Here is a 57,671-nt window from a genome sequence, read left to right as displayed (position 1 = left end):
GCGGTCGCGGCGGTGACGTTCATCGTGATGTTCTACCGGTTCTACACGCACGAGGACGCGGTCGGACACCGCATCCGGTAACCGCCCGCCCGGCGCGGCACCGCGAGGTGTGCGCGCGGTCCCCGGCCGTGGGCCCCGGCCCCCACGGCCGGGGCCCACGTGTTTCCCCTGTTTCCCCTCACCAGTCGCCGAGCCGCTCAGGGCGCTCGACGACGCTCCCCCACCAGGAAACACCCGTTCGGGTCAACCCTCCACCGGAGCGCGGCGCCCCAAGGGTTTCCGGGGCGACCGGCGCCGCCGTACCCCCGTTCGGCCCGACCTGCGCCCCGCGATGCCCCCGAATGCAGTCGCCCCGCTCGCCTGACCGGTCCTCAGGGGCTTGCCTGGAAGCGTGCCCTCAGTGCCCTCAGTGCCCCCGGGGTCCCTACGGACCGTGCCGCCCTCAGGTCTCCGGCGCGCCCTGTCGGCCCTGCTGATCGTGCTGGGCTGCCTGCTGCTGCCGTTCGGCGCGCTCGCGGCCTGGGCGGCGTACGGGCTGGCGGACACCGGACAGTACGTCAGCACGATGGCACCGCTGGCCGACGACCCGGATGTCCGGGACGCGGTCGCGGCCACCGTCGGCGACGGCATCATGCGCGAGGTGGACGTCGGCCGGCCGATGCGGGGCACGGTGGCGCCGTTCGTACGCGAGGCGGTCCGGTCCTTCACCCAGACGGAGGCGTTCCGGCTGGCCTGGGACGCCGGCAACCGGGCCACCCACGACGCCGTGCTGCGCGCGCTGCAGGACGAGCGCGAGGAGCCCGTCACCGTCGACCTCGCGCCGGTCACCGCCCAGGTCAAAAACCGGCTCACCCAGGACCATGTGCCGCTCGCGGCCCGTATCCCGGTCCAGCACACGGCCGTCGCGGTACTCCCGGCGACGGAACTGGACCGGCTCCGGAAGGGGTTCCACGTGCTCGAGGTCGCCGGCTTCTGGCTGCCCGTCGCGGCCGTCGTCTTCGCGGTCGGCGGCATCGCCCTCGCCGTCCGCCGCCGCCGTGCCGTCACGGCGACCGCGCTGGGCACGGCCCTGGGCGGCGCCCTGCTCGGCCTCGCCCTCGTCATCGGGCGCCGGCTCACCCTCGCCGACCTGCCGCCGGACGTCTCGCACCCGGCCGCGGCCGCGGTCTACGACGCCCTGACGTCCACCCTGCGCACGGTCGCCTGGCTGCTGCTGGCCCTCGGCCTGACCGTGGCCGCGCTGGCCTGGATCGGCGGACGCCTGCGCCGGTCCGGGCCCGAGGAGCGGCGGCAGCAGGCCGCCGGCACCGCCGATTCCGCGTCCCTCAGGGCCGATTCACAGTCTCCCGACCAGAACATGCCCGTCATGTGACCGGCTGCTCCTCCGGGAGTCGTCGGGCGGGCGCCCCGGCCGACCACCGTGGCGGGGCGACGGCCACCGGTACGGAACACCGGCGGTTACGCCGACACCACCTACAGGGTGCCGGACTGCGACGGCCTGCCGGACCGACCGTCCGCCGGGGGCCGTCGCGGACCGCGCGCCGCGAGGGCGGCCAGCGTCCGCAGCGACCCCGCCAGTTCCGGCTCCGCGGCCGACGCGAGCCCGAGCCGTACCGCGTCCGGCGTCCGCTTCGGGTCGACGCGGAAGGCGGTACCCGGCGTGACCGCGATCCCGTGGGCGGCCGCGGCCGCCGTGAACCCGTCCGCCCGCCACGGCTCGGGCAGCTCCCACCAGGCGAAGTACCCGTGCGGATCGGCGTGTACGGCGAACCCGGCCAGCGCCTCGCGGACCAGCCGCTGCCGACGTGCGGCCTGCTCCCGCTTGGCCGCCACGAGCCGCGCCACGGTCCCGTCCCCGATCCAGCGCACCGCCGCCTCCAGCGCGAACGTCCCCGCGCTCCATCCCCCGGACCGCACCGCCGCCGCCACCGCGGCGACCCGGTCCTCGGGTACGACGGCGAACCCGGCGGTGAGACCGGGCGCGACCCGCTTGGAGAGTCCGTCGACGAGATGGACGAGCCGCGGCGCCAGGGCGGCGAGCGGCGGCGGCCCGGGGTCGCGGTGCAGGAACGACCAGATCCGGTCCTCCACGACCGGCAGCCCCAGGTCGTCCACCACCCGCGCGAGGTGCAGGCGGCGCTCGGCCGGGACGGTCACCGACGTCGGGTTGTGCAGGGTCGGCTGGAGATAGAGCGCGGAGAGCGGCGCGGCGCGGTGCACGGCGAGCACGGACTCGGCGACGGGCCCGTCCCCGTCCGCCCGCACCGGGACGAGCGTGATGCCGAGCCGCCCGGCGATCTCCTTGACCAGCGGATACGTCAGCGGTTCCACCCCGACCCGGCCGCCCGGCCGCACCAGGGACCCCAGGGTGGCGGCGATCGCCTGCCGGGCGTTGCCGGTGAACAGGACGCGGCCGGGGTCGGGGTGCCAGTCACCGGTGGCGAGCAGCGCGGCGGCGGCCTCCCTGGCGTGCGGGGTGCCGTCGGCGGCGGCCGGCCGGAGGGCGCCGGTGAGCGTGTCCGGCCGCAGCAGCGGGGCGAGGGCCGGGGCCAGCAGCTCCGACTGACCGGGCACGGACGGGTAGTTGAGCTCCAGGTTGACGCGCGCGGCACCGCCGCCGGCCTCGACCAGCGCCCGCCCCTGCGGCGCGGCCTGTGCGGCCCGCACGAACGTCCCCCGCCCGACCTCGCCCACCACCAGCCCGCGCCGCACGAGTTCGGCGTACACCCGCCCGGCGGTCGAGGCGGCGATCCCGTGCCGTCGCGCGAACGCCCTTTGTGGAGGCAGGCGTTGCCCGGCCCGCAGCCGCCCCCGCGCGATGTCCAGCGCGATCCGGTCGGCGATACCCCGGAAGTCGTCCACGGTCCCCCCGCTCATTGCACCGAGAGCAAAGATTTTATTGCACCGAGGAGTTGCGGGTCCCTAGGGTCGTCCGCATGCCCCCCTTCCTCGCATACGACGACAATGACCCGCATACCGCGCGAACCCCTCTCCTCCTCGTCCACGGCCACCCCTTCGACCGCACGATGTGGCACCCCCAGCACACCGCCTTCGCCGCCACCCGCCGGGTGGTCGCCCCCGACCTGCGCGGTTACGGCGCCTCCCCGGTCACCCCCGGCCGCACCCCGCTCTCCCGCTTCGCGGCGGACATCGGGGAACTCCTCGACACGCTGGGCGTACGGACCTGCGTGGTCGCCGGCCTGTCGATGGGCGGCCAGATCGCGATGGAGTGCTACGACCGCCTCGGCCCCGAACGCGTCCGGGGCCTGGTGCTGGCCGACACCTTCGCCGACCCGGAGACCCCCGGAGGCAGACGGGCGAGGAACGCCATGGCCGACCGGCTCCTGCGCGAGGGCATGCGCGGCTACGCCGACGAGGTCCTGGAGAAGATGGTCGCCCCGGACGCCCACCCCGACGTGAAGGCACACGTCCACCGCATGATGACGGCCACCCACCCCGAGGGCGCCGCGGCGGCCCTGCGCGGCCGCGCCGAACGCCCCGACTACCGGCCCGTGCTGGCCGCTGCGACGGTCCCCGCCCTGGTCGTGGTCGGCGCGGCCGACGAGTACACCCCGGTCTCCGACGCCGAGGCGATGCACGCCCTCCTGGCCGACTCCGCCCTCCGGATCATCGCCGGGGCGTCCCACCTGCCCAACCTGGAGCGGCCCGAGGAGTTCAACCGGGCGCTGGGGGAGTTCCTGGCCCGGGTGGACGGGGAAGCGTGATCCCGCGCACCGCGCGACACCCCTCCCACCCCGGTCCCGCACCCGGCCGACACCGGCCGGCGGGCCCTCGTCGTGGACATCACGTGCCACCGGCACAAGCACTGATAATGACCGCATGTCCCGCGAGTTCCCGATCGGCCTCAACCCTCCCGACTGGCTGGTAAGGAATCTCCGGCCCCAGCAGGCCGCCCCCCTCAACCGGGCCGCCCTCGCCCGCGCGGCGCTCGCCATGAGCCTCCCGCTCGCCGTCGGCCTCGCGGCCGGCCGGCCCGCGTACGGGGCACTGGCCTCGATGGGCGCCCTGTCCGGGGTCATCGGCGACACCGCCGACGCCTACCGGATGCGGATCCTCAACATCGCCGTCCCGCAGCTCTTCGGCGCCGTCGGCGTCACCGCCGGCTCGCTGGTCTACGGCCAGGGCTGGCTCACGGTCGCCGTGATCACCGGCATCGCGCTGCTCTCCGGGATGATCTCGACGATCGGCGCGGTGTCCTCCGTCTCCGGCCTGCTGCTCCTGCTCAACTCCGTCATCGGCGCGGGCCTGCCGCTGCCCGGCGCCTGGTGGCTCACCCCGGTGCTGATGACCGGCGGCGGCCTGCTCGTCCTGCTGTTCGCCCTGCTCGCCTGGCCGCTGCGCTCGGGCGTACCCGAGCGCGCGGCGGTCGCCGCCACCTACCGCACGGTCGCCGACCTGCTGTCCGTCAGCGACGGCGAGGACGACGAGGCGTACGACGGCGCCCGGCACGCCGTCACCCAGTCGCTGAACCAGGCGTACGACCTGATCCTGGCCCGGCGCACCCGGTACCGCGGTCGCAACCGTGAACTCACCCGGATGCTGGCCCAGTTGAACGCGATCACGCCGGTCGTGGAGGCCGCACCGGCCGTGCGCCTCGCCCGCCGCGCCGGCAAGCCGCTGCCGCCCGAGGTCCCGGCGGCGGTCCTGCGCATCGCCGACGCCGTCGAGACCGGCTACACCGGCCCGGCAGGGCTGGACCTGCCCGAGCCCCGCAACGAGACGGGCCGCGCCGTCGACCACGCCCTGCGGCACGTCGCCGAGGTCGCCACCGCCCCGGACGTCGATCCACGCGGCATCGACGACCGCCTGGGCCGCCCCGCCGCCCTCCGTATCCGCACCGCGCGGGCCGCCCGCAACGTCGTCCTCTCCGCCAACTCCCGGCGCTACGGCATCCGCCTCGCGCTGTGCATCGGCATCGCACAGGCCCTGGTCTCCCTCGTGCCCGTCCCGCGCTCCTACTGGGTCGCCCTCACCGTCACCTTCGTCCTCAAGCCCGACTTCGGCTCGGTCTTCTCCCGGGCGCTGCTGCGCGCGCTCGGCACGGTGGTGGGCCTGGTGGTGGCCGCGACGGTCCTCGCCGTCGTACCGCGCGGCTGGTGGGACGTGCCGGTGATGATGGTCCTGGCGCCGCTGGTCCCGGCGCTGACCCCCCGGGGCTACGGCTTCCAGACCGCCGCCATCACCCCGGTCATCCTGCTCCTCTCCGACAACCTGAACCACCAGGGCACGGCGCTGCTCCTGCCCCGGCTCCTCGACTCCCTGATGGGCTGCGGGATCGCGCTGGTCGCCGGGTACCTGCTGTGGCCGGAGAGCTGGCGCACCCGGGTCGGCGACCGGCTGGCCGACGCGGTCGCGGACACGGCCGCCTATGTCGAGCTGGCCTTCAGACCGGGGGCGGAACCCGCCGCCCGGGCCCGGCTGCGGCGCCGTCTCTACCGTGACCTGTCCGTGGTCCGCACGGAGTTCCAGCGCGCCCTGACGGAGCCGCCGCCCACCGGCCGCCGGGCGGCGGCCTGGTGGCCCCTGGTCGTCGCCGTGGAACGCATCGTCGACGCGACGACGGCGGCCCGGGTCCGGGTCCGGCACGGAGCACCGCCCCCGGAGCGGGCCGAGGTCGACCAGGTGACCCGGCAACTGCGCGAGCTGGCGGAGGGTGTCCGCCGCTCCGAGACCCTGGTCGCGGTCCGCACGGACCTCACGGGCCCGCCGGACAGCGTCCTGGAACCGCTGCGCCAGGAGGTGGCGGCGGCCAGAGCCATCGCCTCACCGCACTAGTGCGGCCGGTCACCCTCGCCATACTTTACTATCGCCTTACGAATTCCTGATGTGAGCTTGACGCCGGATACCGGCCCCGCACACCCGAACACCCCCCGAACGAACGGGAGATGAACCGAACGCACCCGAGGGGGCCGGGCAACGGGCTGGGACTCGACCGCCGTACGCCCGACAGGAGTCATCGACCCTCCCCAAGATCGCAACCTGGGGCCGCTAACCTTACGTGTCCGTCCTGGCCAGCGATTGACGGGTATCAACTCACGCGAAGGGTTGCGCACATGGGCATTCTCACTCTCCTGCGGAACGCATTCGGCAGGTCGCGAAAGCCGCGCCCTGCCGAGGCAGAGGGTGCGGACCAGCTCCCTTCGCAGTCGAAGCAGCAAGCACCGGCACCGGCAGCCGAAGCATCGGCAGCGGTTCCGGAGCCCCGCCCGGCGACGTCGGAGGAGCACGATCTGGTCTCGGCCGCCTTCGACAACGTCACGGTTCCGAAGCAGGCGACCCGCCTGATCGAGCCGGAGGTCGACCTCAAGCCCGAGCCCGACACCACCCCCGACCCGGTGATCAAGGTCGAGGCCGAGGTCGTGCTGGAGCCGACGACACCGACGGAAACCCTGGCCCCGACACCCCCGGCCGAGGAAACAACCCCGGCCCCGGAACCCACATCGGAGCCGGCCGCCGAAACCACCCCGGACCCGGCGGCCGAAACCGAGCCGGAACCCACCCCGGACCCGGCGGCCGAAACCGAGCCGGAACCCACCCCGGACCCGGCGGCCGAAACCGAGCCCGAGCCGGTCGCCGAGGCCGTCACGGAACCAACCTCCGACCCGGTCGCCGAAGCCACCCCGGAACCCGCCCCCGACCCGGTCGAGGCTCCGGCCGAGACCGCCGCCCCGGAGCCCGCCGCGGCCGCCGACGGCGAGTCCGCCCCGCAGGGGCCACCCGCACCCGACGACGAGACCGTCACGGGTGGTGCGGGTGGGAACACGACGGCCGAAGGCGAAGCCGAGGCCACGGCACCCGGCGACGCCGCGACGTCCGCCCTCGCCAAGGCCGGCCTCACCGGCACCCAGGCCGCCACCTACCTCGTCCTCGACCGCTCCGCGAGCATGCGCGGCTACTACAAGGACGGCTCCGCCGCGGCCCTCGCCGACCAGACCCTCGCCCTCGCCACCCGCCTCACCCCGGACGGCGAGACCCCCTCCGTGCACGTCGTCTTCTTCTCCACCGAGCTCGACGGCACCACCGACCTCACCCCCGCCTCCCCCGAGAACGCGATCGACGAGGCCCACGCCGGTCTCGGCCGCATGGGCCGTACCAGCTACCACGCCGCCGTCGAATCCGTACTCGCGCACTACGACGAGCACCACGGCAAGGCCGGCACCCCCGCCCTCGTCGTCTTCCAGACCGACGGCGCCCCGGACGCGAAGACCCCGGCCACCCAGTCCCTCACGGACGCCGCGAAGTCCCATCCCTCGGTCTTCTTCTCCTTCGTCGCGTTCGGCGAGCACGAGAACAAGGCCTTCGACTACCTCCGCAAGCTGAAGACCGACAACACGGCCTTCTTCCACGCGGGCCCGACCCCCCTGGAGCTCACGGACGCGGAGCTGTACGACGGCCTCCTGATCGACTGGCGCCCGTAAGCCCCACCCGCACACCCATGCCGCCCGCTTCTCACCCAATAAAACGGGAAGCGGGCGGCATACACATGTCGGCTACGATTTCAAGGTTCGCAATAACAGCAACAGACCGACCTGGGAGCAGCCCCCGATGGCTCGACACCTCATCACCAGCGCCCTTCCGTACATCAACGGGATCAAGCACCTGGGCAACATGGTGGGGTCCATGCTCCCGGCGGACGTGTACTCCCGGTACCTCCGCCAGCGCGGCCACGACGTCCTGTACATCTGCGCCACGGACGAGCACGGCACCCCCGCCGAGCTCGCGGCGAAGGAGCAGGGCCTCCCGGTGGACGAGTTCTGCGCCCAGGCGCACGACGCGCAGAAGGCGGTCTACGACGGCTTCGCACTCGCGTTCGACTACTTCGGCCGGAGCTCCTCCCCCGAGAACCGCGAGATCACCCAGCACTTCGCCCGCCGCCTGAACGAGAACGGCTTCATCGAGGAGCGGTCGATCCGCCAGGTGTACTCCCCGGTCGACGGCCGCTTCCTCCCGGACCGCTACGTCGAGGGCACCTGCCCGCACTGCGGCTACGACAAGGCCCGCGGCGACCAGTGCGAGAACTGCACCCGCGTCCTGGACCCGACCGACCTGATCAACCCGCGCTCGGCGATCTCCGGCTCCACCGACCTGGAGATCCGCGAGACCAAGCACCTCTTCCTGCTCCAGTCCAAGCTGGAGAACGAGGTCCGCGAGTGGGTCTCCAAGCACGACAAGGACTGGCCGCAGCTGGCCTCCTCGATCGCCCACAAGTGGCTGACCGAGGGCCTGCACGACCGCGCGATCACCCGCGACCTGGACTGGGGCGTGCCGGTCCCGGCCGACACCTGGCCGGAGCTGGCGGCCGAGGGCAAGGTCTTCTACGTCTGGTTCGACGCCCCGATCGAGTACATCGGCGCGACGAAGGAGTGGGCCGACCAGGACCCGGAGAACCGCGACTGGAAGTCCTGGTGGTACGACGTCGACACCGACGTCCGCTACACGGAGTTCATGGCGAAGGACAACGTCCCCTTCCACACGGTGATGTTCCCGGCCACCGAGCTCGGCGTCCGCGAGCCGTGGAAGAAGGTCGACTACGTCAAGGCCTTCAACTGGCTGACGTACTACGGCGGCAAGTTCTCCACCTCGCAGAAGCGCGGCGTCTTCACCGACCAGGCCCTCGACATCCTGCCCGCCGACTACTGGCGCTACTTCCTCATCGCCAACGCCCCCGAGTCGGACGACTCGTCCTTCACCTGGGAGCACTTCACGGCGACGGTGAACAAGGACCTGGCCGACACCCTCGGCAACTTCGTCAACCGCGTCCTGTCGTTCTCGAAGAAGCGCTTCGGCGACGACGTCCCGGCCGGCGGCACCCCCGGCGAGGCGGAGGCGAAGCTCGGCGGGGAGATCGCCGCGCTCCTCGCCGAGTACGAGTCCCACATGGAGTCCCTCCAGTTCCGCAAGGCCGCCGCGGCCCTGCGTGCCCTGTGGTCGGCCGGCAACTCCTACCTTGAGGAGAAGGCCCCCTGGCTGGAGATCAAGACCGACAAGGACGGCGCGGCCCTGACCCTGCGCACCGCGATGAACCTGATCCACCTCTACGCGGTGGTCTCGGAGCCCTTCATCCCGGCGACGGCGAAGACGATGCGCGAGGCGTTCGCCCTCGCCGACGACACCGCGGCCTGGGTCACCGCCGACGAGGCGAGGGCACTGACCGCCGTCCCGGCGGGCACCCCCTTCACCGTGCCCCCGGTCCTGTTCGCGAAGCTCACGGACGAGGACCTGGAGACGTACAAGGAGCGCTTCGGCGGCGAGCCCACCGCATAACCCCACGCCCCACGCCCACCCCGAAGGGCCGGCAGGAGCACCCCTCCCGCCGGCCCGGGTCCGCCGAGATGCGGCCGACCGCTCTCAGCTCGCGGTCAGCACCCCCGCCGACAGGGTCGGCGTCCGGTTCACGGTCGTCCTGATCTTCTTGGAGTTGGCAGCGTTGTAGGCGGCGACGAGGTCGGTCGTCGTGCCGTTGACGAGGTTGCCGCCGCCCGCGGCCGAGCCGGTGCCGTCGCCGCTCAGGAGCTTGGCGACCGTGACGGAGCCGGGCATGGTCCAGACGTTGTTCTGGGCCACGACCTGCGCCTGGGCGCGCGAGTTGATGCTGTACTGCAGGGTGTAGCCGTTGAGCGGCGTGACGTCGTAGACGTTGTTGTAGAGGTGCACCTGGCTCACGCGGGTCAGCAGGGTGACGCGCAGCTTGCCGCTCGGTTCGCTGTCGCTGCCGCCGATCAGCATCGTCTTGTCGTGGCTGGTGGACTGGTTGTGCTCGAGACGACGTTCGCGACCTGCTTCTTCTGCGCGGCGGCGCGGGCCGACTCCTGGGTGCCGGAGGGCAGCTCGGCCCGGCCGTACGTCGACGGGTCGAACGCCCTCAGGTAGGCGGACAGCGAGTACCCCGTGCCGGCCGCGTAATCGGCGCAGGTCGGCCGCGGGGGAGTCCTCACGTACTTCCGAAATGCTGGGCAGGGCCCGACGGGACGGGCCTCACTCCTCTGTGGTTGTGGAGATCGGAAAGGTTGTCGTGAAGTTCTCCGCAGTGTGGTGCCCATCCCGGGAGCGAGCGGCGAAAGTTGACCGGGGCAGCCGTTCTCCGACGCCCCGACAGCCGCATGTCCACAACACATCCGTATGGTTTCGCCATGGCAATCCCAGATCTCATCCCGATCGCCTACGAGCCCCATGGCCGTACCGAGGCCATCGGTCACTACACCGGCGGGCAGTTCCTGGCGTCGGTCACCTACGCGTTCCCCGAGGGGTTCCGGCTCGACGAGGGCTGGGAGGAGCGGAAACGGCTCTACTCGGTGCTGCATCTCTTCGACGCGGAGGGCAACTACAGCGACTCGCAGATCTGGTGTGCGGGCAGCTGGGCCGAGCAGCAGCTCGATCCGGACGGCGCCGACTCCGTGCTGGCACGGGCCCGCGCCCACCTGGCGGGCATGTTGCGCAGCCTGCCGAGGCGGACGTACAAGGACATCGCCATACGCCCGTTCCAGCTCAGGGTCGACGGCGTGTTCTTCGGCCTGGTGGCGAAGGACGACGAGGACGGCGGCTGGGCCGAGCTCTACCCGGACCACCTGGGCTTCGGCGAGCCCTGGGACGGCCGGTACGACACCTGACCGGCATGGACACGCCCAACTGCTGGTAAAGTCCGTCCACTTGCGTCAGGGCGGGGGAGCGAGCGGGGTGGGATCGCGTACGCCCTTGCCGATGGGGCAGTCGGTGAATCCACAGGGGGGTCACTCATGCGCAGATGGAGTGCGGTCGCGTTCGTGGCCGCCGCTCTGGTCGGCGGCGTCCTGCTGCCGGCCGTCCCGGCCGCCGCCGTACACGGCGCCGTGCCCGGTGACTTCAACGGCGACGGCTACCGCGACGCGGTCCTGCCCGCGCCGGGCGCGAACGTGTCCGGCAAGGAGGGCGCGGGCGCGGTCGTCGTGCTGTACGGCTCCGCCTCCGGGCTGTCGACGAGCCGCCGGAAGACCATCACCCAGAACACCGCCGGTGTGCCGGGTGTCAGCGAGGCCGGCGACGGCTTCGGGTCCGCCACCGCCACCGCCGACCTGAACCGGGACGGCTACGCCGACCTGGTGGTCGGAACGCCGTACGAGGACACCTCGAAGGGCACCGAATCCGGTGCGGTGACCGTGCTCTGGGGCAGCAGGAGCGGCCTGACGAGCGGCACGGACCTGCCGTCGCCGTACTCCTCCCCGTCGCACTACGGCGAGGACGTCGCCGCGCTCGGCCTCGGCGCCGGGTCGAAGACGCGGGTGGCGGTCGCCGGCGGGGACGGGACCGTGACCTTCGGCGGACCGTTCAGCCGGACGGGCACGTTCGGATCCGCCGTCCACAACGACGACACGGCGTCCCCTCTTTCTGTCGCGCTCGGCGATTTCAACGGCGACGGCGTGCCCGACCCCGCCTCGTCCACCGACCGGCTCAGCGGCCTGAGCGGCGGCGAGATCTACACGACCGCCGCCTACGGCGATGCGCTCAAGGGCAACGGCCTGATCACGGCCTCCGGCGACATCAACGGCGACGGATACGCCGACCTCGTGGCCGGCGACCCGGACGAGCCGGAAAAGGCGGGCGTGGACGGAGCGACGGGCGGCCGCATCCTCGTCTGGTACGGCTCCGCCACGGGTATCTCGCCGGCCACGACGCCCGCGCAGATCACGCAGAACACGGCCGGCGTCCCCGGCGCGAGCGAGAAGGACGACAACTTCGGCGCGTCGCTGGCGGTGGCCGACCTCAACCGGGACGGCCTCGCGGACATCGTGATCGGATCGCCGTACGAGGGCCTGGCCAAGAGCCGGGCGGGTCAGGTGACCGTGGTCCCCGGCCGCCGCAGCGGCGCCCTCGGCACCGGCTCCTACTCCTTCTCCCAGGACACCGCGGGCGTCCCCGGCGCCTCCGAGACCGACGATTTCTTCGGTACGACGGTCTCGGTCGGGGACGTCGACAAGGACGGCAAGCCAGAGCTGTTCGTCGGCGCGGCGGGCGAGAACAACTTCACCGGTGCCGTGTGGGTCTTCCCCGGCGGCTCCACCCGGCCGACGGCCTCCGGCAGCCGCGTCATCACCGCACACGCGGTCGGCCTCACGCAGACATCGTTCCCCACCCTTCTGGGCGGCAACGGACTGCTCTCGGTGATCTGAACACTCCGCACACGCGGAAGGCGCCCGGGGCCCTTCTTCCTCAACCCCGGGCGCCGGCCTCAGGGACTGTCGACGTCAGCCGTTGTTCGTCTCGTCCGGTTCGACGCCCAGGGTCAGGTGGCCGCGGACACCGCGGGCGATGTGGTGGCGGTCGTACCTGAGGTAGAGCAGGCCGCCCTCGTGCCCGTTGTCCGGGTAGATGGTGTCCTCGTCGAGGGTGGTGCGGGTGGTGGTGTTGCTCGCGTACGGCTCCACCTGGGCCGACAGCAGCACCGACTTCTCGTCGAAGAACAGCTGGCCCGTGTGGCAGGTGTGGCCGCCCTCGTAGCCCGCGTCCGTCCACGCGCCGTCCACGTGCACCTTGACGTGGATGTGGACGCACCGGCCCTGGTACCAGCCGGGGAAGACGGTCTTGAAGGTGACCTGCCCGTGCCGGTCGGTGTGCCAGGTGCCGCGCAGGTAGCGGGTGTCGTCGGTCGGCTCCTGGTGGCCGCCGCCACTACCGGGCGGGGGCCCGGTCGGGGTGCCGGTGGGCGCGTCGGTCGGCGCGTCGGTGGGCGGGGTGCCGCCACCGCCGCCGCTGCCCATCCCCTCGTACCCGGAGTAGATGCCTGACGCGTTGCAGTGCCAGATGTCCACGGCCGCGTTCCTGAGCGGCCGGCAGGTCTCCGCGTCGATCACCTTGAGGGTGAGGTGCAGGGGGATGCCCTCCTGGTCCTCGGTGACGTCCTGGCGGAGCTTGTCCGCGTCGATGTAGTACGGGCCCTCGACGAGCTCGGAGGTCAGCGTGTAGCAGGCACCTTCCGAGGCCGAGGACGAGGCCCCGGTTCCGGCGCCGGTCGCCGCGGCGGCGGTGCCGTCGGTCGCCGCGAAGGCGCTGCCGACGCCCACCGCGGTGACGGCCGCACTACCCGCCGCCAGCACCGTACGGCGGGCCAACTTCCCTCTGTCGTCCGGGGATCGGGGGTCCGTGGGGGTGTGGGTGTCTGTCATGGTCAGGGACCGTAGACAAGACCGGACCGGTGCGAACATCGGAGAGAGCTGTGAATGCGCGGTGCGCAGCCGAAAGGCTCGAAACCGACGCCGGTTTCGAGCCTTTCCTTCAGCTGTGCTGGTACTGCGTGCCTGTGTGCCCTACTTCGGCTGCGGCTTCCGGACGGAGATGTGCAGCTCGCGCAGGCGGGACTCCTCCAGCTCGGTCGGGGCGCCCATCATCAGGTCCTGGGCGTTGCCGTTGAGCGGGAAGGCGATGGTCTCGCGGATGTTGGGCTCGTCGGCGAGGAGCATCACGATGCGGTCGACGCCCGGGGCGATGCCGCCGTGCGGGGGGGCGCCGAAGCGGAACGCGCGGAGCATGCCGGCGAACTCGCGCTCGACGGTCTCCTCGTCGTAGCCGGCGATGCCGAAGGCCTTGAGCATGATGTCGGGCTCGTGGTTCCGGATGGCGCCGGAGGACAGCTCGACGCCGTTGCAGACGATGTCGTACTGCCAGGCGAGGATGTCCAGCGGGTCCTGGGTCTCCAGGGCCTCCATGCCGCCCTGGGGCATGGAGAACGGGTTGTGCGAGAAGTCGATCTTCCCGGTGTCCTCGTCCTTCTCGAACATCGGGAAGTCGACGATCCAGCAGAACCGGAAGACGTCCTCCTCGAAGTGCCCGGAGCGCTTGGCCGCCTCGACCCGGACCGCGCCCATGATCTTGGAGACCTCGTCGAAGTCGCCCGCGCCGAAGAAGACGGCGTGCCCGGCGGCCAGCTGGAGCCGCTTGGTGAGCTCGGCGACGTTGTCCTCGGTGAGGAACTTGGCGATCGGGCCGGTCAGCGAGCCGTCCTCGCCGACGCGGACCCAGGCCAGGCCCTTGGCGCCCTGCGAGACCGCGTAGTCACCGAGCTGGTCGAAGAACTTGCGGGGCTGGTCCTGGACCGCCGGGACCGGCAGCGCGCGCACGTGCTTGCCGGCGAAGGCCTTGAACTCCGAGCCCTCGAAGATGTCGGTGATGTCGACGAGCTCCAGCTGGGCGCGGAGGTCCGGCTTGTCGGAGCCGTACTTCAGCATCGCCTCGCGGAACGGGATCCGCGGGAAGGGCGAGGTGACGTGGCGGCCGTTGCCGAACTCCTCGAACAGCTCGGTCATGAGCTGCTCGATGGGCCGGAAGACGTCCTCCTGCTCGACGAAGCTCATCTCGACGTCGAGCTGGTAGAACTCGCCCGGCGAGCGGTCGGCGCGGGCGTCCTCGTCGCGGAAGCAGGGCGCGATCTGGAAGTAGCGGTCGAAGCCGGAGATCATCAGCAGCTGCTTGAACTGCTGCGGGGCCTGCGGCAGGGCGTAGAACTTGCCCGGGTTCAGGCGGGAGGGGACCACGAAGTCACGGGCGCCCTCGGGGGAGGTCGCGGTGAGGATCGGGGTGGCCATCTCGTTGAAGCCGAGGGCGACCATCTTGTGGCGGATGGCGGAGATCACGGCCGTACGCAGCATGATGTTGCGGTGCATGCGCTCGCGGCGCAGGTCCAGGAAGCGGTACTCCAGGCGCCGCTCCTCGTTGACCCCGTCCTCGGTGTTGATCGTGAACGGCAGCGGGGCGGCCGCGCCGAGCAGCTCGACCTCGCCGACCTCGACCTCGACCTCGCCGGTGGGCAGGTCGGCGTTGATGTTCTCGGTTCCACGTGAAACAACGCGGCCGTCGACGCGGACCGTGGACTCCTTGGAGAGCTTGTCCAGGGCCTCGTACGCGGGGGTGCCGGGGCGGGCGACGAGCTGCGTGATGCCGTAGTGGTCGCGCAGATCGATGAAGAGGATGCCGCCCAGGTCGCGCCGATTGTGCAGCCAGCCACTCAGCCGGACGTCGGTGCCGACGTCAGAGGCGCGGAGCTGGCCGCAGGTGTGGGACCTGTACCGATGCATCGTCGGGTGTTCCTCTTCTTCGTCTTCGTGGTCTGCCGAGGTGCTCTCCTCGACCGGGACGGGCACGGGGCCCGGACCCATCAAGGGTACCGGGCAGCCAAAGATCGGCTCCCCACCATTAATGCGGCCCCGAAACAGTGGCACTCTCCGATCCCATCTTCTTAAAGTAGGGCAATGCGAACTGGCGAGCCCCTGCCCGCCGTGGAGGACGTGCTCGCCGCCCTCGCGACCGGGCTGTGGCACTGGGACACCGCCACCGGGCTGGTCACCGCGGACGCGGAGGCGGCCCGGCTGATCGGGCTGCCGGCCGAGGCGTCCGTGCTGTCGGAGGCCCTGGTCCGGTCGCGTTTCCACCCCGTGGACTGGAACGAGAACACCAGCATCACCCGGCTGGCCGCGGTGGAGGGCACCCTCGGGGAGGTCCGGCTGCGGGTGATGGACGAGCAGGGTCACCTGATCCGCACCGTACGCAGCCGTTTCCGGCCGGTGTACGACTCCGCGGAGCGCGTGTACCGGGTGACCGGCACCATCCAGGAGGTCTCCGAACCGTCCCCCGGCACCGCCGTGCAGCATCCGGTCACCGGCGACTGGCGGCGTTCCCGGGAGGCGTTCCTGCTGGACGCGGGCCGGGCGCTGGCCGAGGCGCGGTCCACGGAGGAGGTGCTACGGGTCGCGGGGGGCCTGTCGATGCCCGGGTTCTCCCCGGACGGGCTGGTCGTCTTCGGGGTCAAGGGCGACCGGCTGATGATGATCGGCCACCACGGCCAGCAGATCGACGAGGACAGCCCCTTCACCAGCATGCCGCTGGACACGGACTACCCGGCGGCCGAGGTGGTGCGGACCGGCCGGGCCGTCTATCTCTCCTCCGCCGACCAGTACAGGTCCCGCTACCCGGTGACCTGGCCGCTGGCCGAACGCTTCGGCCGCCAGTCGTGGGCCTTCCTGCCGTTGACCGTGGCCGGGCGGACCATGGGTGCCTGGATGGCGGGCTTCACCTACCAGGTCTCCTTCACCCCGGACGAGCGGTCGGTGCTCACCACGGTGGCCCGGATGCTGGCGCAGGCCCTGTCCCGGGCCGGCATCGCCGACTCGGAGCGGGAGCTGACGGACGGCCTGCAGCGCTCCATGCTGCCGACGCTGGGCCCCGAGATACCCGGCATGGACGCGGCCGCCCGCTACATACCGACCGGCGGCGGGCTTCAGGTGGGCGGCGACTGGTACGACATCATCCCGCTGCCGTCCGGCCGGCACGCCCTGGTCATCGGCGACGTCCAGGGCCATGACGTACGGGCCGCGGGGCTGATGGGCCAGCTGCGGATCGCGCTGCGCGCCTACGCCGCCGAGGGCCACCGCCCGGACGCGGTGCTCTCCCGGGCCTCCCGTTTCCTGCACGGGATCACCTACGCCGAGGACGACGCCGACCTGCGGTTCGCGACCTGCCTGTACGTCGAGGCGGATCCGGCGACCGGGGTGCTGGAGATCGCCCGTGCGGGCCATCCCGACCCGGCGATCCGGATGGCCGACGGCACGGTGCTGCGGCGTCCGACGGCGGGCGGGCTGCCGCTGGGCATCGACCCGGACGCCGACTATCCGACGACGCGGTTCGCCCTCGAACCCGGCGAGACCATGATGATCTGCACCGACGGGCTGATCGAGACCGGCGGCCACGACATGGAGAGCGGCTGGCAGCGGATCCGGGCGATCATGGAGGAGCACGGCGACGGCGACCTGGAGAAACTGGCCGACGGGCTGGTCCAGGCCGTGCACGGGCCCTCCTCGCATCACACCACCGGGCCGCTGGCCGACCGCCGCGAGGACGACATCGCGGTCCTGCTGCTGTCCCGGCCGGGCACCGGCCGCGGCGACGAGCTGCCGACCGTACGGCCGCGGGTCCGCCGCACCCTGCTGTCGGTGGCCCAGGACGAGCCCGAGCGGGTCGCCGAGGCCCGTCAGCACGTGCGCGAGCTGCTGCACGACTGGCGTTCGCCCGACCAGGTCGAGTCGGCGGTGCTGCTGGTCTCCGAGATGCTCACGAACGTCCTCGTCCACACCGACGCGGACGCGCTACTGCTCGCCGAGGTCTCCGGCCAGGCCCCCGAACGGCGGCTGCGGGTCGAGGTCACGGACGCCGGCGACGACCTCCCGCACAAGCGCCGCCCCGGCGAACTGGCTTCCTCCGGCCGCGGCCTGGTCCTGACCGAGATCCTGGCGGACGCCTGGGGGGTCGACCCGCGCGGGCAGGGCAAGAGCATCTGGTTCGAGCTGTACGAGGCCGGCAGGGCGTAGCGGGGCGCCGGCCGGCCGCGGCTAACCGGTGGCGTAGCGGGCGTGCAGTTCGTGTACGACCCCGAAGGCGGCCGCGGTGAGCGGTACGGCCAGCAGCATGCCCAGGATCCCGGCGACGGAGGCGCCGGCCGTGATGGTCAGCATCACCACCGCCGGGTGCATCTGCACGGTCCGGCTCTGGATCATGGGCTGCAGCACGTGCCCCTCCAGCACCTGTACGGCGAGTACGACGCCCAGCGCCCACAGCGCGATGACGAAGCCGCGGTCGGCGAAGGCGACCAGGACGGCGACCGCGCCGGAGATGAAGGCGCCGAGGTAGGGGATGTAGGCGCCGACGAGGACGAGCGCGCCGAGCCCGACAGCTCCCGGTACGCGCAGGACCAGCAGGCCGACGGTGATGCAGACGGCGTCGATGAAGGCGATGACGGTGGTGCCGCGCATGAACCCCTCGATGCCCTCGAAGGCCCTGCGGGCCATCGCCTCGACCATGTCGGCGCTGGCGCCGGGCGCCAGGGCCCTGAGGGTGCCCACGACCCGGTCCGAGTCGCGCAGGAAGAAAAAAACGAGCAGCAGCGCGAGGACGGCCATGGCGATGCCCTCGCCGACCACGCTGACACCGCTGATGACGTTGGAGGCGGCGGTGCCGCCGAACTTGCCGAGCAGGTCCTTGGCGCTGCCGGCCAGGTCGCCGACCGAGGTCCCGGCGGCGCCGAAGTGCCTGGCGAGGGACTTCGCGGCCTGCTTGAGGGAGGCGACGATCTGGTCGCCGGTGTCGACGAGGGCCGCGACCACGATGTAGACGGCACCGCCGGTCACGGCGACGACCGCGACGCAGGTGAGGCCGGCGGCGAGGGAGCGGTGCACGCCGACCCCTACGAGCCGCCGGTGCAGCGGGCCGAGCAGGGCGGTGCCGAGCAGGGCGAGCAGGACCGGGGTGACCGCGGTGCGGAACTCGGAGCAGAGCCGGATGCCGACGTAGCCGACGCCGGCGGCCAGCAGCAGCACGGCACACCATGCGGCGAAACGGCGTACGGGCTCGGGCAACAGCTGCACGAGTCCCAGCGGACCATGCGAGGCCGACGGATGCCCCGCCGTACGCCCCCCACCGGGTGAACGCACCCCGGCCGCCGTACCACGGGGCTCCGCCCCCTGACCCCCAACGTCTCCGCCCACCCACCCCCGCCTCGGCCGGTGAAGAAGCGGGGTCGGGTGGGGGCAGGCGGAAGGCCCGGGGCGGGGTTGCGCCGGGCCTTTCGGGGGGTGTCGGTTATGCCTGCGGGCCGGTCTCCGTCATGCCGTGGACCGCAGGGATCGTGCCCAGGCGGCCCTTCTGGAAGTCCTCGAAGGCCTGCATGAGCTCGTCCTTGGTGTTCATGACGAACGGGCCGTAGTGGGCCATCGGCTCGCGGATCGGCTCGCCGCCGAGCAGCACGACCTCCAGGTCCGGCGTGTGCGAGTCCTGCTTCTCGTCCGCGCGGACGGTGAGGGAGGAACCCGCGCCGAAGACGGCGGTCTGGCCGAGGTGGATCGGGCGGCGCTCGGCGCCCACCGAGCCCCTGCCGGCCAGCACGTAGGCGAGGCCGTTGAAGTCCTCGCGCCAGGGCAGGGTGACCTCGGCGCCGGGGGCGACGGTCGCGTGGATCATCGTGATCGGGGTGTGGGTGATGCCGGGGCCCGCGTGGCCGTCCAGGTCGCCCGCGATGACGCGCAGCAGCGCACCGCCGTCGGGGGTGGTCAGCAGCTGCACCTGGCCGCCGCGGATGTCCTGGTACCTGGGCGCCATCATCTTGTCCTTGGCGGGGAGGTTCACCCACAGCTGGAGGCCGTGGAAGAGACCGCCGGACATGACGAGGGACTCCGGCGGGGCCTCGATGTGGAGGAGGCCGGAGCCGGCCGTCATCCACTGGGTGTCGCCGTTGGTGATGGTGCCGCCGCCGCCCTGGCTGTCCTGGTGGTCGAAGATGCCGTCGATGATGTAGGTGACGGTCTCGAAGCCGCGGTGCGGGTGCCAGGGGGTGCCCTTGGGCTCGCCCGGCGCGTACTCCACCTCACCCATCTGGTCCATCATGATGAACGGGTCGAGGTGGCGGTAGTTGATCCCCGCGAACGCCCGGCGCACCGGGAAACCCTCGCCCTCGAAACCGCTCGGCGCGGTCGTCACGGCGAGCACGGGACGGGCCACGGCGTCGGCCGGTGCGGCCACCCGAGGCAGGGTGAGCGGGTTCTCGACGGTCACTGCAGGCATGTTGGCTCCTCCTTGTGCGCCCACTTTAGTTGAGCGTTGAACTTTCTGCCACCCCCAACGGAGAAGGCCCGGAGGACATTCCCTCCGGGCCCGGTCGTTCCCCGATCGGTGGATCAGTTGCTGAAGTAGAGGTAGTTCCACGCACCGTAGGTCGTGGAGTTCACGGTGTCGCCGGACGAGCCGTTGACGTACACCGACCGCATCCGCGCCCGGATGCCGGACTCGCCGGGGGCGTCGAACTGCACGGCCGTCCTGCCGTTGGTAGCGAGCCTGAAGTACTCCGAGTCCGTCTGGTACCACTTCCCCTGGTAGTAGATCTCCAGGTCCAGGCGGTGCTCACGGCCCGGGTAGTACGTCATGGTCGTGTTGAACACCGGGCCGGTGTTCTTGTGGAACCAGCGGTACGACGTCGAGCCGATCTTCGCCGTCTTGTAGTACTTGGACAGCGAGGTGGAGATCTTGACCCGGGCGTACGCCGTGGCCTTCACGGTCTTGGGCGCGTAGCGGCCGTCCCCGTCGAAGACCGCGGAGACCGCCGTGTCCCGGGTCATGTCCACCCAGGCGGTGAGGTTCCCGTGGGAGTCCACCTTGCCGGACTTGATCAGCTTCTTGGCCTTGTCGCCGCCGAAGGGGTCGGCGTAGATCTTGACCGAGCGGTTCTTGTACGTCGTCCCCAGGTGCGCGGTGAACTTCACGTCGGCGCCGTAGTTGTACAGCTTGCCGTTGTTGTTCAGGCTCAGGCTCGTGCCCGCGCGGGAGACCGCGACCTTGTCGGAGGCGGTGGCCCCGGTGTGGCCGGCGTCGCCCGCGTACGTCACCTTGTAGGTCACCGTGCCGCCGGCCGGCGGGGTGTCGGCGAAGGAGTACGTGCCGTCCGCCTTGACGGTGACGGCCGCGAGCGCCTTCCCACCGGGGCTCTCGACGTCGGTACGGGTCACGGAGAGCTTGGCGCCGGACGGCAGCGGGACCGTCGCCGAGAGCTTGCCGGTGACGGTGAGCTTCTTGGCGCGGGCCGCCGAGCTCGGGGCGTTGACCGTGAGCGTCGGCACGTTGAGCGTCGGCTGGGTCAGGGCCTTGAGCGTGAAGCTGCTGCCGTTCGGCACCAGCGCGAAGATCCGCGAGGAGTCCGGCGCCCAGCGCAGGTTTCCGACGGCGTAGTCGGTGGAGCCGGCGGAGTAGGTGCGCAGCGGCTTGGTGGCGTCGGGCCGGTAGACCGCGACCTTGCCGGCGTTGAACTGGGCGACCAGTCCGTTCGGCGCGATGTCGGCACCCCACGCGCCGGGGTAGGAGCCGGCCTTGCTGAACCTGCCGTCCGCCCACCCGTCCCGGTCGGTGCCGTTGACGAGCACCTGGTCGGCGCCGGGCACGAGGTCGATGTCCGCGATGCCGCTGTTCAGGGTGTAGTCGCCGAAGTACCAGGCGGTGGCCTTGGGGGCGCCGTCCGACACGTCGAGGATGGCCATGGAGTCGGTGGAGTCGCCGCCGGTCTGACCGACGGCCAGGACGCCCGGCCGGTTCGGGTCGGTGTCCAGCAGTGCCGGGCCCCAGAGGCCGACGGAGGTGCCGTCGGTCGGGAACTGCGCCATCGCCACCGGGTCGGTCCCGCCGGCCGGGTCCACCGACGGGTCGATGGAGCCGATGTCGCCGTCCCACTGGTCGCCGTACGAGAACCACGCCTTGCCGCCGGTGAAGGCCAGGTGGCGGGGGCCGGTGTCGGTCGGGATGCTGTACGTCGTCCGCACATCCAGCGTGGCCGGGTCCAGGGCGAGGATCTGGTGGGTGTTGGGCAGGGCCGCGTACAGAGTGCTGCCGTCGTCCGAGAGGACCAGGTCGCTGACGCTGCCGAGGCCGGCGTTCGAGTCGACAAGGGTGCCGTTGTAGTCCGAGGCGAGGATGCGGCCGTTCGCCGCGTCGCCGACGAACACCCGCTGGAGCGGGCCGTCCACGACGAACCCGCCGATGTTGGTGACGGTGGTGCCGGCCGCCGAGGCGGTCCCCGCCGCCACGACGCTCAGCGCCGCCGAGCTGAAGACGACCGCGAGCGCCGTCGCGACCGAAGTGCTGCGCATGCGCACAGTGATGAAACCCCCAGTGAGAACCCGGGTTCGCCGGGCGGATGAGAGCGCCGCGCGACATCCGTGCACGACCGCGGAAAGAGCGGTTGCGCGCGGGGCGCGGCTGCCAGGGGGCAGCCTATGGCATGGCTGTGACAAACAGGTCCATGTTTTCAGAGGGCAGCGCCACATAAGGGGCGCGAGGAACTGCGCGACCGGCCACGACGGCGGCGCAGTCGACCGACGACCCGTCGCGGCACTCCCGGCGAAGCCTCAGCCGTACATCCGCCGCATCGCGAAGTCCACCATCTGCTCGACCGCCTTGGCGTCGAAGACCATCCGGTGCTCGCCCTCCATGTCCAGGACGAAGCCGTAACCGGTCGGGAGGAGGTCGATCACCTCCGCGCCGGTGATCACGAAGTACTTGGACTCCTTGCCCGCGTACCGGCGCAGTTCCTTCAGCGAGGTGAACATCGGGATCACCGGCTGCTGGGTGTTGTGCAGGGCCAGGAACCCGGGGTTGTCGCCGCGCGGGCAGTACACCTTGGACGTGGCGAAGACCTGCTGGAAGTCCTCGGCGGTGACCTGACCGGTGGTGAAGGCACGGACCGCGTCCGCGAGGGACGGCGGGGACGGCTCGGGATAGAGCGGCGCCTGCTGGCCGTAGCCGCCGAGTCCGCCCGGCATCTGCTGCTGCGGCTGGGCGTACTGCTGCTGCGCGGCCCCACCGTCCATGGGCTGGCCGTATCCATACATGCGCGCAAGCCTACCGAGACACGCGGCGTCCGCGAGAAGGTAGACCCTTCTCACACTTCACCCGGTGGGGGTTGCGTCTTATTACCGACGGGTAGCATCATCGGAGCTACTCGTTGGTATGTGAAAGCTTGCGCGAGGATTCAGTGCCTCGCCGATCCGGATACGGAGCCGTCACCATGGGGCACTACAAGTCCAATCTCCGCGACATCGAATTCAACCTGTTCGAAGTGCTCGGGCGCGACAAGCTGTACGGCACCGGCCCGTTCGGCGAGATGGACACCGACACCGCGAAGAGCGTCCTGGAGGAGCTGACCCGGCTCGCCGAGAACGAGCTCGCGGAGTCCTTCGCCGACGCCGACCGCAACCCCCCGGTCTTCGACCCGGAGACCAACACCGCCCCGGTCCCCGCGTCCTTCAAGAAGAGCTACAAGGCCTTCATGGACTCCGAGTACTGGCGCCTCGGCCTGCCGGAGGAGATCGGCGGCACGACCGCTCCCCCGTCGCTGATCTGGTCGTACGCGGAGCTGGTCCTCGGCGCCAACCCGGCCGTCTGGATGTACTCCTCCGGCCCGGCGTTCGCCCGCATCCTCTTCGAGGAGGGCACCGAGGAGCAGAAGAAGTGGGCGCAGCTCGCCGTGGACCGCACCTGGGGTTCGACCATGGTGCTCACCGAGCCCGACGCCGGTTCGGACGTCGGCGCCGGCCGCACCAAGGCGGTCCAGCAGGAGGACGGCTCCTGGCACATCGAGGGCGTGAAGCGCTTCATCACCTCGGGTGAGCACGACATGGAGGAGAACATCCTCCACTACGTCCTCGCCCGCCCCGAGGGCGCCGGCCCCGGCACCAAGGGCCTGTCCCTCTTCCTCGTCCCGAAGTACCTGTTCGACGTCGAGACCGGCGAACTGGGCGAGCGCAACGGCGTCTACGCCACCAACGTCGAGCACAAGATGGGCCTGAAGGCCTCCAACACCTGCGAGATGACCTTCGGCGACCGCCACCCGGCCAAGGGCTGGCTGATCGGCGACAAGCACGACGGCATCCGCCAGATGTTCCGGATCATCGAGTTCGCCCGGATGATGGTCGGCACGAAGGCCATCTCGACGCTCTCCACCGGCTACCTGAACGCGCTGGAGTACGCCAAGGAGCGCGTCCAGGGCCCGGACCTCGCGAACTTCCTGGACAAGACCGCGCCCAAGGTCACCATCACCCACCACCCCGACGTCCGCCGCTCGCTGATCACGCAGAAGGCGTACGCCGAGGGCATGCGCGCCCTCGTCCTCTACACCGCCTCGATCCAGGACGCGATCATGGTCAAGGAGGCGAACGGCGAGGACCCGAAGGCCGAGCACGCGCTCAACGACCTGCTCCTGCCGATCGTCAAGGGCTACGGCTCCGAGAAGGGCTACGAGCAGCTCGCCCAGTCGCTGCAGACCTTCGGCGGCTCCGGGTTCCTCCAGGAGTACCCGATCGAGCAGTACATCCGGGACGCCAAGATCGACACCCTGTACGAGGGCACCACCGCCATCCAGGGCCAGGACTTCTTCTTCCGGAAGATCGTCCGCAACCAGGGCGCGGCGCTGAACTCCCTCGCCGAGGACATCAAGAAGTTCCTGGCGCTGGGCACCGGTGGCGAGGAGCTGGCGGGTGCCCGCGAGCACCTCGCGAAGGCCGCCGTCGAGCTGGAGTCGATCGTCGGCCTGATGCTGACCGACCTCGCGGCCACCGAGCAGGACGTCAAGAACATCTACAAGGTGGGCCTCAACACCACCCGCCTGCTGCTCGCCTCGGGTGACGTGATCGTCGGCTACCTGCTCCTCAAGGGCGCCGCGATCGCCGCCGAGAAGCTGCAGACGGCGTCGAACAAGGACAAGGCGTTCTACACCGGCAAGATCGCGGCAGCGAAGTTCTTCGCGGCCAACGTGCTGCCGGCCGTCACCCTGGCCCGCAAGATCGCGGCCGACGTCGACCTCGACCTGATGGAGCTGGACGAGGCCGCTTTCTGACCCTCCCGGCCGACCGAGTCCGCCGCGGTGGCCCGCTCCCTCTCCGGGGGAGCGGGCCACCGTACGTCGTTAAGGTGAAGCACATGAGCGAACCCTCCCGCTTCGATCGCGGCCACACCGACGACCTGATGTCCTTCCTCGCTGCAGGCCCCACGCCGTACCACGCCGTGGCGAGCGCCGGCGCACGGCTGGAGAAGGCCGGTTTCCGGCAGGTCGCCGAGACGGACGCCTGGGACGGCACCGCCGGTGGCAAGTTCGTGCTGCGCGGCGGCGCGATCATCGCCTGGTACGTCCCGGAGGGCGTCGCGCCCCACACGCCGTTCCGGATCGTCGGCACCCACACCGACTCCCCCAACCTGCGGGTGAAGCCCCGTCCGGACACCGGGGCGCACGGCTTCCGCCAGGTCGCCGTGGAGATCTACGGCGGACCGCTCATGAACTCCTGGCTCGACCGGGACCTGGGCCTGGCCGGCCGGCTCAGCCTGCGCGACGGCTCCACCCGCCTCGTCGACGTGGACCGGCCGCTGCTGCGGGTGCCCCAACTCGCCATCCACCTCGACCGTTCGGTCAGCAACGAGGGGCTCAAGCTCGACAAGCAGCGCCACCTCCAGCCGATCTGGGGCCTCGGCGACGACGTCCGCGACGGCGACCTGATCGCCTTCCTGGAGCAGGAGGCGGGCCTGCCGGCCGGCTCGGTCACCGGCTGGGACCTGATGACCTACACCGTCGAACCGCCCGCCTACCTGGGCCGCGACCAGGACCTGCTGGCCGGCCCCCGGATGGACAACCTGCTCTCCGTGCACGCCGGTACGGCGGCGCTGGCGGCCGTGGCGACGGGCGGCGCCGAACTGCCCTGCATCCCCGTCCTCGCCGCCTTCGACCACGAGGAGACCGGCTCCCAGTCCGACACCGGCGCGGACGGCCCGCTGCTCGGCAGCGTGCTGGAGCGCTCGGTGCTGGCGCGCGGCGGGTCGTTCGAGGACCGGGCGAGAGCCTTCGCGGGCACCGTCTGCCTCTCCTCCGACACCGGTCACGCCGTCCACCCCAACTACGCGGAGCGGCACGACCCGACCCACCACCCCCGTCTCAACGGCGGCCCGATCCTCAAGGTCAACGTCAACAACCGCTACGCCACGGACGGTTCGGGCCGGGCGGTCTTCGCCGCCGCCTGCGAGAAGGCCGGGGTCCCGTTCCAGACCTTCGTCTCCAACAACTCGATGCCCTGCGGCACCACGATCGGCCCGATCACCGCGGCCCGGCACGGCATCCGGACCGTCGACATCGGCGCGGCCATCCTCTCCATGCACAGCGCCCGCGAACTGTGCGGCGCCGACGACCCGTTCCTGCTGGCGAACGCGCTGGTGGCGTTCCTGGAGGGCTAGTTGCACATGGCCCGCCCGTCCCTGGGTACCCGGAGTGGACCGGAACCACCACCGAACCTGAAGGGAAGGCAACGCTCATGGGGCTCGGCGGGTGCATCATCCTCATCGCCGTGGGGGCCATCCTCACGTTCGCGACCGACTGGCACATGAACGGCGTCAACCTCGACGTCGTCGGCCTGATCCTGATGGCCGTCGGCATCATCGGCGTCGCCACGTTCAGCAGCATCGCAAACCGCCGGCGCGTCATGGTGCCGCCGACGACCGTGGTCGAGGAGGAACGGCACCATCACCACCATGACGGATACGGCGACGGGTACGGCGTGTAACGGACACTGCGACACCCAAAGGGGCATCACGGGCAACCGTGAGCAATCCGTTACGGCTTTCAACTGCCGCATCTGTACAGATTTCGTGAAGACTTTCGATCACCGACGGGCCCGGAAGATCGGCTTCCCGGGCGACAGACCCTGACCCGCCGTCCTGATCCCGGCCCACAACGAGCAGGAACGTATCTCCGCCGCGATGGTGGGGGCGGTCACGACGCTGCTGGCGGCCGGGGTCGCGGTGATCAAGCTGGTTCCGCGGCGGCGGTAGCGGGTCGGCCGGCCGTGTGCGGGCCGCGGGTGCGTGGGGGGCTGATCACGCAGCTCCCCACGCCCCTTTCAGGGACGCTGATCCATCCCGGCGAGAATCAGCGGAAGCCGGTCCACCCCACCCTCCGTGATCCGCACCGGCACCCCCCAGTCCTGCTGGTGCACATGGCAGGCCGGGTACCCTCCCCCAGTCTGCGACCGGGAGGTGCCCCCAGCCTCGTCGTCGTCACAGGACGCGGCCATCGCCGAGACGTGCAGGACGCCTTCGGTCACCGCCGGGTTCAGGTCCAGCTCTCTCGACAGGTCGGTGTCGGCACCCTCCCCCTCGAGCAGCAGCTCCGGCGGGGTCGAGGAGACCAGCAGCCGGGTCGACGGGCCGTACCGGGTGTCCAGCTTCTGGCCCGCCGGGGCCTGGAAGACCACGTCCAGCCGGAGCCTGCCCGGAGCCACCTCGGTCGCCGCGCGCCGGGTGCGGTGGGCGACCGACTCCACCCGGACCGCCTCCTCGGGCAGCCGCAGCCGGGTCAGCCGGTGCCGCGCCGACTCGACGACCACGATCTGGTCGCCGGCCAGCACCGCGCCGCTGGGCTCCCGCAGGTCCGTCGCCAGGGTGGTGACCTCGCCGGTCACCGGGTCGTAGCGGCGCAGCGCGTGGTTGTAGGTGTCGGAGACCGCGACGGAGCCGTCGGGCAGGGCCGTGACACCCAGCGGGTGCTGCAGGAGCGCCTGTCCGGCGGCGCCGTCCCGGTGGCCGAAGTCGAAGAGACCGGTGCCGACGGCCGTGTGGACCTGCCCGTCCGGGTCGACCCAGCGCAGGGCGCTGGTCTCGGAGTCGGCGAGCCAGAGCCGGTCGGCCGTCGCCGCGAGGCCGGAGGGCTGCGCGAACCACGCCTCGGCGGCCGGCCCGTCCACCAGCCCCTCGTTGGTGGTACCGGCGGCGACCGCGACCGTCCCGGTCTCCGGGTCGTACGTCCACAGCTGGTGCACGCCGGCCATGGCGATCCACACCTTGCCGCCGAAGACCGCCACGTCCCAGGGGGAGGACAGGTCGATCTCACGGGCCGGGCCGGCGGTCGGGGAGCCCCGCCACCACTGCCGGCCGGTGCCGGCCAGCGTGCTCACCGCACCGGTGGCCGGGTCGAGGCGGCGCAGCGCGTGGTTCACGGTGTCGGCGACGACCACCGAGCCGTCGTCGAGCAGCGCGAGGCCCTGCGGCTCGTTGAAGGCGGCGGTGTCCGCCGGACCGTCGGCGAAGCCGCGGGTGCCGGAACCGATCCGCCGGACCACCGTCTCCGCGTCCTCCGCCAGCTCCACCAGCTGGTGCCGGGTGGTGTCGCTGACCAGGAAGTTCCCCGACGGCAGCAGGAGCGCCTTGCCGGGGAAGCGCAGGTCGGTCGGCTCGGGCTCCGGCGCCACGTACGGCCCGTCACCGCGCCGCAGCGTGCCCTTCGCCTCGTGCTCCGCCTCCAGCTCCTCGACCAGCCGCGCGATGGCGTGCGCGTGCCCCTCGCCGGCGTGCTGGGCGACGACGTACCCCTCCGGATCGATCACGACCAGCGTCGGCCAGGCCCGGACCGCGTACTGCTTCCAGGTCGCGAGCTCCGGGTCGTCCAGCACCGGGTGCTCCACGCCGTACCGCTCCACGGCGTCGACGACCGCCTCGTGCTCCGCCTCGTGCACGAACTTCGGCGAGTGCACCCCGACGATCACCACCGTGTCCCGATGCCGCTCCTCCAGCTCACGCAGCTCGTCGAGGACGTGCAGGCAGTTGATACAGCAGAAGGTCCAGAAGTCCAGGACGACGATGCGTCCTCGCAGCTCAGCCAGGGTGTACTGCTTGTCACCTGTGTTCAGCCAGCCACCCCTGCCGATCAGCTCGGGGGCGCGGACACGTACGCGTTTCGCCATGATTCAAGCCAACCACACGCGTCCCGGACGCTATTCCGCGCTCCTGGCCACAGCGTGCGCTCAGCCCCTCGGGCTACCGGCGGCGTTTCGGGGTGGTGGGGTGGGAAGGGGTACGGGTATGAGATTCATGGTGCGCGACCGGCTCCTCGGGTTCGGGGAGGACTACTGGATCGAGGACGAGCACGGCGACAAGGTCTTCCTCGTCGACGGCAAGGCCATGCGGGTGCGCGACACGTTCGAGCTGAAGGACCGGCACGGGCGCGTGCTCGTCGACTTCCACCAGAAGATGTTCGCCCTGCGCGACACGATGGTGATCGAACGCGAGGGCGAGCCGCTGGCGACCATCAGGCGCAAGCGGCTGTCGCTGCTGCGCAACCACTACCGGGTGCGGCTGGCCGAGGGCACCGAACTGGACGTCAGCGGCAAGATCCTCGACCGGGAGTTCGCCGTCGAGTACGACGGCGAACTGCTGGCGGTGATCTCCCGGCGCTGGCTGCATGTGCGGGAGACCTACGGCGTCGACGTCGTGCGGGACGACGCGGACCCGGCGCTGCTGATCGCGGTGGCGGTGTGCGTGATCCACCTCGCCGACAAGGAACGGGACGGGGAGTAGCGGGTCAGCGGTGACGCGGCGGGGCCAGGCCGAGGAGGCGGTCCTTGAGGGCCGGGAACTGTTCGCGGGTCGCGGCGACCCTGGCCGGGTCGAGGTCGACGGTGAGGATCTCCTCGCCGGCGCCCGCCGCGGCCAGCACCTCGCCCCACGGATCGACCACGATCGAGTGACCGGCCTGCGGAACTCCGGCGTGCGTCCCGGCCGTTCCACACGCGAGCACGAACGCCTGGTTCTCGACCGCCCGCGCCTGGGCCAGCAGCGTCCAGTGCGCGCGTCGCCGCTCGGGCCAGCCCGCCGAGACCACCAGCGTCTCGGCGCCGGCGTCGACGAGTCCGCGGAAGAGTTCGGGGAAACGGAGGTCGTAGCAGGTGGCCACGCCGAGTGTGGTCCCGGGCAGCCGGACCGTCACCAGCTCCTGTCCGGCGCTCATCAGCACCGCCTCGCCCTTGTCGAAGCCGAAGCGGTGGATCTTGCGGTAGGCCGCGGCCAGCTCACCGGCGGGGGAGAAGACGAGCGTCGTGTTGTAGAGGGGGCCGTCCGGGTCCCGCTCGGGGATCGAGCCGGCGTGCAGCCAGACGCCCGCGTCGCTCGCCGCCTTCGCCATCGCCTCGTACGTCGGGCCTTCGAGCGGCTCGGCCTCGGCGGCGAACTCCTCGTAGGCGAACGCGCCCGTCGTCCACAGCTCGGGCAGTACGACGAGATCGGCGTCCGCCTGCTCGCGTACCAGTGCGGTCACGCGCTGCCGACGAGATTCGACCGATTCGCCCTCGTTTACGTCGATCTGGATGAGCGAGGCGCGCACACTACCACCGTCCTGGCATTCGAGCCGTCCACACGGGCCTACGATCGTCACACGAAAGCACTGCCGGGGTGCCTCACAGCAGCGTAACTTAGCGTTTCAAGACACCCGCCGACAGCAGCCACCTCCCGCTGGCAGCGCCGCCATCACCTGCCCGAGTACCGACCGCCGAGGGGTCCCGTTCCGTGAGTCTGCATCCCACCCTCCAGCCCTACGCCGACGCTTGGACCCACTCCATCGAAGCGATATCCGAGCTGGTGACGCCGCTTGTCGAGGGCGAGTGGAACCGGCGGACCCCGTGCCCGGGCTGGTCGGTGCGGGACGTGGTCTCCCACGTCATCGGCCTGGACTGCGAGATGCTCGGCGACCCGCGCCCCATCCACACCCTGCCGCGCGACCTCTTCCACGTCACCAACGACCAGCAGCGCTACATGGAGATGCAGGTCGACGTCCGCCGCCACCACACCGCGCCGGAGATGACCTCCGAGCTGGAGTACGTGATCATCCGCCGCAACCGCCAGCTGCGGAACGAGTCGCGGGACCCGGGCGCCAAGGTCCGTGGCCCGCTCGGCAGCGAGCTCACCCTCGAGGAGTCGATGCGCGGCCACGCGTTCAACGTGTGGGTGCACGAGCAGGATCTGCGGGCCGCCCTCGGGCGCCCCGGCAACCTCGACTCCCCCGGCGCGCACATCGCCCGTGACGTGCTGCTCGCCGAGCTGCCCGCCGTCGTCGCCGAGAAGGCGAACGCACCGCGCAGCTCCGCGATCGTCCTGGACGTGCACGGTCCCGTCGAGTTCATGCGCACCATCCGCGTCGACATCCAGGGCCGCGGCACCCTCGAAACGGCCCCCGCCCTCGGCCCCGCCGCCACCTTCACCCTCGACTGGGAGACCTACGTCCGCCTGGCCTGCGGCCGCACCACCCCGGACGCGGTCGCGGACCGGGTGAAGGCGGAGGGCGAACCGGAGCTGACGGCGGCGATCCTGCGCAACTTCGCGGTCACGCCGTAGGTCACTCGGCAGATCACGCGGTAGGTCACGCGGTAAGAATCCGGATAGAGGCGGGAGCACGGTGCGCCGGTAATTCGGTGCCCCGCGGGGGCGTTACGACCTATCTTTCCCGGCATGACCTCTGCCACCGCGCCCCAGGACGACCTCCCGCCCCGCCTCACCCGGCTCACCTTCCACGGCCCGCTCTCCGAGGCCCGTGCGACCGCGATGGTGCGGCGCCTCGCGGGTCCGCGGCCCGGCAGCGTGCTGGACATCGGCTGTGGCTGGGGCGAGTTGATGCTCCGGCTGCTGGCGGCCGTGCCGCAGGCGCGCGGCGTCGGAGTGGACGTGAGCGCGGCCGACCTGGAGCGGGGGCGGCGGGCCGCCGGGGAGCGGGGGCTGGCCGGCCGGGTGGAGTTCGCCGAGGAGTCGGCGGTGGGCACCGGCCGGGGCCCGGCCGACGTGGTGCTGTGCCTCGGAGCGAGCCAGGCGCTGGGCGACGATCTGGTGCCGGCCCTGCGGGAGCTGCGGCGGCTGGTGGCCGACGGCGGGCGGGTCCTGCTCGGGGAGGGTTTCTGGCAGCGCACGCCGACCGAGGCGGAGCTGGCCGGGATGTGGCCGGGCGCCTCGGCCGCCGACCACCACGGCCTGGGCGCCCTGGTGGACCTCGCGGTGGCCGCCGGTTTCCGCCCGGAGTGGATCGAGACGGCGAGCGCGCAGGAGTGGGAGGAGTTCGAGTCGGCCTACCAGGCGGACACGGAGGTGTGGCTGGCGGCCAACCCCGCTCATCCCCTCGCGACGGAGACCCGGTCCCGCCTGGACGCCCACCGCGCGGCCTGGCTGACGTACCGCGGCGTACTGGGACTGGCCTACCTGACCCTCGTGCCGACGGCGGCCTGACCCGCACCGGGAGAGCCGCCGGGGGGAGGCCGTACAGGAGAGCGGCGCACGGGAGGCCGCCGACGGCGACCGTCCCCTGGTCGCCGCATCTCCCGGTCCACCGCGCACGGATGGTGCGCGGAAGGGTAGGAGGCCCAGGCGAGGCCTAGGCGGGGACGTGCACCGTCTCCACCCGGCTCGCCACCAGCCGTTCCCGCTCCCGCCGGACCGCCCGTCCCCGCAACCGCAGGATCTGGCTCACTCCCAGCGCCTGCAGCACGAACACGCACGAGAAGGCCACCGTGTAGTTGTCACCGGTGGCGTCCAGCAGCACCCCCACCGCGAACAGCGTCGTCATCGAGGCGGTGAAACCACCCATGTTGGTGATCCCGGACGCGGTCCCCTGTCGCTCGGGCGGGTTGGCGGGCCGCGCGAAGTCGAAGCCGATCATCGACGCCGGCCCGCACGCGCCCAGCACCGCGCACAGCACCACCAGCAGCCACATCGGCGCACGGTCCGCGGGGTAGACCAGCGTCGCCGCCCACACCACGGCCGTCGCCCCGACCGTGCCCAGCACCAGCGGCAGCCGCGCCGTGTGGTGGCGGGCGACGATCTGGCCGTAGACGAGGCCGATCACCATGTTGGAGAGGACGACCAGGGTCAGCAGTTCACCGGCGGTGGCGCGGCTGAGCCCCTGTGCCTGGACCAGGAAGGGCAGCCCCCACAGCAGCAGGAACACCATCGCGGGGAACTGGGTGGTGAAGTGCACCCACAGCCCCAGCCTGGTGCCCGGCTCCCGCCAGGACGCGGCGATCTGCTTGCGTACGTACCCCGCCCCCTGGTGCGGGAAGGGCGCCGGCTCGTACCCCTCGGGGTGGTCCTTGAGGAGGCACAGGACGAGGACCAGCACGACCACACCGGCGAACGCGCTGCCCGCGAACGCCGGGGTCCAGCCGATGCCGTGCAGCAGCCGGGCCAGCACCAGCGTGGAGACGAGGTTGCCCGCCATGCCGGCGAGACCGGCGAGCTGGGCGACGAGCGGCCCGCGCCGGGCCGGGAACCAGCGGGTGCCGAGCCGCAGCACGCTGATGAACGTCATCGCGTCGCCGCAGCCCAGCAGCGCGCGCGAGGCGAGCGCGGTGCCGTAGGACGGGGAGAAGGCGAAGCCCAGCTGCCCGGCGGTGAACAGCACGGCGCCGATGGACAGCACCTTCTTCGTGCCGAGGCGGTCGACCAGCAGGCCGACGGGTATCTGCATGCCGGCGTAGACCAGCAGCTGGAGTATGGAGAACGTGGACAGCTCCGAGGCGCCCACGTGGAAGCGTTCGGCCGCGTCGAGGCCGGCGACCCCGAGGGACGTACGGAAGATGACGGCGACGAAGTAGACCGAGACGCCTATGCTCCAGATCACCACGGCCCGGCGGCCGCCCGGCGGGTCACCGGGCAGCGACACGCTGTCGCGGCTCATCGGACCTCACCCCGCGCGAGGTGGGCGAACCAGTCCACGTGCCGGTGCACGAGGTCGACCGCGCGCTCGGCGTCCCCGGCGCGCAGCGCGTCCAGGATCTCCTCGTGCTCGGTCAGCGACTTGGCGATGCGGTCGGGGTGCGCGTGCATGATCGCGACGCCCATCCGCAGCTGGCGGTCGCGCAGCTGGTCGTAGAGGCGGGAGAGGATCTCGTTGCCGCCGTCGCGGACGATCGCGGCGTGGAAGCAGCGGTCGGTGACGGCCGCGGCGGCCAGGTCACCGGCGGCGGCCTCCGCCTTCTGCCGGTCGAGCAGTTCCTGGAGCCGGGCCACCAGCCCCGCCGACGCCGGTACGGCCTTGCGCACCGCGTGCTCCTCGACCAGCATCCGGGTCTCCACCACGTCCGCGATCTCCTGCGCGGAGACCGGCAGCACCATGGCGCCCTTCTTGGGGTAGAGCTTGATCAGACCCTCCACCTCGAGCCGCAGCAGCGCTTCCCGTACCGGGGTGCGGGAGACTCCCACGGCCTCGGCGAGCTCGCCCTCGGTGAGGAGCGTGCCGCCCTCGTAGTGGCGGTCCAGGACGCCCTGCTTGACATGGGAGTAGACACGGTCGGCGGCGGGGGGCTGCTTGACGGCCAGGCTCATGCCCACAGCTTAGATACAACACGTACGCAAGCGGCACGGACGTCCACCATCCGGACGTGATGTAAATCGCTCTCAGCGGCTGCACAACCATCTGTGCTACTTACGTGTCACACACGTGCGGCCCCATTCGCTTCGGCACCCCCAACTCGGCCGCACGCCAGGGGCATTACGACTCGACTCGACTCGGGGTATTTCAGTTGATTACCGGTATTAAGGGCACTCGCCTCCGCAAGGCCGCCGCCGTCGCCGTCACGTCCGGCGCGCTGCTGGCGACCGGGGCCCTCACCGCGGCGCCCGCGCAGGCCGTCACCACGCCCTCGATCGTGGCCAAGGGCGGCTACGTCATGAACAACGCGAACGCCAAGACGCTGTACACCAAGGCTGCGGACACCAAGCTGTCGACCGGTTCGACCACGAAGGTCATGACCGCCAAGGTCGTGCTCGCGCAGTCGAACCTGAACCTCGACAAGAAGGTCACGATCCAGAAGGCGTACAGCGACTACGTCGTCGCCAACAACGCCTCCCAGGCGCACCTGATCGTCGGCGACAAGGTCACCGTCCGCCAGCTGCTCTACGGGCTGATGCTGCCCTCCGGCTGCGACGCCGCCTACGCGCTCGCGGACACGTACGGCTCGGGCACCACCCGCGCCAAGCGCGTCGCCAACTTCATCTCCAAGATGAACACCGCCGCGAAGAACCTGGGCCTGACCCACACCCACTTCGACTCCTTCGACGGCATCGGCAACGGCAACAACTACTCGACGCCGCGCGACCTGACGAAGATCGCCAGCAGCGCGATGAAGAACTCCACGTTCCGCACGGTCGTCAAGACGAAGAAGTACACCGCGAAGACGATCACCAAGACCGGTTCCACCCGCACCATGGGTGCCTGGACCAACACCAACACGCTGCTCAGCAGCTACAGCGGCGCCATCGGCATCAAGACCGGCTCCGGCCCCGAGGCCAAGTACTGCCTGGTCTTCGCCGCGACCCGCAACGGCAAGACGGTCATCGGCACCGTCCTCGCCTCCTCCTCGATCACCCAGCGCGCGACGGACGCCACGAAGCTCCTGAACTACGGCTTCACGAAGGTCTGAACCGCCGGGACCTGACCCGAGAAAGGCCCGCCGCAACCCGTGCGGCGGGCCTTTGCCGTTCAACCGTGCCCGACATCGAGGTGGCAGCACACGAAGTCACGCCGCAGAGCGACGGCAGCGTCCTGGTTCTCGCCATGGCGACCGGGAAAACCGACCATCGCCTTCTCCTTCGACCCGAACGCGTCGAAGAGAGCCAGTCGCCCGTCCCGGGGAAAGATCTCGTCATCCCATTGAATGTGGAACAGGACGGGGGCGGTTGTCCGTCCGGCGTCCGTCACGACGCGTTCCGGGGCAACAAGGCCGCTGTGCAGGGCCGGGGTCTGACTGAGGCCGAACATGCCCAGGACCGCGCAGCGGAGCCGGTCACCCGGGGCAGCCGCACACGCCTGCCAGTCCTCGGCCATCCGGTCGAGAACGACGGCGATCCCTTCTTCGACCACACGGGACCGATACTCCGTGACGCTCAACAGACCGGGAACCCGGTCACCGTGATACGGCCCGTCGCGCGCCAGAGCGGCAATGCCCCGTGCGGCGAACCAACGGGCCAGGCTGACGATGCGCTCACTTCGCTCGTGCCCGCTGCCACCGTGCCCCCAGCAGGACCAGGGGAGGGGGCCGGAGGAGAGGGACGCGGACGGCAGCCAGAGCACGCCCGGAACAGCGCCGGCCCGCCTGTCCAGAAGAGACGTCCGCTCTACGGCGCTGCCGTCAACAACGCGACGGTCGCCCCACTCGATTGCCGAGCCGGGGTCCACGCCCGGCGTGCGGAGAGTGCTCATACCTGGGAGCGCCCTGCGGACATCACGAACGATGTCCAGGCCGACGGAGAGACCCGGATCACTGACCCGTCCGCGTCCCTGACCGGAGGTTACGGTCTCAGCGTTCCCGCAGGTAGGGACTGGCGCCGAGACCTGAATGTCCTCTCTCCAAGGTCTCATCCTCCTCGTCAACGCCTGCACCAAGCCCGCCTGCGCCCCCTTCAAGCAGTGGGTCGCCGAAGTCATCGAGACCGTGCAGCGAGACGGGTCTTACACCCTCGAGAAGGCCGAGGTACAGCCGACCGAACCGGGTGCGCCCATCGCGTACGCCATGCCGGAGCAGGTCGCGGATGCCATCGTCCGGCTTGAGGCGCACAACCTTCAGCTGGACGAGCGGCCCGCAAACGGGCAGCGCGAGTCGGTCGAGTTGCAGCGAGAGATGCCGGCCAGGCAGAAGGCCACGTTGGCCGTACAGCAGGCCATGGTCCGCGCGATGGAACGCATCGCGGACCGGCTCGACGTCCTCGTCCTCGACCGTCGTACGCCCCCGGACAGTCCCGCGGGCCTGCCGACGACCGAGTCCGTACTCGCCGACTGGCGACGGCGGTTGTCCGTGACCGAGGACGTATGGACGGTGGCCGTCGTGATCGCCCCTGTCCTGGTCGAGAAGGGTGAGCTGAGCGAGCGGCTCGAATCGATCGCCGCGCGTGCCGGCCTGACGGTGCACCGCGTCAACGAGTGTCTCCGGCTGCTGCGCAAGCACGCCTGCATTCGCTCGCGGGGCGGGGCGGAGGACGGGGCGCCGGTCTATGTGCTCAACCAGCACTGAGAGTTGCGAAGGAAAGGGAGTGGGCGGTCGCAATCCGAAGTTGCGGCCGCCCACTCTCAGGCTGTGTCCCTCAGGCCTGGTGTGTCCGCGAGACCGTAAGCAGAACTTACGGTCTCAGTGTTCACGCTTGTCAGAGAAGGGCGAGCAGGCCTCACGCCCAGGTGATCAGCCTCTTCGGCTGCTCCAGGATCGCCGCGATGTCCGCCAGGACCTTGGAGCCCAGCTCGCCGTCGACCAGGCGGTGGTCGAAGCTCAGCGCCAGCGTGGTGACCTGACGGGGCTTCACCTTGCCCTTGTGGACCCACGGCTGGAGCTTGATCGCGCCGACGGCGAGGATCGCCGCCTCGCCCGGGTTGAGGATCGGCGTGCCCGTGTCGATGCCGAAGACGCCGACGTTGGTGATGGTCACCGTGCCGCCCTGCATCGCGGCGGGTGACGTCCGGCCGTCCCGGGCCGTGGACACCAGTTCACCGAGGGACTCGGCCAGCTGCGGCAGCGTCTTCTCGTGGGCGTCCTTGATGTTCGGCACGATCAGGCCGCGCGGGGTGGCCGCGGCGATGCCCAGGTTGACGTAGTGCTTGAGCACGATCTCCTGGTTCGCCTCGTCCCAGGACGCGTTGATGTCCGGGTTGCGCCTGATGGCGACCAGCAGGGCCTTGGCGATGAGGAGGAGGGGGTTGACCCGGAGGCCCTGCAGGTCCTTGTCCTGCTTCAGCTCCTCCACCAGCCTCATCGTGCGGGTCACGTCCACCGTCACGAACTCCGTGACGTGCGGGGCCGTGAACGCCGAGCCCACCATCGCCGCCGCCGTCGCCCTGCGGACCCCCTTGACGGGGATGCGGGTCTCGCGGGCGGTGCCGGCAGAGGCGGCGGCCGGGGTCACGGCGGCCTCGGGTGCCGCCGGCCGGGGCACGGCCGCCGGCGCCGGCACCGCCGCGTGCACGTCGTCACGCGTGATGATGCCGTCCGGGCCGGACGGGATCACCGTGGCCAGGTCGACGCCGAGGTCCTTGGCGAGCTTGCGCACCGGCGGCTTGGCCAGCGGGCGGGTGCGCTCCTCCGCCACGGCCGGGGCAGGGGCGGGGGCAGGGGTGGCGACCGGGGCCGGGCCGTGGCCGTTCAGCTCCTGCTGGACCGCCGCCTGGACCGCCGCCTCGGCGGCCGTGGTCTCCGGGCCCTTGCGCGGGCGGCGCTTGGTGGAGGAGGCGGCCACGCCGTAGCCGACGAGGACCGGCTGGCGGCCCTCCGGCTTCTTCTCGGGCTCCGGGGCCGGTGCCGGGGCCGCGGCCGGCTCCTCGGCCGGCGCGCCGCCCGACACGTCGACCGCGATGATCGCCGTGCCCACGTCCACCGTGGTGCCCTCGGCGAAGCGCAGCTCGCGGACCACGCCGTCGTAGGGGATGGGGAGTTCGACGGCCGCCTTCGCCGTCTCGACCTCGCACACCACCTGGCCGTCGGTGACCGTGTCGCCGGGCTGGACGTACCACTTGAGGATCTCCGCCTCGGTGAGCCCCTCGCCCACGTCCGGCATCTTGAACTCGCGTACGGACGCTTCCGTCATCGTCGTCACGACCCTCTCCTCAGTACGCCAGGGCACGGTCGACGGCGTCGAGCACCCGGTCCAGGCCCGGAAGGTACTCCTCCTCCAGGCGGGCCGGCGGGTAGGGGGCGTGGTAGCCGCCGACCCTGAGGACCGGGGCCTCCAGGTGGTAGAAGCAGCGCTCGGTGATGCGGGCGGCGATCTCCGCGCCCGATCCGAAGAACACCGGCGCCTCGTGGACCACGACCAGCCGGCGGGTCTTCTCGACCGAGGCCTGGACCGAGTCGAAGTCCAGCGGGGAGACCGACCGCAGGTCCAGGACCTCCAGGGACTTGCCCTCCTCGGCGGCCGCGGCGGCGGCCTCCTGGCAGAGCTTCACCATCGGGCCGTAGGCGGCGAGGGTGAGGTCGGTGCCCTCGCGGACCACCCGGGCCTTGTGCAGCGGGCCCGGGATGGCCTCCGTGTTGACCTCGCCCTTGTCCCAGTAGCGGCGCTTGGGCTCGAAGAAGATCACCGGGTCGTCGCTCTGGATGGCCTGCTGCATCATCCAGTAGGCGTCCGAGGAGTCGGACGGGGAGACGATCTTGAGTCCGGCCACGTGCGCGAAGAGCGCCTCGGGGGACTCGGAGTGGTGCTCGACCGCGCCGATGCCGCCGCCGTAGGGGATGCGGACGACGACCGGCATCTTGACCTTGCCCAGCGAGCGGGCGTGCATCTTCGCCAGCTGGGTGACGATCTGGTCGTACGCCGGGAAGACGAAGCCGTCGAACTGGATCTCCACCACCGGGCGGTAGCCGCGCAGGGCGAGACCGATCGCGGTGCCGACGATGCCGGACTCCGCGAGGGGGGTGTCGATGACGCGGCTGTCGCCGAAGTCCTTCTGCAGGCCGTCGGTGACCCGGAAGACACCGCCGAGCTTGCCGACGTCCTCCCCCATGACGAGGACCTTGGGGTCCGACTCCAGGGCGCGGCGCAGCGACTCATTGATCGCCTTGGCCAGAGCCATCTTCTCCGCTGCCATGGTCAGGCCCCCTCTACGTCCGCGAACGACGCCTGGTAGGCGGCGAACTGGGCTCGCTCCTCGTCGACGAGCGCGTGCCCGTCGGCGTACACGTTCTCGAAGATGGCGAAGTTGTCCGGGTCCGGCATGGCCCGTACCGCTTCGCGCACCCGCCTGCCCAACGCCTCGGACTCGGCCTCGAGTTCCGCGAAGAATCCCTCGTCCGCGTGGTGTGCGGCCTCCAGGTAGCGGCGCAGGCGCAGGATCGGGTCCTTGGCCTCCCAGGCCAGCCGCTCGTCGTCGCCCCGGTAACGGGTGGGGTCGTCGGAGGTGGTGTGGGCGCCCATCCGGTAGGTGAACGCCTCGACGAGCGTCGGGCCCTCGCCGCTGCGGGCGCGCTCCAGGGCCCACTTGGTGACCGCGAGGCAGGCCAGCACGTCGTTGCCGTCGACCCGGACGCCGGGGAAGCCGAAGCCCTGGGCGCGCTGGTAGAGCGGGACGCGGGTCTGCTTCTCGGTGGGCTCGGAGATCGCCCACTGGTTGTTCTGGCAGAAGAACACCACCGGGGCGTTGTAGACCGCGGCGAAGGTGAACGATTCGGCGACGTCTCCCTGGCTGGAGGCGCCGTCGCCGAAGTAGGCGATGACCGCCGAGTCCGCGCCGTCCTTGGCGACGCCCATCGCGTAGCCGGTGGCGTGCAGCGTCTGGGAGCCGATGACGATCGTGTAGAGGTGGAAGTTGTTGCTGTTGGGGTCCCAGCCGCCGTGGTTGACGCCGCGGAACATGCCCAGCAGGTTGGTCGGGTCGACCCCGCGGCACCAGGCGACGCCGTGCTCGCGGTAGGTCGGGAAGACGTAGTCGTCCTCGCGGGTGGCCCGCCCGGAGCCGATCTGGGCGGCCTCCTGGCCGAGCAGGGACGCCCACAGGCCCAGTTCGCCCTGCCGCTGCAGGGCGGTGGCCTCGGCGTCGAAGCGGCGGGTGAGCACCATGTCGCGGTACAGACCGCGCAGCTCCTCGGGGGTGATCCCGGCGACGTACGCGTCGTACTCGGCGTTCTTGACCCGCTTGCCCTCGGGGGTCAGCAGCTGCACGAGCTCGGGTTCGGTGCTCTTCTTCGTCGTGGTGCGGCTGGTGGTGCGCTTGGTGCCGGTCTTGCTGCCGGTGGTACCGGCCTTGCCTGCGGCGCTGCGTCGCGGTGTGCCCGCGGCACTGCTGTCCACGCTCACGTGTGCTCCTCCGTCGGTCCGGCCCCCGGGGTTGCCGGGTGAACCAGTGCGGCTCACCTGCTTCCGACACCCGTGGCACGGGGTGTGTGCCACTCGGCCGGGAACAGGCGTGACAGGTGCCCCGGCGAGCGCCCTGCAACATGCACGTTACCCAGTGCCCCACATTTCTGTGAAACCCCTCCTGACCTGCGTTTTTGCTTGGAAATCCAAGTATTTTTTACTTGGGTTTCCTAGTAGGTCGACGCGGGCCGGAAGGTTGCTGGTCAGAGCCTTGCAGGAGGCCGGAGCTACGGCACGTTATCCCGCCGGCCGGGGCCACGGGAAGACATCGCGGTGTCCGGTCTGCTCACCGATGGCCGGGCGTGCGCCGAGTGCGGCGCCGCGACCCTACGCCCCCCGGTCCGCCCACGGGGGCCGTCTTTCGCACTTGCATTCGCCACCGCCCATCGCATGACCGAAAGCGACCATCGGCGACTGCCTGTGACAACGCCCAGCTCACAGCGCTGACGCGTGCCCTAGCATCTGCCGCGTGCCGCGCTTATCCGTACCACCCCTCGTGCCTCACGCGCCCCCGCTGGGCGCTCTGCTCCGGCGCTACGCCGCCGGTTCCGCGCTCGCCTGCGAGCCCGTCGAACAAGGTCTGCTCAACCACGGCTACCGCCTCTGCACCACCCGCGGCAGCTACTTCCTGAAGCACCACTTCGACCCCGACACCGCCGACCCGGCCGCCATCGAGCGGCGTCATCTGGCCACCCAGCGGCTGGCCGCCCTCGGCGTCCCGGTCGCGCCGCCCCTCACCGACCGCGACGGCCGTACGGTCGCCGTCGTCGGCGGCCACGCCTACGCGCTGCACCCCTGGATCGACGGCCGGCACCGGCACGGCGGACAGCTCACGCGCGCGGAGTGCGCGCGGCTCGGCGCGCTCCTCGGCGCCGTGCACGCCTGTCTGGAGCGCGTGATGCCACCCAAGGCGCGCACTCGCCCGGCAACCAGCCCGCACCCCGTGGAGAGCGCCGACCCCGCCGACACCTTCGCGCTCATCGACGACCTGCTCACCCACGTCAGCCGCCACCGCCCCGCCGACGCCTTCGACGAACTCGCCCGCCACCGGCTGCTCGAACGCCGCGCCCTCCTGGAGCAGCACGCCGCCCGGCGCCCGCCGCGCGGCGCCTCGGTGGGCTGGGTGCACGGCGACTTCCACCCGTTCAACCTGCTCTACAAGGACGACGCGCCCGCCGCGATCGTCGACTGGGACCGGCTGGGCGTGCAGCCCCGCGCGGAGGAGGCCGTACGCGCCGCCGCGATCTTCTTCGTGCGCCCGGCGGGAGCGCTCGACCTGCGGAAGGTGCGGGCGTACGCGCGGGCGTACCGGCGCGCGGCCGGGGCCACGCCGTCGGAGCTCGCGGCGGCCGTGCACCGCGTCTGGTGGGAACGGCTCAACGACTTCTGGATGCTGCGCTGGCACTACGAGCGCGGCGACACCCGTGCCGACCCCCAGTTCCCGGCCGCCTCGGCGCTCGCCGTGTGGTGGACCGGGGAGTACGACGCGGTGTGCGACGCGTTCGTGCGCTAGCCGCCGGCGGTCTTCGTGCCGTGGCCGCCACCGCTCGCCGGTGGCGGCCGGTCAGCCGAAGGGTGTCGGCGTCCTTCAACCACCGACACCGGTGCCGGCGATCGAGTTGCCGCCGGTGTCCGCGCCGCCGTCGCCCGTGCCGGTCGTGTCCGAGGGCGGGCTGTCAGGCGAGCTCGCGGTGTCCGTGGGCTGCGAGGCGCTCGCCGTGTCGCTCGGCTCGTTGCTCGGCTCGCTGCTCTGGGTCTGGGACTGGGTGTACGACGGGGTCTGCGACGGCGTGTAGTGGGAGTTGTCGTTGTTGCCCGAGCCGCTGTCGTCGGTCGCCGTGTCCGTGGCCGTGTCGCTGGCCTGGTCGGAGGGACTGGCGCTGGGCGTGTCGTCCTTGGTGGTCTGCGAGGCGGTCGGGGACTGCGACGCACCGCTGCCGCCGTCGCCGACGCCACCGCCCTTGTTGAGCGCCAGGGCGACACCCGCCGCGATGGCGATCACCGCGAGGACGGCCAGGATCCACAGCTTGCCGCGGCCGCTGCCCCTGTTGCCGTGCCCCTCGAAACCGCCCTCGTCGCCGGCCCCGTAGCCGCCCGGCAGGATCGGCTGCGGGATCTGCGTGGTTCCCGCGCCGGTCGCCGGGTGCGGCATCGCGGTCGTACCGGCGAAACCGGCCGCCGGGGTCTGCCGGCCGTCGTGCACCGTGACCGGACCGGTGTTCCAGGTGCCGGTGTGGCTGCCCTGGTCGTACAGCATCTGCAGGCCGTACTGGACCAGGCCGCGCATCTCCTCGGCGGTCTGGAAGCGGTCGTCGGGCTCCTTGGCGAGCGAGCGCATGACCAGCCCGTCCAGCTCCGGCGGGGCCGCGCCCTCGGAGCTCTGGGACGGCGGCACCGGGATGTCCTGGACGTGCTGGTAGACCACCGCGAGCGGGGTCTCGCCGATGAACGGGGGCCGCAGGGCGAGGAGTTCGTACAGCAGGCAGCCGGTGGCGTACAGGTCGGAGCGGTGGTCGACGGCCTTGCCGAGCGCCTGCTCCGGGGAGAGGTACTGGGGCGTGCCCATGACCATGCCGGTCTGCGTCATCGTCGTGGAGGCGCCGTGCAGCGCGCGGGCGATGCCGAAGTCCATCACCTTGACGGCGCCATTGTGCGTGATGATCACGTTGGCGGGCTTGATGTCGCGGTGCACGATGCCGTGCTGGTGCGAGTAGGCCAGCGCGTCGAGGACACCGGAGACGATGATCAGGGCCTGCTCGGGGCCCGGCGCCTCGGCGTTGATCAGCAGGTCGCGGATGGTGCGGCCCTCGACCAGCTCCATCACGATGTACGGCACGGACTGGCCGCCGACCACGTCCTCGCCGGAGTCGTACACCGCCACGATCGCGTGGTGGTTGAGCCCGGCGACCGACTGCGCCTCGCGCGTGAACCGGGCCTTGGAGACCGGGTCCTCGGCCAGATCGGCCCGGAGCAGCTTCACGGCCACGGTACGGCCGAGCCGTACGTCCTCGGCCGCGAACACCTCGGCCATGCCGCCCCGCCCGAGCCGGTGGGTCAGCCGGTAGCGGCCGTCGCCGACCAGGCCCTGGTTGCCCCACATCTCCGGCGCGTCTGACATGCCGCCGCCAGTCGCCTCGGGGTCGGACGGGCCCTGGGCGCTGTGCGTCTGTGCCATCGGTCCTCGCCGTCGTTTCTGCCCGCGGTGCGCGCGGTGTTGTCACGGTCTCCGTCGGCCACGCTACAGCCTCCGCGCTACCCGTCGGTCCGGGATCCGGCCCCTGGACGGACCGGCCATCAAACCCGTACCACTCGTCGTCGTGCAAATTCTGTGTACCGGACGTAGGGCACCTGTAACGCTTCCGCGGCTGTTCTTTCGCGTACGGTCACGGAACGGGCACCGCGCTTGACGTGTCGGTGCCCTCCGGCAGACTTGGCCGGGAATGGGACATTCGATCAACAAGGGTGCCCGAGTGCCGGGCGGGGGACGGGGAAAATGAGCCAGGACGGCACATACGGCCGTTACGCGGGGCGGGCTCTGGCGGGTGGCCGCTACCAGCTGCGCGACCTGCTCGGCGAGGGCGGCATGGCCTCCGTGCACCTGGCCTACGACTCGGTCCTGGACCGGCAGGTCGCGATCAAGACCCTGCACACCGAACTCGGCCGGGAACAGGCCTTCCGCGAGCGCTTCCGCCGCGAGGCCCAGGCAGTGGCCAAGCTCACGCACACCAACATCGTCTCCGTCTTCGACACCGGCGAGGACGCGCTCGACGGCATGACGATGCCGTACATCGTCATGGAGTACGTCGAGGGCCGCCCGCTCGGCTCGGTCCTGGACGAGGACATACGGCAGTACGGCGCGATGCCCGCCGACAAGGCGCTGAAGATCACCGCCGACGTGCTGGCCGCGCTGGAGATCAGCCACGAGATGGGGCTGGTCCACCGCGACATCAAGCCCGGCAACGTGATGACGACCAAGCGCGGCGTCGTCAAGGTGATGGACTTCGGCATCGCCCGCGCCATGCAGTCCGGGGTCACCTCGATGACCCAGACCGGGATGGTCGTCGGCACCCCGCAGTACCTCTCGCCCGAGCAGGCGCTGGGCCGGGGCGTGGACGCGCGCTCCGATCTCTACTCGGTCGGCATCATGCTGTTCCAGCTGGTCACCGGGCGGCTGCCGTTCGACGCGGACTCACCGCTGGCGATCGCCTACGCGCACGTCCAGGAAGAGCCGGTCGCTCCCTCCTCGGTCAACCGAGCCCTGCCCCCGGCCGTGGACGCGCTGGTCGCCCGCGCGCTGAAGAAGAACCCGAACGAGCGCTTCCCGACCGCCGAGTCCATGCGCGACGAGTGTCTGCGGGTCGCCGCCTCGCTGCAGCCGGCCGCGCCCAGCATCGTCCCGGGCATCGCGCCGGCACAGAGCGGCGCCGGGGTCGGCTCCGCGGTGTTCCCGCCGGTCGGCGAGCCGCCGCAGGCGCCTCCCGGTCCGCTGCAGACGCCGTACCAGCCTCCGGCCGCGCATCCCTACGGGACCGGGGGTCCCGCACCCGCCTACGGCTATCCGCAGCAGGCGGGCTACCAGACCCCGGCCGGGTACGCCCAGCCGGCGCCGTCGACCCCGCCGCCGTACAACATCACCCCCCAGGGGCCGTCCACCGGCGCCGGCAGCGGCGGCGGTGGCGGCGGGAAGAGCAACCGGCCGGTGGTCATCGGGTCGATCGCGGTGTCGCTCGTCGCGGTGATCGGCCTGGTCGTGGCACTGGCGCTGAACACCGGCGGCGATGACGACAGCGGCGGCAGCAGGGGCGGCAGCGGGGGCGGCAGCGCGAGTGCCGCGGCCTCGCACGCCTCGGGCTACCGCGGGCCCGACACCTCGAAGACCGTCGACACGACCGAGTGCACCGAACCGCAGGAGTCCTACGACGACCCGGACAAGATCCAGGTCCCGGACTTCAAGTTCAAGTACATCAAGTCGGTCAAGGAGTGCTTCCAGGCCGCCGGCTGGCGAATGAAGATCGTCTCCGTGGACGAGGACACGTACGGCGACGGCGCGGTCATGGCACAGTTCCCGTCCGCCGGTACGGATGTCGACCCGCAGGACGTGCCGACCATCGAGCTCAGGGTGTCGACGGGCAACCCGGCGACGGGCTGAGGCGGGGGCCGCCGACACGGGGCACCCCGACGCGGAACGCTCTGACGACGTGGCGGGTGCTGTTCATGGAGCGCTCCGACATGACGGCCGCTCTTTGAAGCGCTCCGCCGTGCACGACGCGGTAGAAAGGGCCCGGCGGCTGTCCGCCGGGCCCTTCGCCGTCCAGGGGTGTCCGGGGGTCTCTAGAGGTACGGCCCGCCGGAGCGGCCGGCCGGCCCGTGCTCCTCGCCCTCGTGGCCGACGCCCGGGGGCAGCGCGCGCCGCATCGACTCCAGCTGCGCGCGGGCGGCCATCTGCTGGGCGAACAGGGTGGTCTGGATCCCGTGGAACAGCCCCTCCAGCCAGCCCACCAACTGGGCCTGCGCGATGCGCAGTTCCGCGTCCGAAGGGGTCGCGTTCTCGTTGAAGGGCAGCGAGAGGCGCTCCAGCTCCTCCACCAGCTCCGGCGCCAGACCGTCCTCCAGCTCCTTCACCGAGCTGGCGTGGATCTCCTTGAGCCGGGCCCGGCTCGCCTCGTCGAGGGGAGCGGCGCGCACCTCCTCGAGGAGCTGCTTGATCATGCTGCCGATCCGCATGACCTTGGCAGGCTGCTCCACCATCTCCGTCACCGGGATCTCGCGGGAGTCCTCGTCCCCGTTGCCGCCACCGAGTGCCATCCCGTCCTGGCCCACGACCAGGATCTGTGGATTCTCGGGCGACCGTTCGTTCCTCGGCATCTCCATGCCGCCATTCTCTCGCACCCCTGCACCTCACCTCCGTGGTGCCCCCCATGAGGACTGATCCACCCCCCGGAACCGCCCAGGACCGGCCGTAGCCCCTTCGGCCGCATCGGAAATGCCGGTTCTGTCGTCGAATGTGACGCTGGTGATCGTCGGCCCGCACGACGACTGTGTTCCAGGAGGTCACCGACGTGACTCCAAGGCTGCGATTCCCCCGCGCCGGCGACCGGCCGCTCGGTCAGGTACGGCCGGCGCTCGTCCGGCCACTGGTCGTCCGGCTGCTGCTCGCCCTCGCGGCGGTCCTGCTGCCGTGCGGCACGGCGGTCGGATACGGCCCCTCGCCGGTGCCCTCGGCCTCCGCCCGCGCCTCGGCCACCTCCGAGCCGTCGCTGGCCGGCACCGTGCCGGGCGAGGGCCGGATGCGACCGGGACGGCCCCAGGGACCGGGGACGAAGGTCGAGGACCAGGACCCGGACGATCCCCACGACCCGGACGCCCCCGGCAGCGCCGACGACCCGGACGACCAGGATGGTCCCGGCGAAGGGACGGCGACGGAGCCCGAGGGGAGCGGCGCCGCCAGCCCGGCGGCCACCTCCGCCCAGCCGCCCCGGGAGGCCGTCCTGGCGCCCGCCTCGCCCCAGCCGCACCCTACGACGGGCCAGGCGATGGGCGCGGGCCAGGACGACGAGACCGAGCCCGTGCTGCAGGTCCTTCCGCTCGGCAGCGGCCTGGTCCTGATCGGCCTCGGGCTCGGCCTCGCCTTCGTCGGCCTCCGGGTACGGCGGAGCTGAGGCGCGCTACGGGGCGACCAGCAGGACCTTGCCGATGTGCTCGCTGGCCTCGACCACCCGATGGGCCTGCGCCGCCTCCGCCATCGGCAGCTCCCGGTCGACGACCGGACGGACGTGGCCCTGGGTGATCAACGGCCACACGTGCTCCCGGACCGCCGCGGCGATGGCCGCCTTCTCGGCGAGCGGACGGGCGCGCAGCGAGGTCGCGCTGATCGCGGCCCGCTTGCCGAGCAGCGCGCCGATGTTCAGCTCGCCCTTGACCCCGCCCTGCATGCCGATGATCGCGAGCCGCCCGTTGGACGCGAGCGCCTGGATGTTGCGGTCCAGGTACTTGGCGCCCATGTTGTCCAGGATGACGTCGGCCCCCGCACCGCCGGTGGCCTGCTTCACCTCGGCGACGAAGTCCTGCTCGCGGTAGTTGACGAGGATGTCCGCACCGAGCTCGGCGCAGAAGTCCAGCTTCTCCTTCGTGCCCGCGGTGACCGCGACCTTGGCTCCGACCGCCTTGCCCAGCTGGATCGCCATGGTGCCGATGCCGCTTGAGCCGCCGTGCACGAGCAGGGTCTCGCCGGGGCGCAGGTGGGCGATCATGAAGACGTTCGACCAGACCGTGCAGGCCACCTCGGGCAGCGCCGCCGCCTGCTTCAGGTCCAGGCCCTCAGGCACCGGCAGGAGCTGTCCGGCCGGCACGGCGACCTTCTCGGCGTAGCCGCCGCCCGCGAGCAGCGCGCACACCTCGTCGCCGACCGACCAGCCGGAGACACCCGGGCCGAGCGCGGCGATCCGCCCGGAGCACTCGAGGCCGGGGTACGGGGAGGCGCCCGGCGGCGGGTCGTAGTAGCCCTGTCGCTGCATGATGTCGGCGCGGTTGACGGCGCTCGCCACCACCTCGACCAGCACCTCGCCCTCGCCGGGTACGGGATCGGGGACCTCGTTCCACACCAGTGCCTCGGGTCCACCAGGTTCGGGAATCGTGATCGCATACATGCGGCCGACGCTACTCCCCGCCCGTCCGGCCCCCGCTGGTGACGTCACCGGCGACTCGCCCGGTCAGGCGCGGGGCAGCGGTCGTACGTCCGGGGCGACCCGGCTGGCCGGCGAGGCCCGCACGATGGTGATCAGCCGGTCCGTCGCCTGGATGGTGCCGACGGCCGGATCGTCGTACCCGAGCACCCGGTGTCCGCGTACGACGCTCACCACCAGGTCGGCCGTCTCCCGCGGTGTCTTGCCGACCTCGGCCTTGACCGCGGGGCGTTCCACGAGGTCCAGGCCGCTGCCCTGCTGGATGAGGTCCTCCATGACCATGCCGGCGGCCGGACTGAGCACGGACAAGCCGAGCAGCCGCCCGGCCGCGCTGGCGCTGGTGATGACGGCGTCGGCACCGGACTGCTTGAGCAGCGGCGCGTTCTCCTCCTCGCGGACCGCGGCCACGATCTTCGCGGACTTGTTGAGCTGGCGGGCCGTCAGGGCCACCAGCACGGCGGTGTCGTCACGCTGGGTCGCGATGATGATCTGCCGTGCCCGCTGCACCTCGGCCCGCTTCAGGACCTCGCTGCGGGTCGCGTCGCCCACCACCCCCGCGTAGCCGTCGGCGGTGGCCGCCTCGATCACCCTGGAGCTCGGGTCGACCACCACCACCTGCTCCTTCTTCAGCCCGGTCACACAGACGGTCTGGATGGCCGACCGTCCCTTCGTCCCGAACCCGACGACGACGGTGTGGTCCCGCAAGGTCGACCTCCAGCGGTTCAGGCGCCATTCCTCCCGGGTGCGCTCGGTGAGGACTTCGAGCGTGGTGCCGACCAGGATGATCAGGAACAGCACCCGCAGGGGCGTGATGACGAAGATGTTGGTGAGCCGCGCACTGTCGCTGACCGGGGTGATGTCGCCGTAGCCCGTGGTGGAGAGGGTGACGGTCGCGTAGTAGAAGGCGTCTAGGAGGTCGACCGAGCGGTCGGAGTTGTCGGTGTAGCCGTCGCGGTCGGCGTAGACGATCAGCGCGGTGGCGACCAGCACCAGCAGGGCCATGGAGAGCCGCTTGGCGACCTGGCGGATCGGTCGCTCCACCACCTTCGTCGGGAGTTTCACCCGATGGGTCACCAGGTGTTCGTCCGCCTGGCGGGCGATGGCGTCATGGCCGGGAAGTTTCACGTGAAACAGACTCCGATGCCCGCGGCCGCCCACGGCAGGTCGAGAAGTTCCGTCTCCGCGCCCTGCGGTGCTCCGCCCGGCGCCACGACCGCGAGCGCGTCGGCGGCGGCGATGCCGCGGAGCATGGCCGGGCCGTTGTAGTGCAACGGGACCGCGGTGTCACCCCGCAGGACGACCGGGATGAGCCGGGTGTCGTACGGGTGCCCGTGCGTCGCCTCCGCCAGGGGCACGGTGTACGGCTCCGGGGCCGGGTGGGCGGCGAGGGTGCGCAGCAGGGGTTCGGCGAGGGTGAGCAGGCCGGAGACGGCCGCCAGGGGGTTGCCGGGGAGGCCGACGAGGTGCTGGTTCTCCTTGGTGCGGGCCAGCAGCATGGGGTGGCCCGGGCGCACCTTGACGCCGTCGACGAGGAGTTCGGCGCCGATGCGTTCCAGGGTGGGGTGGATGTGGTCGACCGGGCCGGACGCGGTGCCGCCCGTCGTGATCACGAGATCGGCCGTCGACGAGGTGATCGCCTTGTGCAGGGCCCTGGCGTCGTCGCCGAGCCGGCGGACGGTGGTGACCTCGGCGCCGAGCGCGCGCAGCCAGGGCGGGAGCATCGGGCCGAGCGCGTCCCGGATCAGTCCGTCGCGCGGGAGTCCTTCGGTCAGCAACTCGTCGCCCAGGACCAGGACTTCGACCCGGGGACGGGGGACGACGGTGACGGTGTCGTATCCGGCGGCCGCGGCCAGGCCGAGAACGGCCGGGGTGACCAGGGTGCCGACGGGCAGCAACTGGTCGCCGCTGCGGCACTCCTGGCCGCGCGGGCGGATGTCCTGACCGTGCACCACCTCGCGGGTGGGGTGCAGCCGGCCCTGGGCGTCGAGACGGCCGTGCTCGCTGCGCAGCACCGCGGTGGTGTCCCCCGGGATCCGGGCGCCGGTGGCGATACGGACCGCCTCGCCGTCGGTGAGTGGTTCGGGCTGCGCGTGCCCGGCCAGTACGCCTTCCTCTCGGACGTCCCAGGGCCCGGGGCCGGCGACCGCCCACCCGTCCATCGCGGAGGTGTCGAAGGAGGGCAGGTCGGTGAGCGCGTCCAGCGGGGCGGAGAGGGTGAGGCCGAGGGCGTCCGCCAGCGGAACCGAGACGGGGGCGCGGCGGGCTCCGGACCGGGCCACGGACCGGGCGGCGCGGGCGGCGGTCTCGCGGGCCAGGGGCCAGGGGGTGGCGCGGTGGCGACGGGCCGAGTGACCGCCGTGCGCGTGCTCGCCGTGCGGGGTGGGTGTCGCGGGCGCGTCCGGGCGGGGCTCCCTGGCGCCGCGGGGCTCTCGGGGCTCTCGGGGCTCTCGGGGCTCTCTCACGAGGGCGAGTGCCTCCTCGACGTCGAGATCGTCGTCGGTGTGCGCGGCGGCGGGGGTGCCGGACCGGGTGCCGGGGGCGGTCACCGGCCGGGTCCGGGGCCTGGGTTGCCGGGGCCCTGTCCGTCGGTGGCGGCATCGGCCTCCTGCGCCCAGCGGAGGGCCAGCGCGGCGGCCTTGTGGGCCGCCTCGGCGACCGCCTCGGGGCCGCCCTTGCCCTGCGCGGCCGCGTAGCCGACGAGGAAGGTGGTCAGCGGGGCGGCGGGGCGGTCCACGCCGTGCGCGGCGTCCCTGGCCAGGTCGAGCAGCAGGCGGATGTCGACGTCCAGGTCGATGCCCAGTTCGTCCTTGACTGCGGAGATCCATTCATCCAACACGTGCCCATGCTCCCTGATGCGTGCCCTGGCGTCGGCGATGTCGTCCCAGGTGTCGCAGTCGAAGGACGCGGGCGGGTCCGGGACGCGGGTGAGGTTCAGTGCGGCGGTCAGGCGCCGCAGGGGGAGGCCGGTGAGGCCGGTGCCGCTGTCTCCGGCCAGGGCCGAGAGGGCGTGGCGGAGTGCGCCGGTGCGGTAGGCCGCGACGAGGGGCTGGTCCCGGCCGTCGGCGTCGGTGAGCAGGGCGCCGTCCGCGGCGGTCGTGTGCAGGGTCGCCAACAGGCGGTCCACGGTCGCCTCTTCGAGGAACGGGAGGTCCGCGGAGAGTACGACCGCGAGGTCGGCGGTGGTGTGACGCAGGCCGGCGTCGAGGGCGGCGACCGGGCCGCCGCCCGGGGGGTCCTCGCGGGTCCAGCGGACCGGGCGGGAGGTGGGACGGGGGGCCGCCACGACGACGGTCTGCAGCGCGCCGGCGCAGGCGGCGAGGACGCGGTCGAGGAGGGTGCGGCCGCCCACCCGGACGGAGGGCTTGTCGGTTCCGCCGAGGCGCCTTGCGGCGCCGCCGGCCAGCACGATCGCGTCGTAGGGGGGTCGGTCGGTGGCGGTCACCTTTCGAGTATGGGGGGCGTTCCGATCACGGGGAACCGGTGGGAGGCGTGGGATGTGGAGGGTGTGGTGGCGTGCGCCTGAGGGGCGGGGGTACCCCCCGGCGCCCCGTCAGGCGGGGGCGCTCAGAGCGTCCTCAGGAGTACCGTCGGCTGTTCCACGCAGTCGGCCACGTACCGCAGGAAGCCTCCTGCCGTGCCGCCGTCGCAGACCCTGTGGTCGAAGGTCAGGGACAGCTGCACGACCTGGCGGACCGCCAGCTCGCCCTCGTGGACCCAGGGCTTCGGGGTGATGCGGCCCACGCCGAGCATGGCCGCCTCGGGGTGGTTGATGATCGGGGTGGAGCCGTCGACGCCGAAGACTCCGTAGTTGTTGAGCGTGAAGGTGCCGCCCGTGAGGTCCGTGGGGGTGAGCGTGCCGGCGTGGGCCGACTCGGTCAGGCGGGCGAACTCCGCGGTCAGTGACTCGGCGTCGCGGGCGTGGGCGTCGCGGACCACGGGGACGACGAGACCGCGTTCGGTCTGGGCGGCGAAGCCAAGGTGGACGTGGTCGAGTTGGACGATCTCGCGGGCCTCGGCGTCGACGTAGGAGTTCAGTTCGGGGTGGCGGGCCAGGGCCGCGGTGCAGATCCGGGCGAGGAGCGCGAGGAGAGAGATCCTCGGGCCCGCCGCCGCGTTCATCGCGGTGCGGGCGCGCATCAGCTCGGTCGCGTCGGCGTCCACCCAGCAGGTCGCGTCGGGGATCTCCCGGCGGCTGCGGGACAGCTTGTCGGCGACCGCGCCCCGGATGCCCTTGAGCGGGACACGGGTACCGGAGAGGCCGTTGGAGGTGGGGGCCGGGGTCCTGGGGGCGAGGGTGGGGGCGGCGGCGCGGGCCGCGCCGACCCGCAGGGCGTCCTCCACGTCGGCGCGCAGGATCAGGCCGTCGGGGCCCGAGCCGGACAGCCCGCGCAGGTCCAGGTCGTTGTCCCGGGCGAGGCGGCGGACCAGGGGGGAGATCACCGGGACGGGGCCCTCGGTGAGCAGAGTGGGCGACGTGGGCGACGCGGGCACCTGGGCGTGGGGGGCCTTTTCCGCTTCGGCGAGGGCGGTGTGGGGCGCCGGTTCCCGGGTGCTGCCCCGGTCGGCCGAGCCGTTGGCCCGCTCCGGGGCGGTGTTGCGGACCCTGCGGCGGCGCGCCGGAGGCGTCCCCGTGCCGTATCCCACCAGCACGTTGCCCGAGCCCTCGGCCTCGGGGACGGTGGTCGCCTCGCCGACGGCGACCGTCAGGAGCGGGGCGCCGACGGGCAGTTCGGTGCCCTCTTCGCCGAAGCGGGCGGTGACCACACCGCCGTAGGGGCAGGGGACCTCGACCATCGCCTTGGCCGTCTCGACCTCGACGACCGGCTGGTCGATCGCGACGACCTCGCCGACCTGGACCAGCCAGGTCACGATCACCGCCTCGGTGAGCCCCTCCCCGAGGTCGGGCAGTTTGAACTCCAGCACCTGTGCCATCAGCCCTCGGCCTCCCACTGCAGACGCGCCACCGCGTCCAGGATGCGGTCCACGCCGGGCAGGTGGTGACGCTCCAGCATCGGCGGCGGGTAGGGAATGTCGAACCCGGCCACGCGCAGCACCGGCGCCTCCAGGTGGTGGAAGCAGCGCTCGGTCACGCGTGCCGCGATCTCCCCTCCCGGGCCGCCGAACCCGCCCGACTCGTGTACGACGACCGCTCGCCCGGTGCGCCGTACGGAGGCGCAGACCGTCTCGTCGTCGAACGGCACCAGGGAGCGCAGGTCGACGACTTCCAGGTCCCAGCCCTCCGCCCGGGCGGCCTCGGCGGCTTCGAGGCAGACCGGTACGGACGGGCCGTAGGTGATGAGCGTGGCGCTGCGCCCGGTTCGGCGCACCACCGCGCGGCCGATGGGTTCAACGTCCGTCGGGTGCTCGGGGTTCCAGGCGTCCTTGGACCAGTACAGGCGCTTGGGTTCGAGGAAGACGACCGGGTCGTCGGAGGCGATGGACCGGCGCAGCAGGCCGTAGGCGTCGGCGACGGTGGCGGGGGTGACGACGTGCAGGCCGGGGGTGGCCATGTAGTAGGCCTCGGAGGAGTCGCTGTGGTGCTCGACGCCGCCGATGCCGCCGCCGTAGGGGATCCGGACGGTGATCGGGAGGGGCATCCGGCCGCGGGTGCGGTTGCGCATCCGCGAGACGTGGCTGATGAGTTGCTCGAAGGCGGGGTAGGCGAAGGCGTCGAACTGCATCTCCACGACCGGGCGCAGCCCGTACATGGCCATGCCGACGGCGGCGCCGAGGATGCCGGCCTCCGCGAGGGGGGTGTCGGTGCAGCGGGCCTCGCCGAACTCCTTGGCGAGGCCGTCGGTGACCCGGAAGACCCCGCCGAGGGTGCCGACGTCCTCGCCCATGACGTGCACGGCGGGGTCGGCGGCCATGGCGTCCCGCAGCGCGCGGGTGAGCGCCTGCGCCATGGTGGCGGGCTTGACGGCGACGGTCGTCATCGCGGCCCGCCTTCCTGGTCCTGCTGCTCGGCGTCCAGCTCGGCGCGGAGCAGGGCGCGCTGTTCGCGCAGTTGTGTGGTGGTCTCCGCGTACACCTGGTCGAAGAGGTGCATGGGGTCGAGTCCGGGGTCGCGGTTCATGCGCTCGCGCAGGTCGGCGGCCATGGTCTCGGCGTCCTCACGGGTGCGGCCGGCGAAGTCCTCGTCGAGCAGTCCGCGGTCGGTCAGCTCGCGCTCCAGGAGGAGGATCGGGTCGTGGTCGCGCCAGGCGTCGACCTCGGTGTCGCCGCGGTAGCGGGTGGCGTCGTCCGCGTTGGTGTGGGCGTCGATCCGATAGGTGATCGCCTCCACCAGGGTGGGGCCGCCGCCCTCGCGCGCGTGCCGCACGGCGTCGGCGAGGACCTCGTGGACGGCGGCCGCGTCGTTGCCGTCGACCAGGCGGCCCGGCATGCCGTATCCGACGGCCTTGTGGGCCAGGGAGGGCGCGGCGGTCTGCTTGGCGAGCGGGACGGAGATGGCGAAGCCGTTGTTCTGGACCAGGAAGACGACCGGGGCCTGCCAGACGGCGGCGAAGTTCAGCGCCTCGTGGAAGTCGCCCTCGCTGGTGCCGCCGTCGCCGACCATGGCGAGCGCGACCACGTCGTCGCCCTTGAGGCGGGCCGCGTGGGCGAGGCCGACGGCGTGCGGGAGCTGGGTGGCGAGGGGGGTGGAGAGGGGGGCCACGCGGTGGGCGTAGGGGTCGTAACCGGTGTGCCAGTCGCCGCGGAGCAGGGTGAGCGCCTCGACGGGGTCCACGCCGCGGGCGACCACCGCGAGGGTGTCGCGGTAGCTGGGGAAGAGCCAGTCGCGGTCTTCGAGGGCGAGCGCGGCGGCGACCTCGCAGGCCTCCTGGCCCGTGCTGGAGGGGTAGACGGCGAGACGGCCCTGTTTGGTGAGGGCGGTCGCCTGGGCGTTGTACCTGCGGCCGCGGACGAGCTGGGTGTACAGCCGGCGCAGCAGCTCCGGGTCGGCCTTGGCGGCCGCCTCCGTTCCGAGGACGCGGTACGGGCGCTCGTCGGGCAGCAGCGGCGCGGGGTCCGTCCGGGGCTGCCAGGCGGGCGGCGGCGACGGGCGATACGCGCCGCGCTGCTCCATGACCGTCATGACGGCACCTCCTTGTGGGGGTGGCTACGGGAGACGGGTCGCCTATGACCCGTCCCACCTACCGATTGTTCGGTCGTCGGCACATTTTGGCTACAGGCACCTCCAGGCTGTGGACAAACGGTTCTCCACAACCTGGAATGAACGCAGTACGTCCATGGTAGGGAGGCGGGGGGACATGGCACCTGAACAAATGGCCGAGGGCCCGCAGGACCAGGCGGCGCTGCCGCCCGCGCGCCCGCTGGACGCCATCGACCAGGACATCCTGCAGATCCTGCAGGCGGACGGCAGGGCGTCGATACGGTCGGTCGCCGAACGCGTCCATGTCTCGCGCGCCAACGCCTACGCGCGTATCAACCGGCTCGTCGAGGACGGGGTGATCCGCGGTTTCGGCGCCCGGGTGGACCATGAACGGGCCGGTCAGGGAACCTCGGCGTACATCACGCTGAAGATCGTCCAGAACAGTTGGCGGACCGTGCGCGAGCAGCTGCGGCAGCTGCCCGGCGCCTCCCACATCGCCCTGGTGGGCGGGGACTTCGACGTCCTGCTCCTGGTGCACACGCCCGACAACCGGGCGCTGCGCGAGCTGGTGCTGACCCGCCTCCAGGCCATCCCCGAAGTGCTCAGCACCCGCACCCTGCTGGTGTTCGAGGAGGAGGACCTGGAGCCGGAGGACCGCTGAGGACGGCTGCCGGGGACGGCGGCCGAGGACAGCTACCGAGGACAGCTGCCGGGGACGGCCGGCTCAGTGCGCGCGCAGGCCGGAGAAGACCAGCCGGACGACCGCGTCGGAGACCTCGCGCTCGCTGGCGCCGCGGCTGTCCGGGCGGTACCACTCCACGATCGAGTTGACCATGCCGAAGACCAGCCGGGTCGCGAGGCGCACCTCGACGTCACCGCGTATGTCGCCCTCGGCCGCGGCCGCCTTCAGCAGGTCGGCCACCCGGTGGTCGAAGTCCCGGCGCCGCTCCAGCGCCCACCGCTCGGTGTCGGTGTTGCCGCGCACCCGCAGCAGCAGCGTCACGTAGGGCAGTTCGGTGATCAGCACCTCGACCATGCGCCGCACGACGTGCTCCAGGCGGTCGGCGGCGGAGCCCACGCGCGCGTGCTCCTCGTCGAGGATCGCGAACAGGCCGTCCAGGGCCCGGCTGACCGCGCGGCGCAGCAGCTCCTCCTTGCCGGCGACGTGGTGGTAGATCGACGACTTGGAGATGCCGGCCGCCTTGGAGAGGTGCTCCATGGAGGTGCCGTCGTAGCCGCGTTCGTTGAAGACCTGGACGGCCACCGAGAGCAGGGTCTCGGGGGTGTAGGTGTCGCGCTTGGCGGTGGTCATGAGGCGCCCTCCCGCTTCTCGGTGGCGTAGGCGTGCCGGTAGAGCGCGAGGGAGGGCGCGTAGCGGCCGCTCGGATCACGCAGGTGGAGGTCGTCGAGGAGGTCGTAGGCGAAGTCGCGGCCGAGGCGGCGGCTCCACTCGAACGGGCCGAGCGGGTAGTTGACGCCCAGGCGCATCGCGGTGTCGACGTCCTCCTCGGTGGCGACGCCCTTGGCGACGGCGTCGTGCGCGAGGTCGACGATCCGGGCGACCGTGCGGGCGACGATCATCCCGGGCACGTCACCGATGACGCTGACCTTCTTGCCGAGCGCCTGGAAGAGGCCGATCGCCTCGCCGAGGGTCTGCGGCAGGGTGTCGTGGCCGGCGGACAGGGCGATGCGGGTGGCGCGGCGGTAGTCGAGGGCGAGGTCGAAGTAGACGACGTCCCGGAACTCCACCGAGGTCTGGCCGTCGGCGAGGACCAGCTGGCCACCGCTGGGCAGGACCAGGCGGGTGCCGTGGTCCTCGTCCTCCTCGCGGACCTGGATGCCGGCCTCGCGGATCATCCCGAGCAGCTCGGCCGCCGGGCCCAGGCTGCCCTCGGCGACGACGTAGGCGGGCCGGTCGGCGGGCTCGGCGGTGTGCGGTTCGGCGGCCTCGGCGTCGTCCGCGTAGTCGTACCAGCCGTGTCCGGTCTTGCGGCCGAGCCTGCCGGACTCGACCAGCCGGCGCTGGGCCAGGGAGGGCGTGAAGCGGACGTCCTGGAAGAACGCCTGCCACACGGAGTGCGTGACGGATTCGTTGACGTCCTGGCCGATCAGGTCGGTCAGTTCGAAGGCGCCCATCCGGAAGCCGCCGCTCTCGCGCAGCACCGCGTCGATGGTCGCCGCGTCGGCGGCCTGCGCCTCGTAGACCGCGAACGCCTCGGCGTAGAAGGGCCGCGCGATGCGGTTGACGATGAAGCCGGGGGTGTCCGCGCAGGCCACCGGCGTCTTGCCCCAGGAGCGGGCGGTCTCGTACGCGCGCGTGGCCGACGTGACGTCGGTGGCGAAACCGGAGACGACCTCCACCAGCGGCAGCAGCGGGGCCGGGTTGAAGAAGTGCAGGCCGACCAGGCGGGAGGCGTTGCGCAGGGCGCCGCCGATGGCCGTCACCGACAGAGAGGAGGTGTTGGTGGCGAGCAGACAGTCCTCGCCGACGATGCCCTCGAGCGCCCGGAACAGGTCCTGCTTGGCCTCCAGCCGCTCCAGCACGGCCTCCACGACCAGCGTGCAGTCGGCGAACTCGGCGAGCTCGTCGGCGGGCAGCAGCCGGGCGCGGGCGGCGTCCCGGGCGGCGGCCGTCATCCGGTCCTTCGCGACGAGCCGGTCGAGGCGGGCGACGATCGCCGCGGCCGCCTCCCCGGCTC

Annotated in this window: 46 protein-coding genes and 2 pseudogenes (2 of these 48 only partly in view); 21 read left to right on the top strand and 27 right to left on the bottom strand. The window is 71.7% G+C overall.

Annotation, left to right across the window (positions count from 1 at the left end; all coding sequences use genetic code 11):
• Both AB0472_RS06655 and AB0472_RS06650 read left to right on the top strand, forming a co-directional pair.
• Positions 1-81 carry the end of a hypothetical protein gene (locus AB0472_RS06655; RefSeq protein ID WP_366353951.1) on the top strand. Its footprint begins 360 nt before the window's first position, so the window shows 81 of its 441 coding nt (coding positions 361-441); its start codon lies beyond the left edge, outside the window; it ends in the stop codon at positions 79-81.
• A 352-nt stretch (positions 82-433) separates the two neighbouring features.
• The gene (locus tag AB0472_RS06650; RefSeq protein WP_366353949.1) at positions 434-1,372 is read left to right on the top strand and encodes a hypothetical protein; all 939 of its coding nucleotides are present in this window, start codon (positions 434-436) and stop codon (positions 1,370-1,372) included.
• Positions 1,373-1,473: 101 nt separating this feature from the next.
• Here AB0472_RS06650 and AB0472_RS06645 read toward each other — a convergent pair whose 3' ends face one another.
• The gene (locus AB0472_RS06645; protein WP_366354074.1) at positions 1,474-2,862 is read right to left on the bottom strand and encodes a PLP-dependent aminotransferase family protein; all 1,389 of its coding nucleotides are present in this window, start codon (positions 2,860-2,862) and stop codon (positions 1,474-1,476) included.
• A gap of 74 nt (positions 2,863-2,936) precedes the next feature.
• Between AB0472_RS06645 and AB0472_RS06640 the strand changes: the two genes are divergently transcribed.
• The 4 genes from AB0472_RS06640 to metG all read left to right on the top strand — a co-directional run bounded on the left by AB0472_RS06640 (position 2,937) and on the right by metG (position 9,285).
• Complete coding sequence (locus tag AB0472_RS06640; RefSeq protein WP_366353947.1) at positions 2,937-3,725, top strand: alpha/beta hydrolase; 789 nt, start codon at positions 2,937-2,939, stop codon at positions 3,723-3,725.
• A gap of 115 nt (positions 3,726-3,840) precedes the next feature.
• Positions 3,841-5,796, top strand: a complete 1,956-nt coding sequence (locus tag AB0472_RS06635; RefSeq protein WP_366353945.1) for an FUSC family protein — start codon at positions 3,841-3,843, stop codon at positions 5,794-5,796.
• 278 nt (positions 5,797-6,074) lie between these two features.
• On the top strand, positions 6,075-7,439 hold the full coding sequence (locus AB0472_RS06630) for a VWA domain-containing protein (RefSeq protein WP_366353943.1): 1,365 nt from the start codon (positions 6,075-6,077) through the stop codon (positions 7,437-7,439).
• A 127-nt stretch (positions 7,440-7,566) separates the two neighbouring features.
• Positions 7,567-9,285 (top strand): methionine--tRNA ligase, encoded by a 1,719-nt coding sequence (gene metG, locus AB0472_RS06625; protein ID WP_366353941.1) that lies wholly within the window; start codon positions 7,567-7,569, stop codon positions 9,283-9,285.
• Between the two features lie 84 nt (positions 9,286-9,369).
• Here metG and AB0472_RS06620 read toward each other — a convergent pair.
• Positions 9,370-9,951, bottom strand: a pseudogene (locus AB0472_RS06620) (hypothetical protein); the annotation flags it as partial.
• A 200-nt stretch (positions 9,952-10,151) separates the two neighbouring features.
• On the opposite strand from AB0472_RS06620, the gene AB0472_RS06615 reads away from it, so the two are divergent.
• Positions 10,152-10,628, top strand: a complete 477-nt coding sequence (locus tag AB0472_RS06615; RefSeq protein ID WP_366353939.1) for a hypothetical protein — start codon at positions 10,152-10,154, stop codon at positions 10,626-10,628.
• Between the two features lie 126 nt (positions 10,629-10,754).
• Positions 10,755-12,164 carry an FG-GAP repeat protein gene (locus AB0472_RS06610; protein ID WP_366353937.1) on the top strand — a complete coding sequence of 470 codons (1,410 nt, stop codon included), beginning with the start codon at positions 10,755-10,757 and terminating at the stop codon, positions 12,162-12,164.
• 75 nt (positions 12,165-12,239) lie between these two features.
• On the opposite strand, the gene AB0472_RS06605 is transcribed toward AB0472_RS06610, so the two are convergent.
• Positions 12,240-13,157: an intradiol ring-cleavage dioxygenase gene (locus tag AB0472_RS06605; protein ID WP_366353935.1), complete on the bottom strand. Its 918-nt coding sequence runs from the start codon at positions 13,155-13,157 to the stop codon at positions 12,240-12,242.
• 141 nt (positions 13,158-13,298) lie between these two features.
• Positions 13,299-15,062: an aspartate--tRNA ligase gene (gene aspS / locus AB0472_RS06600; RefSeq protein ID WP_366353933.1), complete on the bottom strand. Its 1,764-nt coding sequence runs from the start codon at positions 15,060-15,062 to the stop codon at positions 13,299-13,301.
• 174 nt (positions 15,063-15,236) lie between these two features.
• On the opposite strand from aspS, the gene AB0472_RS06595 reads away from it, so the two are divergent.
• The gene (locus AB0472_RS06595) at positions 15,237-17,348 is read left to right on the top strand and encodes a SpoIIE family protein phosphatase (RefSeq protein WP_366353931.1); all 2,112 of its coding nucleotides are present in this window, start codon (positions 15,237-15,239) and stop codon (positions 17,346-17,348) included.
• A gap of 21 nt (positions 17,349-17,369) precedes the next feature.
• Here AB0472_RS06595 and AB0472_RS06590 read toward each other — a convergent pair whose 3' ends face one another.
• From AB0472_RS06590 to AB0472_RS06575, 4 genes are all read right to left on the bottom strand, one after another.
• A complete protein-coding gene (locus tag AB0472_RS06590; protein ID WP_366353929.1) occupies positions 17,370-18,401 on the bottom strand; it encodes an AI-2E family transporter in 1,032 nt (343 codons plus the stop codon).
• Between the two features lie 214 nt (positions 18,402-18,615).
• The gene (locus AB0472_RS06585) at positions 18,616-19,593 is read right to left on the bottom strand and encodes a pirin family protein (RefSeq protein WP_366353927.1); all 978 of its coding nucleotides are present in this window, start codon (positions 19,591-19,593) and stop codon (positions 18,616-18,618) included.
• A gap of 113 nt (positions 19,594-19,706) precedes the next feature.
• Entirely contained in the window at positions 19,707-21,662 is a 1,956-nt protein-coding gene (locus AB0472_RS06580) for an Ig-like domain repeat protein (protein WP_366353925.1), read from the bottom strand.
• 258 nt (positions 21,663-21,920) lie between these two features.
• Positions 21,921-22,403, bottom strand: a complete 483-nt coding sequence (locus tag AB0472_RS06575) for an SseB family protein (protein ID WP_366353923.1) — start codon at positions 22,401-22,403, stop codon at positions 21,921-21,923.
• Positions 22,404-22,579: 176 nt separating this feature from the next.
• Here AB0472_RS06575 and AB0472_RS06570 point away from each other — a divergent pair, with 176 nt between their 5' ends.
• From AB0472_RS06570 to AB0472_RS06560, 3 genes are all read left to right on the top strand, one after another.
• Complete coding sequence (locus tag AB0472_RS06570; RefSeq protein WP_366353922.1) at positions 22,580-24,406, top strand: acyl-CoA dehydrogenase; 1,827 nt, start codon at positions 22,580-22,582, stop codon at positions 24,404-24,406.
• Positions 24,407-24,489: 83 nt separating this feature from the next.
• Positions 24,490-25,788 (top strand): M18 family aminopeptidase, encoded by a 1,299-nt coding sequence (locus AB0472_RS06565; protein ID WP_366353920.1) that lies wholly within the window; start codon positions 24,490-24,492, stop codon positions 25,786-25,788.
• A 77-nt stretch (positions 25,789-25,865) separates the two neighbouring features.
• A complete protein-coding gene (locus tag AB0472_RS06560) occupies positions 25,866-26,114 on the top strand; it encodes a DUF6458 family protein (protein WP_366353918.1) in 249 nt (82 codons plus the stop codon).
• Between the two features lie 336 nt (positions 26,115-26,450).
• On the opposite strand, the gene AB0472_RS06555 is transcribed toward AB0472_RS06560, so the two are convergent.
• Positions 26,451-28,289, bottom strand: coding sequence for an NHL domain-containing thioredoxin family protein (locus AB0472_RS06555; RefSeq protein WP_366353916.1), 1,839 nt, complete (start codon positions 28,287-28,289; stop codon positions 26,451-26,453).
• 118 nt (positions 28,290-28,407) lie between these two features.
• Here AB0472_RS06555 and AB0472_RS06550 point away from each other — a divergent pair, with 118 nt between their 5' ends.
• A complete protein-coding gene (locus tag AB0472_RS06550) occupies positions 28,408-28,902 on the top strand; it encodes an LURP-one-related family protein (RefSeq protein WP_366353914.1) in 495 nt (164 codons plus the stop codon).
• Positions 28,903-28,906: 4 nt separating this feature from the next.
• Here AB0472_RS06550 and AB0472_RS06545 read toward each other — a convergent pair whose 3' ends face one another.
• On the bottom strand, positions 28,907-29,704 hold the full coding sequence (locus AB0472_RS06545; RefSeq protein WP_366353912.1) for a carbon-nitrogen family hydrolase: 798 nt from the start codon (positions 29,702-29,704) through the stop codon (positions 28,907-28,909).
• A 182-nt stretch (positions 29,705-29,886) separates the two neighbouring features.
• On the opposite strand from AB0472_RS06545, the gene AB0472_RS06540 reads away from it, so the two are divergent.
• Together AB0472_RS06540 and AB0472_RS06535 are read left to right on the top strand one after the other, a co-directional pair.
• On the top strand, positions 29,887-30,711 hold the full coding sequence (locus AB0472_RS06540) for a maleylpyruvate isomerase family mycothiol-dependent enzyme (protein WP_366353910.1): 825 nt from the start codon (positions 29,887-29,889) through the stop codon (positions 30,709-30,711).
• A 114-nt stretch (positions 30,712-30,825) separates the two neighbouring features.
• The gene (locus tag AB0472_RS06535; protein ID WP_366353908.1) at positions 30,826-31,590 is read left to right on the top strand and encodes a class I SAM-dependent methyltransferase; all 765 of its coding nucleotides are present in this window, start codon (positions 30,826-30,828) and stop codon (positions 31,588-31,590) included.
• A gap of 145 nt (positions 31,591-31,735) precedes the next feature.
• Here AB0472_RS06535 and AB0472_RS06530 read toward each other — a convergent pair whose 3' ends face one another.
• Positions 31,736-33,037 (bottom strand): MFS transporter, encoded by a 1,302-nt coding sequence (locus AB0472_RS06530; RefSeq protein ID WP_366353906.1) that lies wholly within the window; start codon positions 33,035-33,037, stop codon positions 31,736-31,738.
• Complete coding sequence (locus AB0472_RS06525) at positions 33,034-33,684, bottom strand: GntR family transcriptional regulator (protein WP_366353904.1); 651 nt, start codon at positions 33,682-33,684, stop codon at positions 33,034-33,036. The genes AB0472_RS06530 and AB0472_RS06525 overlap by 4 nt, the downstream gene beginning before the upstream one ends.
• A 197-nt stretch (positions 33,685-33,881) precedes the next feature.
• Between AB0472_RS06525 and AB0472_RS06520 the strand changes: the two genes are divergently transcribed.
• Positions 33,882-34,781, top strand: a complete 900-nt coding sequence (locus AB0472_RS06520; protein WP_366353902.1) for a D-alanyl-D-alanine carboxypeptidase — start codon at positions 33,882-33,884, stop codon at positions 34,779-34,781.
• Positions 34,782-34,840: 59 nt separating this feature from the next.
• Here AB0472_RS06520 and AB0472_RS06515 read toward each other — a convergent pair whose 3' ends face one another.
• The gene (locus AB0472_RS06515; protein ID WP_366354082.1) at positions 34,841-35,560 is read right to left on the bottom strand and encodes a hypothetical protein; all 720 of its coding nucleotides are present in this window, start codon (positions 35,558-35,560) and stop codon (positions 34,841-34,843) included.
• 75 nt (positions 35,561-35,635) lie between these two features.
• Here AB0472_RS06515 and AB0472_RS06510 point away from each other — a divergent pair.
• Positions 35,636-36,368, top strand: a pseudogene (locus AB0472_RS06510) (DNA-binding protein); the annotation flags it as partial.
• Between the two features lie 151 nt (positions 36,369-36,519).
• On the opposite strand, the gene AB0472_RS06505 reads toward AB0472_RS06510, so the two are convergent.
• The 3 genes from AB0472_RS06505 to pdhA (AB0472_RS06495) are packed head-to-tail and all read right to left on the bottom strand — an operon-like array spanning position 36,520 to position 40,134.
• A complete protein-coding gene (locus AB0472_RS06505) occupies positions 36,520-37,938 on the bottom strand; it encodes a dihydrolipoamide acetyltransferase family protein (protein ID WP_366353900.1) in 1,419 nt (472 codons plus the stop codon).
• A gap of 10 nt (positions 37,939-37,948) precedes the next feature.
• A complete protein-coding gene (locus tag AB0472_RS06500; RefSeq protein WP_366353899.1) occupies positions 37,949-38,929 on the bottom strand; it encodes an alpha-ketoacid dehydrogenase subunit beta in 981 nt (326 codons plus the stop codon).
• A gap of 2 nt (positions 38,930-38,931) precedes the next feature.
• Positions 38,932-40,134 (bottom strand): pyruvate dehydrogenase (acetyl-transferring) E1 component subunit alpha, encoded by a 1,203-nt coding sequence (gene pdhA, locus AB0472_RS06495; protein WP_366353897.1) that lies wholly within the window; start codon positions 40,132-40,134, stop codon positions 38,932-38,934.
• A 556-nt stretch (positions 40,135-40,690) separates the two neighbouring features.
• Between pdhA (AB0472_RS06495) and AB0472_RS06490 the strand changes: the two genes are divergently transcribed.
• Positions 40,691-41,707: a phosphotransferase gene (locus AB0472_RS06490; RefSeq protein WP_366353895.1), complete on the top strand. Its 1,017-nt coding sequence runs from the start codon at positions 40,691-40,693 to the stop codon at positions 41,705-41,707.
• A 75-nt stretch (positions 41,708-41,782) separates the two neighbouring features.
• On the opposite strand, the gene AB0472_RS06485 is transcribed toward AB0472_RS06490, so the two are convergent.
• Positions 41,783-43,369 (bottom strand): protein kinase, encoded by a 1,587-nt coding sequence (locus AB0472_RS06485; RefSeq protein ID WP_366353894.1) that lies wholly within the window; start codon positions 43,367-43,369, stop codon positions 41,783-41,785.
• 318 nt (positions 43,370-43,687) lie between these two features.
• On the opposite strand from AB0472_RS06485, the gene AB0472_RS06480 reads away from it, so the two are divergent.
• Complete coding sequence (locus tag AB0472_RS06480) at positions 43,688-45,343, top strand: protein kinase (RefSeq protein WP_366353892.1); 1,656 nt, start codon at positions 43,688-43,690, stop codon at positions 45,341-45,343.
• Between the two features lie 182 nt (positions 45,344-45,525).
• Here AB0472_RS06480 and AB0472_RS06475 read toward each other — a convergent pair whose 3' ends face one another.
• On the bottom strand, positions 45,526-46,065 hold the full coding sequence (locus tag AB0472_RS06475) for a bacterial proteasome activator family protein (RefSeq protein WP_351486401.1): 540 nt from the start codon (positions 46,063-46,065) through the stop codon (positions 45,526-45,528).
• 188 nt (positions 46,066-46,253) lie between these two features.
• Here AB0472_RS06475 and AB0472_RS06470 point away from each other — a divergent pair, with 188 nt between their 5' ends.
• The gene (locus AB0472_RS06470; RefSeq protein ID WP_366353891.1) at positions 46,254-46,853 is read left to right on the top strand and encodes a hypothetical protein; all 600 of its coding nucleotides are present in this window, start codon (positions 46,254-46,256) and stop codon (positions 46,851-46,853) included.
• A 6-nt stretch (positions 46,854-46,859) separates the two neighbouring features.
• Here the strand turns inward: AB0472_RS06470 and AB0472_RS06465 are convergent, their stop codons facing one another.
• From AB0472_RS06465 to pdhA (AB0472_RS06435), 7 genes are all read right to left on the bottom strand, one after another.
• Positions 46,860-47,840, bottom strand: coding sequence for an NAD(P)H-quinone oxidoreductase (locus AB0472_RS06465; protein WP_366353889.1), 981 nt, complete (start codon positions 47,838-47,840; stop codon positions 46,860-46,862).
• Positions 47,841-47,903: 63 nt separating this feature from the next.
• Positions 47,904-49,001 carry an NAD-binding protein gene (locus tag AB0472_RS06460; RefSeq protein WP_366353887.1) on the bottom strand — a complete coding sequence of 366 codons (1,098 nt, stop codon included), beginning with the start codon at positions 48,999-49,001 and terminating at the stop codon, positions 47,904-47,906.
• Complete coding sequence (locus AB0472_RS06455) at positions 48,998-50,422, bottom strand: molybdopterin molybdotransferase MoeA (RefSeq protein WP_366353886.1); 1,425 nt, start codon at positions 50,420-50,422, stop codon at positions 48,998-49,000. Before AB0472_RS06455 ends, AB0472_RS06460 begins: the two co-directional genes overlap by 4 nt.
• A complete protein-coding gene (locus AB0472_RS06450; RefSeq protein WP_366353884.1) occupies positions 50,419-51,318 on the bottom strand; it encodes an NTP transferase domain-containing protein in 900 nt (299 codons plus the stop codon). Before AB0472_RS06450 ends, AB0472_RS06455 begins: the two co-directional genes overlap by 4 nt.
• A 122-nt stretch (positions 51,319-51,440) precedes the next feature.
• Entirely contained in the window at positions 51,441-52,808 is a 1,368-nt protein-coding gene (locus tag AB0472_RS06445; protein ID WP_366353883.1) for a dihydrolipoamide acetyltransferase family protein, read from the bottom strand.
• Positions 52,808-53,812, bottom strand: coding sequence for an alpha-ketoacid dehydrogenase subunit beta (locus tag AB0472_RS06440; protein WP_366353882.1), 1,005 nt, complete (start codon positions 53,810-53,812; stop codon positions 52,808-52,810). Before AB0472_RS06440 ends, AB0472_RS06445 begins: the two co-directional genes overlap by 1 nt.
• Positions 53,809-54,954: a pyruvate dehydrogenase (acetyl-transferring) E1 component subunit alpha gene (gene pdhA, locus AB0472_RS06435; RefSeq protein WP_366353880.1), complete on the bottom strand. Its 1,146-nt coding sequence runs from the start codon at positions 54,952-54,954 to the stop codon at positions 53,809-53,811. The genes AB0472_RS06440 and pdhA (AB0472_RS06435) overlap by 4 nt, the downstream gene beginning before the upstream one ends.
• A 190-nt stretch (positions 54,955-55,144) precedes the next feature.
• On the opposite strand from pdhA (AB0472_RS06435), the gene AB0472_RS06430 reads away from it, so the two are divergent.
• A complete protein-coding gene (locus AB0472_RS06430) occupies positions 55,145-55,633 on the top strand; it encodes an Lrp/AsnC family transcriptional regulator (RefSeq protein WP_366354072.1) in 489 nt (162 codons plus the stop codon).
• A 63-nt stretch (positions 55,634-55,696) separates the two neighbouring features.
• Here AB0472_RS06430 and AB0472_RS06425 read toward each other — a convergent pair whose 3' ends face one another.
• Together AB0472_RS06425 and AB0472_RS06420 are read right to left on the bottom strand one after the other, a co-directional pair.
• Complete coding sequence (locus AB0472_RS06425) at positions 55,697-56,284, bottom strand: TetR/AcrR family transcriptional regulator (RefSeq protein ID WP_366353879.1); 588 nt, start codon at positions 56,282-56,284, stop codon at positions 55,697-55,699.
• Positions 56,281-57,671, bottom strand: the 3' portion of a protein-coding gene (locus tag AB0472_RS06420; RefSeq protein WP_366353878.1) for a 3-hydroxyacyl-CoA dehydrogenase. The gene runs 124 nt beyond the window's last position; only the last 1,391 of its 1,515 coding nucleotides appear in the window; its start codon lies beyond the right edge, outside the window — the gene reads right to left on this strand; it ends in the stop codon at positions 56,281-56,283. Before AB0472_RS06420 ends, AB0472_RS06425 begins: the two co-directional genes overlap by 4 nt.

The organism is Streptomyces sp. NPDC086777 (assembly GCF_040702065.1).
Lineage (GTDB): Bacteria > Actinomycetota > Actinomycetes > Streptomycetales > Streptomycetaceae > Streptomyces.
The sequence above is the reverse complement of the archived record's forward strand: the minus strand, read 5'-3'. Positions and strand labels throughout refer to the sequence as shown.

Excerpts from the sequence above, each read along its gene's own strand:
- AB0472_RS06585 (WP_366353927.1), bottom strand. The coding sequence starts at position 19,593 with ATGCCTGCAGTGACCGTCGAGAACCCGCTCACCCTGCCTCGGGTGGCC.
- AB0472_RS06570 (WP_366353922.1), top strand. The coding sequence starts at position 22,580 with ATGGGGCACTACAAGTCCAATCTCCGCGACATCGAATTCAACCTGTTC.
- AB0472_RS06480 (WP_366353892.1), top strand. The coding sequence starts at position 43,688 with ATGAGCCAGGACGGCACATACGGCCGTTACGCGGGGCGGGCTCTGGCG.
- AB0472_RS06595 (WP_366353931.1), top strand. The coding sequence starts at position 15,237 with ATGCGAACTGGCGAGCCCCTGCCCGCCGTGGAGGACGTGCTCGCCGCC.
- AB0472_RS06565 (WP_366353920.1), top strand. The coding sequence starts at position 24,490 with ATGAGCGAACCCTCCCGCTTCGATCGCGGCCACACCGACGACCTGATG.
- AB0472_RS06560 (WP_366353918.1), top strand. The coding sequence starts at position 25,866 with ATGGGGCTCGGCGGGTGCATCATCCTCATCGCCGTGGGGGCCATCCTC.
- AB0472_RS06445 (WP_366353883.1), bottom strand. The coding sequence starts at position 52,808 with ATGGCACAGGTGCTGGAGTTCAAACTGCCCGACCTCGGGGAGGGGCTC.
- AB0472_RS06575 (WP_366353923.1), bottom strand. The coding sequence starts at position 22,403 with ATGTATGGATACGGCCAGCCCATGGACGGTGGGGCCGCGCAGCAGCAG.
- AB0472_RS06635 (WP_366353945.1), top strand. The coding sequence starts at position 3,841 with ATGTCCCGCGAGTTCCCGATCGGCCTCAACCCTCCCGACTGGCTGGTA.
- AB0472_RS06430 (WP_366354072.1), top strand. The coding sequence starts at position 55,145 with ATGGCCGAGGGCCCGCAGGACCAGGCGGCGCTGCCGCCCGCGCGCCCG.
- AB0472_RS06425 (WP_366353879.1), bottom strand. The coding sequence starts at position 56,284 with ATGACCACCGCCAAGCGCGACACCTACACCCCCGAGACCCTGCTCTCG.
- AB0472_RS06555 (WP_366353916.1), bottom strand. The coding sequence starts at position 28,289 with ATGGCGAAACGCGTACGTGTCCGCGCCCCCGAGCTGATCGGCAGGGGT.
- AB0472_RS06475 (WP_351486401.1), bottom strand. The coding sequence starts at position 46,065 with ATGGAGATGCCGAGGAACGAACGGTCGCCCGAGAATCCACAGATCCTG.
- AB0472_RS06485 (WP_366353894.1), bottom strand. The coding sequence starts at position 43,369 with ATGGCACAGACGCACAGCGCCCAGGGCCCGTCCGACCCCGAGGCGACT.
- AB0472_RS06550 (WP_366353914.1), top strand. The coding sequence starts at position 28,408 with ATGAGATTCATGGTGCGCGACCGGCTCCTCGGGTTCGGGGAGGACTAC.
- AB0472_RS06610 (WP_366353937.1), top strand. The coding sequence starts at position 10,755 with ATGCGCAGATGGAGTGCGGTCGCGTTCGTGGCCGCCGCTCTGGTCGGC.
- AB0472_RS06640 (WP_366353947.1), top strand. The coding sequence starts at position 2,937 with ATGCCCCCCTTCCTCGCATACGACGACAATGACCCGCATACCGCGCGA.
- AB0472_RS06535 (WP_366353908.1), top strand. The coding sequence starts at position 30,826 with ATGACCTCTGCCACCGCGCCCCAGGACGACCTCCCGCCCCGCCTCACC.
- AB0472_RS06465 (WP_366353889.1), bottom strand. The coding sequence starts at position 47,840 with ATGTATGCGATCACGATTCCCGAACCTGGTGGACCCGAGGCACTGGTG.
- metG (WP_366353941.1), top strand. The coding sequence starts at position 7,567 with ATGGCTCGACACCTCATCACCAGCGCCCTTCCGTACATCAACGGGATC.
- AB0472_RS06605 (WP_366353935.1), bottom strand. The coding sequence starts at position 13,157 with ATGACAGACACCCACACCCCCACGGACCCCCGATCCCCGGACGACAGA.
- AB0472_RS06615 (WP_366353939.1), top strand. The coding sequence starts at position 10,152 with ATGGCAATCCCAGATCTCATCCCGATCGCCTACGAGCCCCATGGCCGT.
- pdhA (WP_366353880.1), bottom strand. The coding sequence starts at position 54,954 with ATGACGGTCATGGAGCAGCGCGGCGCGTATCGCCCGTCGCCGCCGCCC.
- AB0472_RS06515 (WP_366354082.1), bottom strand. The coding sequence starts at position 35,560 with ATGAGCACTCTCCGCACGCCGGGCGTGGACCCCGGCTCGGCAATCGAG.
- AB0472_RS06630 (WP_366353943.1), top strand. The coding sequence starts at position 6,075 with ATGGGCATTCTCACTCTCCTGCGGAACGCATTCGGCAGGTCGCGAAAG.
- AB0472_RS06440 (WP_366353882.1), bottom strand. The coding sequence starts at position 53,812 with ATGACGACCGTCGCCGTCAAGCCCGCCACCATGGCGCAGGCGCTCACC.
- AB0472_RS06530 (WP_366353906.1), bottom strand. The coding sequence starts at position 33,037 with ATGAGCCGCGACAGCGTGTCGCTGCCCGGTGACCCGCCGGGCGGCCGC.
- AB0472_RS06580 (WP_366353925.1), bottom strand. The coding sequence starts at position 21,662 with ATGCGCAGCACTTCGGTCGCGACGGCGCTCGCGGTCGTCTTCAGCTCG.
- AB0472_RS06525 (WP_366353904.1), bottom strand. The coding sequence starts at position 33,684 with ATGAGCCTGGCCGTCAAGCAGCCCCCCGCCGCCGACCGTGTCTACTCC.
- aspS (WP_366353933.1), bottom strand. The coding sequence starts at position 15,062 with ATGCATCGGTACAGGTCCCACACCTGCGGCCAGCTCCGCGCCTCTGAC.
- AB0472_RS06500 (WP_366353899.1), bottom strand. The coding sequence starts at position 38,929 with ATGGCAGCGGAGAAGATGGCTCTGGCCAAGGCGATCAATGAGTCGCTG.